The 54,246-nt window shown below is 65.9% G+C and carries 64 protein-coding genes and 1 tRNA gene (2 of these 65 cut by a window edge); 26 read left to right on the top strand and 39 right to left on the bottom strand.

Going from position 1 to position 54,246, the window contains the following annotated elements; all coding sequences use genetic code 11:
* Both argJ and KF724_07835 read left to right on the top strand, forming a co-directional pair.
* On the top strand, nucleotides 1–985 hold the 3' portion of the coding sequence (argJ, locus tag KF724_07840) for a bifunctional glutamate N-acetyltransferase/amino-acid acetyltransferase ArgJ (protein MBX3355594.1). The gene continues 278 nt to the left of window position 1, outside the view; only the last 985 of its 1,263 coding nucleotides appear in the window; the start codon falls outside the window, past its left edge; its stop codon occupies nucleotides 983–985.
* A gap of 127 nt (nucleotides 986–1,112) precedes the next feature.
* Complete coding sequence (locus tag KF724_07835) at nucleotides 1,113–1,649, top strand: hypothetical protein (protein MBX3355593.1); 537 nt, start codon at nucleotides 1,113–1,115, stop codon at nucleotides 1,647–1,649.
* A 63-nt stretch (nucleotides 1,650–1,712) separates the two neighbouring features.
* Here the strand turns inward: KF724_07835 and pheS are convergent, their stop codons facing one another.
* The 29 genes from pheS to rpsJ all read right to left on the bottom strand — a co-directional run bounded on the left by pheS (nucleotide 1,713) and on the right by rpsJ (nucleotide 18,343).
* Nucleotides 1,713–2,711, bottom strand: coding sequence for a phenylalanine--tRNA ligase subunit alpha (pheS, locus tag KF724_07830; protein ID MBX3355592.1), 999 nt, complete (start codon nucleotides 2,709–2,711; stop codon nucleotides 1,713–1,715).
* A 24-nt stretch (nucleotides 2,712–2,735) separates the two neighbouring features.
* Nucleotides 2,736–3,407 carry a 50S ribosomal protein L17 gene (rplQ, locus tag KF724_07825; protein MBX3355591.1) on the bottom strand — a complete coding sequence of 224 codons (672 nt, stop codon included), beginning with the start codon at nucleotides 3,405–3,407 and terminating at the stop codon, nucleotides 2,736–2,738.
* A 64-nt stretch (nucleotides 3,408–3,471) separates the two neighbouring features.
* Nucleotides 3,472–4,476, bottom strand: coding sequence for a DNA-directed RNA polymerase subunit alpha (locus KF724_07820; protein ID MBX3355590.1), 1,005 nt, complete (start codon nucleotides 4,474–4,476; stop codon nucleotides 3,472–3,474).
* Nucleotides 4,477–4,604: 128 nt separating this feature from the next.
* Nucleotides 4,605–4,979: a 30S ribosomal protein S11 gene (gene rpsK, locus KF724_07815; GenBank protein MBX3355589.1), complete on the bottom strand. Its 375-nt coding sequence runs from the start codon at nucleotides 4,977–4,979 to the stop codon at nucleotides 4,605–4,607.
* A gap of 48 nt (nucleotides 4,980–5,027) precedes the next feature.
* On the bottom strand, nucleotides 5,028–5,405 hold the full coding sequence (rpsM, locus tag KF724_07810) for a 30S ribosomal protein S13 (GenBank protein ID MBX3355588.1): 378 nt from the start codon (nucleotides 5,403–5,405) through the stop codon (nucleotides 5,028–5,030).
* A gap of 12 nt (nucleotides 5,406–5,417) precedes the next feature.
* Nucleotides 5,418–5,534 (bottom strand): 50S ribosomal protein L36, encoded by a 117-nt coding sequence (gene rpmJ, locus KF724_07805; protein ID MBX3355587.1) that lies wholly within the window; start codon nucleotides 5,532–5,534, stop codon nucleotides 5,418–5,420.
* Nucleotides 5,535–5,587: 53 nt separating this feature from the next.
* Nucleotides 5,588–5,803: a translation initiation factor IF-1 gene (gene infA / locus KF724_07800; protein ID MBX3355586.1), complete on the bottom strand. Its 216-nt coding sequence runs from the start codon at nucleotides 5,801–5,803 to the stop codon at nucleotides 5,588–5,590.
* 27 nt (nucleotides 5,804–5,830) lie between these two features.
* Complete coding sequence (gene map, locus KF724_07795) at nucleotides 5,831–6,781, bottom strand: type I methionyl aminopeptidase (GenBank protein ID MBX3355585.1); 951 nt, start codon at nucleotides 6,779–6,781, stop codon at nucleotides 5,831–5,833.
* A 15-nt stretch (nucleotides 6,782–6,796) separates the two neighbouring features.
* Nucleotides 6,797–8,206 carry a preprotein translocase subunit SecY gene (gene secY / locus KF724_07790; GenBank protein ID MBX3355584.1) on the bottom strand — a complete coding sequence of 470 codons (1,410 nt, stop codon included), beginning with the start codon at nucleotides 8,204–8,206 and terminating at the stop codon, nucleotides 6,797–6,799.
* Nucleotides 8,207–8,247: 41 nt separating this feature from the next.
* Entirely contained in the window at nucleotides 8,248–8,694 is a 447-nt protein-coding gene (rplO, locus tag KF724_07785) for a 50S ribosomal protein L15 (protein MBX3355583.1), read from the bottom strand.
* 47 nt (nucleotides 8,695–8,741) lie between these two features.
* Nucleotides 8,742–9,473, bottom strand: coding sequence for a 30S ribosomal protein S5 (rpsE, locus tag KF724_07780; GenBank protein MBX3355582.1), 732 nt, complete (start codon nucleotides 9,471–9,473; stop codon nucleotides 8,742–8,744).
* A gap of 22 nt (nucleotides 9,474–9,495) precedes the next feature.
* Nucleotides 9,496–9,855, bottom strand: coding sequence for a 50S ribosomal protein L18 (gene rplR, locus KF724_07775; protein ID MBX3355581.1), 360 nt, complete (start codon nucleotides 9,853–9,855; stop codon nucleotides 9,496–9,498).
* A 35-nt stretch (nucleotides 9,856–9,890) separates the two neighbouring features.
* Nucleotides 9,891–10,442 (bottom strand): 50S ribosomal protein L6, encoded by a 552-nt coding sequence (rplF, locus tag KF724_07770; GenBank protein MBX3355580.1) that lies wholly within the window; start codon nucleotides 10,440–10,442, stop codon nucleotides 9,891–9,893.
* 28 nt (nucleotides 10,443–10,470) lie between these two features.
* Nucleotides 10,471–10,869 carry a 30S ribosomal protein S8 gene (rpsH, locus tag KF724_07765; protein ID MBX3355579.1) on the bottom strand — a complete coding sequence of 133 codons (399 nt, stop codon included), beginning with the start codon at nucleotides 10,867–10,869 and terminating at the stop codon, nucleotides 10,471–10,473.
* Between the two features lie 72 nt (nucleotides 10,870–10,941).
* Nucleotides 10,942–11,127, bottom strand: coding sequence for a type Z 30S ribosomal protein S14 (locus KF724_07760; GenBank protein MBX3355578.1), 186 nt, complete (start codon nucleotides 11,125–11,127; stop codon nucleotides 10,942–10,944).
* 53 nt (nucleotides 11,128–11,180) lie between these two features.
* On the bottom strand, nucleotides 11,181–11,948 hold the full coding sequence (gene rplE, locus KF724_07755; GenBank protein MBX3355577.1) for a 50S ribosomal protein L5: 768 nt from the start codon (nucleotides 11,946–11,948) through the stop codon (nucleotides 11,181–11,183).
* A gap of 25 nt (nucleotides 11,949–11,973) precedes the next feature.
* Complete coding sequence (gene rplX, locus KF724_07750; protein ID MBX3355576.1) at nucleotides 11,974–12,324, bottom strand: 50S ribosomal protein L24; 351 nt, start codon at nucleotides 12,322–12,324, stop codon at nucleotides 11,974–11,976.
* Between the two features lie 3 nt (nucleotides 12,325–12,327).
* On the bottom strand, nucleotides 12,328–12,714 hold the full coding sequence (rplN, locus tag KF724_07745) for a 50S ribosomal protein L14 (protein MBX3355575.1): 387 nt from the start codon (nucleotides 12,712–12,714) through the stop codon (nucleotides 12,328–12,330).
* Nucleotides 12,711–12,980, bottom strand: a complete 270-nt coding sequence (gene rpsQ, locus KF724_07740) for a 30S ribosomal protein S17 (protein ID MBX3355574.1) — start codon at nucleotides 12,978–12,980, stop codon at nucleotides 12,711–12,713. The genes rplN and rpsQ overlap by 4 nt, the downstream gene beginning before the upstream one ends.
* Before the next feature lie 47 nt (nucleotides 12,981–13,027).
* Nucleotides 13,028–13,243, bottom strand: coding sequence for a 50S ribosomal protein L29 (gene rpmC / locus KF724_07735; GenBank protein MBX3355573.1), 216 nt, complete (start codon nucleotides 13,241–13,243; stop codon nucleotides 13,028–13,030).
* A 35-nt stretch (nucleotides 13,244–13,278) separates the two neighbouring features.
* Entirely contained in the window at nucleotides 13,279–13,698 is a 420-nt protein-coding gene (rplP, locus tag KF724_07730; protein ID MBX3355572.1) for a 50S ribosomal protein L16, read from the bottom strand.
* Between the two features lie 38 nt (nucleotides 13,699–13,736).
* Entirely contained in the window at nucleotides 13,737–14,438 is a 702-nt protein-coding gene (rpsC, locus tag KF724_07725) for a 30S ribosomal protein S3 (GenBank protein ID MBX3355571.1), read from the bottom strand.
* A 63-nt stretch (nucleotides 14,439–14,501) separates the two neighbouring features.
* Entirely contained in the window at nucleotides 14,502–14,864 is a 363-nt protein-coding gene (gene rplV / locus KF724_07720) for a 50S ribosomal protein L22 (protein ID MBX3355570.1), read from the bottom strand.
* A gap of 79 nt (nucleotides 14,865–14,943) precedes the next feature.
* Nucleotides 14,944–15,234 (bottom strand): 30S ribosomal protein S19, encoded by a 291-nt coding sequence (rpsS, locus tag KF724_07715; GenBank protein MBX3355569.1) that lies wholly within the window; start codon nucleotides 15,232–15,234, stop codon nucleotides 14,944–14,946.
* 38 nt (nucleotides 15,235–15,272) lie between these two features.
* On the bottom strand, nucleotides 15,273–16,127 hold the full coding sequence (rplB, locus tag KF724_07710; protein MBX3355568.1) for a 50S ribosomal protein L2: 855 nt from the start codon (nucleotides 16,125–16,127) through the stop codon (nucleotides 15,273–15,275).
* 33 nt (nucleotides 16,128–16,160) lie between these two features.
* Nucleotides 16,161–16,436 (bottom strand): 50S ribosomal protein L23, encoded by a 276-nt coding sequence (rplW, locus tag KF724_07705; protein MBX3355567.1) that lies wholly within the window; start codon nucleotides 16,434–16,436, stop codon nucleotides 16,161–16,163.
* Entirely contained in the window at nucleotides 16,436–17,098 is a 663-nt protein-coding gene (rplD, locus tag KF724_07700; protein MBX3355566.1) for a 50S ribosomal protein L4, read from the bottom strand. The genes rplW and rplD overlap by 1 nt, the downstream gene beginning before the upstream one ends.
* Nucleotides 17,099–17,270: 172 nt before the next feature.
* Nucleotides 17,271–17,957, bottom strand: coding sequence for a 50S ribosomal protein L3 (gene rplC / locus KF724_07695; GenBank protein MBX3355565.1), 687 nt, complete (start codon nucleotides 17,955–17,957; stop codon nucleotides 17,271–17,273).
* Between the two features lie 77 nt (nucleotides 17,958–18,034).
* A complete protein-coding gene (gene rpsJ / locus KF724_07690) occupies nucleotides 18,035–18,343 on the bottom strand; it encodes a 30S ribosomal protein S10 (GenBank protein ID MBX3355564.1) in 309 nt (102 codons plus the stop codon).
* A 243-nt stretch (nucleotides 18,344–18,586) separates the two neighbouring features.
* Between rpsJ and KF724_07685 the strand changes: the two genes are divergently transcribed.
* From KF724_07685 to KF724_07670, 4 genes are read left to right on the top strand one after another with little or no spacing between them, the layout of a single operon-like run.
* A complete protein-coding gene (locus tag KF724_07685) occupies nucleotides 18,587–20,251 on the top strand; it encodes a hypothetical protein (protein ID MBX3355563.1) in 1,665 nt (554 codons plus the stop codon).
* Nucleotides 20,248–21,051 carry a hypothetical protein gene (locus tag KF724_07680; GenBank protein ID MBX3355562.1) on the top strand — a complete coding sequence of 268 codons (804 nt, stop codon included), beginning with the start codon at nucleotides 20,248–20,250 and terminating at the stop codon, nucleotides 21,049–21,051. The genes KF724_07685 and KF724_07680 overlap by 4 nt, the downstream gene beginning before the upstream one ends.
* Before the next feature lie 46 nt (nucleotides 21,052–21,097).
* Entirely contained in the window at nucleotides 21,098–21,847 is a 750-nt protein-coding gene (locus KF724_07675; GenBank protein MBX3355561.1) for a glycosyltransferase family 2 protein, read from the top strand.
* Nucleotides 21,838–23,319: a hypothetical protein gene (locus tag KF724_07670; protein ID MBX3355560.1), complete on the top strand. Its 1,482-nt coding sequence runs from the start codon at nucleotides 21,838–21,840 to the stop codon at nucleotides 23,317–23,319. The genes KF724_07675 and KF724_07670 overlap by 10 nt, the downstream gene beginning before the upstream one ends.
* Here KF724_07670 and KF724_07665 read toward each other — a convergent pair.
* Together KF724_07665 and KF724_07660 are read right to left on the bottom strand one after the other, a co-directional pair.
* Nucleotides 23,250–24,314, bottom strand: coding sequence for an HD domain-containing protein (locus KF724_07665; GenBank protein MBX3355559.1), 1,065 nt, complete (start codon nucleotides 24,312–24,314; stop codon nucleotides 23,250–23,252). The genes KF724_07670 and KF724_07665 overlap by 70 nt on opposite strands.
* 75 nt (nucleotides 24,315–24,389) lie before the next feature.
* Entirely contained in the window at nucleotides 24,390–24,539 is a 150-nt protein-coding gene (locus KF724_07660) for a hypothetical protein (GenBank protein ID MBX3355558.1), read from the bottom strand.
* Nucleotide 24,540: 1 nt separating this feature from the next.
* Here KF724_07660 and KF724_07655 point away from each other — a divergent pair, with 1 nt between their 5' ends.
* Complete coding sequence (locus tag KF724_07655) at nucleotides 24,541–26,274, top strand: VCBS repeat-containing protein (protein MBX3355557.1); 1,734 nt, start codon at nucleotides 24,541–24,543, stop codon at nucleotides 26,272–26,274.
* On the opposite strand, the gene KF724_07650 is transcribed toward KF724_07655, so the two are convergent.
* The 3 genes from KF724_07650 to lysS are packed head-to-tail and all read right to left on the bottom strand — an operon-like array spanning nucleotide 26,268 to nucleotide 30,642.
* Entirely contained in the window at nucleotides 26,268–27,335 is a 1,068-nt protein-coding gene (locus KF724_07650; protein MBX3355556.1) for an NAD(P)H-hydrate dehydratase, read from the bottom strand. The genes KF724_07655 and KF724_07650 overlap by 7 nt on opposite strands.
* Complete coding sequence (locus KF724_07645; protein MBX3355555.1) at nucleotides 27,335–29,008, bottom strand: transglutaminase domain-containing protein; 1,674 nt, start codon at nucleotides 29,006–29,008, stop codon at nucleotides 27,335–27,337. The genes KF724_07650 and KF724_07645 overlap by 1 nt, the downstream gene beginning before the upstream one ends.
* Nucleotides 29,005–30,642 (bottom strand): lysine--tRNA ligase, encoded by a 1,638-nt coding sequence (gene lysS, locus KF724_07640; protein ID MBX3355554.1) that lies wholly within the window; start codon nucleotides 30,640–30,642, stop codon nucleotides 29,005–29,007. Before lysS ends, KF724_07645 begins: the two co-directional genes overlap by 4 nt.
* Before the next feature lie 100 nt (nucleotides 30,643–30,742).
* Here lysS and KF724_07635 point away from each other — a divergent pair, with 100 nt between their 5' ends.
* From KF724_07635 to KF724_07625, 3 genes are read left to right on the top strand one after another with little or no spacing between them, the layout of a single operon-like run.
* A complete protein-coding gene (locus KF724_07635) occupies nucleotides 30,743–31,894 on the top strand; it encodes a 6-phosphofructokinase (GenBank protein ID MBX3355553.1) in 1,152 nt (383 codons plus the stop codon).
* Nucleotides 31,895–31,897: 3 nt separating this feature from the next.
* Nucleotides 31,898–32,731, top strand: coding sequence for an HAD-IIIA family hydrolase (locus tag KF724_07630; protein MBX3355552.1), 834 nt, complete (start codon nucleotides 31,898–31,900; stop codon nucleotides 32,729–32,731).
* The gene (locus KF724_07625) at nucleotides 32,728–33,873 is read left to right on the top strand and encodes a glycosyltransferase family 9 protein (protein MBX3355551.1); all 1,146 of its coding nucleotides are present in this window, start codon (nucleotides 32,728–32,730) and stop codon (nucleotides 33,871–33,873) included. The genes KF724_07630 and KF724_07625 overlap by 4 nt, the downstream gene beginning before the upstream one ends.
* Nucleotides 33,874–34,084: 211 nt before the next feature.
* On the opposite strand, the gene KF724_07620 is transcribed toward KF724_07625, so the two are convergent.
* The gene (locus KF724_07620) at nucleotides 34,085–34,675 is read right to left on the bottom strand and encodes a hypothetical protein (GenBank protein ID MBX3355550.1); all 591 of its coding nucleotides are present in this window, start codon (nucleotides 34,673–34,675) and stop codon (nucleotides 34,085–34,087) included.
* Nucleotides 34,676–34,727: 52 nt separating this feature from the next.
* On the opposite strand from KF724_07620, the gene plsY reads away from it, so the two are divergent.
* From plsY to KF724_07605, 3 genes are read left to right on the top strand one after another with little or no spacing between them, the layout of a single operon-like run.
* Nucleotides 34,728–35,411 carry a glycerol-3-phosphate 1-O-acyltransferase PlsY gene (gene plsY, locus KF724_07615; protein MBX3355549.1) on the top strand — a complete coding sequence of 228 codons (684 nt, stop codon included), beginning with the start codon at nucleotides 34,728–34,730 and terminating at the stop codon, nucleotides 35,409–35,411.
* On the top strand, nucleotides 35,411–36,850 hold the full coding sequence (locus KF724_07610; protein MBX3355548.1) for an adenylosuccinate lyase: 1,440 nt from the start codon (nucleotides 35,411–35,413) through the stop codon (nucleotides 36,848–36,850). The genes plsY and KF724_07610 overlap by 1 nt, the downstream gene beginning before the upstream one ends.
* 10 nt (nucleotides 36,851–36,860) lie before the next feature.
* Entirely contained in the window at nucleotides 36,861–37,493 is a 633-nt protein-coding gene (locus tag KF724_07605) for an isochorismatase family protein (protein ID MBX3355547.1), read from the top strand.
* Here the strand turns inward: KF724_07605 and KF724_07600 are convergent.
* Nucleotides 37,447–37,635 (bottom strand): hypothetical protein, encoded by a 189-nt coding sequence (locus KF724_07600; GenBank protein ID MBX3355546.1) that lies wholly within the window; start codon nucleotides 37,633–37,635, stop codon nucleotides 37,447–37,449. The two genes, KF724_07605 and KF724_07600, sit on opposite strands and share 47 nt — an antisense overlap.
* Before the next feature lie 224 nt (nucleotides 37,636–37,859).
* On the opposite strand from KF724_07600, the gene KF724_07595 reads away from it, so the two are divergent.
* The 7 genes from KF724_07595 to atpD all read left to right on the top strand — a co-directional run bounded on the left by KF724_07595 (nucleotide 37,860) and on the right by atpD (nucleotide 44,494).
* Complete coding sequence (locus KF724_07595; protein MBX3355545.1) at nucleotides 37,860–38,333, top strand: hypothetical protein; 474 nt, start codon at nucleotides 37,860–37,862, stop codon at nucleotides 38,331–38,333.
* A 30-nt stretch (nucleotides 38,334–38,363) separates the two neighbouring features.
* Entirely contained in the window at nucleotides 38,364–39,602 is a 1,239-nt protein-coding gene (locus KF724_07590; protein MBX3355544.1) for a class I mannose-6-phosphate isomerase, read from the top strand.
* Nucleotides 39,595–41,022, top strand: coding sequence for a right-handed parallel beta-helix repeat-containing protein (locus KF724_07585; protein MBX3355543.1), 1,428 nt, complete (start codon nucleotides 39,595–39,597; stop codon nucleotides 41,020–41,022). Before KF724_07590 ends, KF724_07585 begins: the two co-directional genes overlap by 8 nt.
* Nucleotides 41,023–41,077: 55 nt before the next feature.
* Entirely contained in the window at nucleotides 41,078–41,644 is a 567-nt protein-coding gene (locus KF724_07580; protein MBX3355542.1) for an RNA polymerase sigma factor, read from the top strand.
* Nucleotides 41,645–41,655: 11 nt separating this feature from the next.
* Nucleotides 41,656–42,486, top strand: a complete 831-nt coding sequence (locus tag KF724_07575; protein MBX3355541.1) for a hypothetical protein — start codon at nucleotides 41,656–41,658, stop codon at nucleotides 42,484–42,486.
* A 77-nt stretch (nucleotides 42,487–42,563) separates the two neighbouring features.
* Nucleotides 42,564–42,803, top strand: coding sequence for a hypothetical protein (locus tag KF724_07570; GenBank protein MBX3355540.1), 240 nt, complete (start codon nucleotides 42,564–42,566; stop codon nucleotides 42,801–42,803).
* Between the two features lie 248 nt (nucleotides 42,804–43,051).
* Complete coding sequence (atpD, locus tag KF724_07565) at nucleotides 43,052–44,494, top strand: F0F1 ATP synthase subunit beta (protein ID MBX3355539.1); 1,443 nt, start codon at nucleotides 43,052–43,054, stop codon at nucleotides 44,492–44,494.
* Between the two features lie 108 nt (nucleotides 44,495–44,602).
* Here atpD and bamE read toward each other — a convergent pair whose 3' ends face one another.
* Nucleotides 44,603–44,908: an outer membrane protein assembly factor BamE gene (bamE, locus tag KF724_07560; GenBank protein ID MBX3355538.1), complete on the bottom strand. Its 306-nt coding sequence runs from the start codon at nucleotides 44,906–44,908 to the stop codon at nucleotides 44,603–44,605.
* A gap of 225 nt (nucleotides 44,909–45,133) precedes the next feature.
* Here bamE and KF724_07555 point away from each other — a divergent pair, with 225 nt between their 5' ends.
* From KF724_07555 to KF724_07545, 3 genes are all read left to right on the top strand, one after another.
* The gene (locus tag KF724_07555) at nucleotides 45,134–47,170 is read left to right on the top strand and encodes a hypothetical protein (GenBank protein MBX3355537.1); all 2,037 of its coding nucleotides are present in this window, start codon (nucleotides 45,134–45,136) and stop codon (nucleotides 47,168–47,170) included.
* Between the two features lie 280 nt (nucleotides 47,171–47,450).
* Nucleotides 47,451–47,524, top strand: a tRNA-Arg gene (locus tag KF724_07550).
* A gap of 368 nt (nucleotides 47,525–47,892) precedes the next feature.
* Nucleotides 47,893–48,417, top strand: a complete 525-nt coding sequence (locus KF724_07545; GenBank protein ID MBX3355536.1) for a hypothetical protein — start codon at nucleotides 47,893–47,895, stop codon at nucleotides 48,415–48,417.
* Between the two features lie 44 nt (nucleotides 48,418–48,461).
* Here KF724_07545 and KF724_07540 read toward each other — a convergent pair whose 3' ends face one another.
* Complete coding sequence (locus tag KF724_07540; GenBank protein ID MBX3355535.1) at nucleotides 48,462–49,793, bottom strand: right-handed parallel beta-helix repeat-containing protein; 1,332 nt, start codon at nucleotides 49,791–49,793, stop codon at nucleotides 48,462–48,464.
* A 453-nt stretch (nucleotides 49,794–50,246) separates the two neighbouring features.
* Between KF724_07540 and KF724_07535 the strand changes: the two genes are divergently transcribed.
* A complete protein-coding gene (locus tag KF724_07535; GenBank protein ID MBX3355534.1) occupies nucleotides 50,247–52,715 on the top strand; it encodes a hypothetical protein in 2,469 nt (822 codons plus the stop codon).
* On the opposite strand, the gene KF724_07530 is transcribed toward KF724_07535, so the two are convergent.
* Entirely contained in the window at nucleotides 52,694–53,542 is an 849-nt protein-coding gene (locus KF724_07530) for a hypothetical protein (GenBank protein ID MBX3355533.1), read from the bottom strand. The two genes, KF724_07535 and KF724_07530, sit on opposite strands and share 22 nt — an antisense overlap.
* 26 nt (nucleotides 53,543–53,568) lie before the next feature.
* Between KF724_07530 and KF724_07525 the strand changes: the two genes are divergently transcribed.
* A complete protein-coding gene (locus tag KF724_07525; protein ID MBX3355532.1) occupies nucleotides 53,569–53,976 on the top strand; it encodes a hypothetical protein in 408 nt (135 codons plus the stop codon).
* Nucleotides 53,977–54,029: 53 nt separating this feature from the next.
* Nucleotides 54,030–54,246, top strand: the beginning of a protein-coding gene (locus KF724_07520) for a type II secretion system protein (GenBank protein ID MBX3355531.1). Its footprint extends 548 nt past the window's final position; the window shows 217 of its 765 coding nt (coding positions 1–217); its start codon is at nucleotides 54,030–54,032; its stop codon lies beyond the right edge, outside the window.

Raw genomic sequence — 54,246 nt, 5'->3', positions numbered from 1 at the left:
CGAGACTCGAGGTCATGCCACTGCGCTCCTCCTCAACTCGGGAAATGCCAATGCCGCCACGGGACAGCGCGGGCTCGCCGATGCCCAGGAGTGTGTCGACGCAGTCGCCGCGGCTCTCGAGGTTGACCCAAGCGCGGTCCTCGTCAACTCGACCGGCGTGATTGGCGTACCGCTGCCCCTGAGTCGCATGGTGCCGGTGATCGGCGCCATGGCGCGCAAGACCGCGTCGGGCTCCGTCGAACCCATGGCGCGCGCCATCATGACCACCGACACCCGCCCGAAGTGGGCCGAGGCTGCGGCGGGCGCTGCCCGCGTGGTCGGCATCGCCAAGGGCGCGGGCATGATTCACCCCGACATGGCCACCATGATCGCGGTGCTCGTGACCGATGCCGCCATCGATCCTCTCGCCCTCGACCGCGCTTTGCGTGCCGCGGTCAATCACTCGTTTCACCGCATCTCGATCGACGGTGACACCTCGACGAACGATTCGGTCTTCGCACTCGCCTCGGGTGAGGCGGGCCCGGTCGACGACGCGCTGCTCACCGCGGCCTTCACCAAGGTCTCGCAGGCGCTCGCTCTCAGGATCGTGAGTGACGGCGAAGGATTCGAACGGGCGATCCGAGTGCGCGTGTGCGGGGCCGGCAGCTCCGAGGCGGCGCTTCAGGTCGCGAGGACGATTGCGCAGAGTCTGCTGGTGCGCACCGCGGTCACCGGCGGCGATCCGAATTGGGGACGGATTCTCGCGGCGGCGGGCCGTGCCGGAGTGCCCTTCTCGCCCGATGAAGTCCGTCTCGAAGTGGGCGGAGTCCCGCTCTACTGCGATGGAGCGCCTGCGCCGACGCCGCTTGCCGAGCGAGAGCGCGCCTTTCGTGAGACGATTGTCGAGATCCTGCTCGACCTCGGTCGAGGCGGCCCCACGGAGGAGTTCCTCTCGTGCGGCCTCACGGAGGCGTATGTCCGACTCAACTCCGACTACACCACCTGACGCCACTGGAGTGCCAAGCCCGGCCGCGCCCGCGCATTCGGGGTTTCGCGCCTGTCCCGCATGCCGCGCCCGCGCTGAACACAATGTCACCTCCTCCGGATTCTGCCGGAGCTGCGGCCACGACCTGGTGTCGACCGCGGCGCCTCCTGCGTGGAAGCAAGGTGTCGACCTCCGGGAGGTCGCCAAGCATCATCGTCGCGCGCAGGCGCTGGCGATGGGGCTCATCGCCCTGTTGCTCCTGTCGATTCTCATGCCGCGCGTGATGCTCAATGCATTCGGCCCCGCCGGGCCCATGGGTCAAGCCGCCAGCCTCATTGACGATGCGGGAGCCATCATCTGGCTCCTTGCAGGCCTGATCGCCTCGGTCCAAACGGTCTTTCTGACCGTGGCGATGCGATTCAATGTCGTCTGGGTGATCTTCTATGGCATCCTGGCGCTGGCGCCGTGCCTCAACATCCTGGTGCTCCTCAGCGTGTCGTCACAAGCCACGGCCATGCTCAAGGTCGCGGGCCTGCGCATGGGCCTTCTGGGAGTCTCCGACGAACAGGTCATGCGCAAGCTCGCCTCGAATCGCTGCCGTCAGTGCGGCTACATCCTGACCGAGGGAGTTGCGACGACCGTCTGCCCCGAATGTGGATCGCCGTCGCCACTCTCGCCCCGATGAGTGGACCGTTTCGCTGCAGCGCCGCGCTGCGGGAGCGCCCTGCCGACCATCACCACCTCGACTTCAGAATTGACGGAGGAAGCGGGCGTCGTTCTCAAAGAGCCAGCGGATGTCGGCGATGCCGTAGCGACGCATCGCGATTCGCTCGATGCCGAGCCCGAACGCGAAGCCCGTCCACTCCTCCGGATCGATGTCGACGGCGCGGAGCACATTGGGGTCCACCATGCCGCAGCCGCCCAACTCCACCCACTTCCACTCGCCCTTCACGCGCATCTTCATGTCCACCTCGGCGCTGGGCTCGGTGAACGGGAAGAAGCTCGGTCGCATGCGCACCTCGGCCTCGGGACCGAAGTACGCGTGGGCGAAGTGCACCAGCGTGCTCTTCAGATCGACCATGGTCACACCACGATCGACATAGAGCCCCTCGATCTGGTGGAACATCGAATAGTGCGTCGCATCATGCGTGTCCGGCCGATAGACGCGCCCGGTCGCGATGATTCGGATGGGCGGCTTCTGCCGCTCGAGCGCGCGGATCTGCACCGTGCTCGTCTGCGTTCGCAGGAGACGCTTTGCGCCGCGATCCTCGCCCATGTAGAAGTTGTCGGTGGGGTCGCGCGCGGGATGCCCCTCGGGAATGTTGAGCGCCGTGAAGTTGTGCCACTCATCCTCGACTTCGGGGCCCTCGGCAAGCGCGAAACCCATGCGGCCGAAGACTTCCACGATCTCATCGATCGTGCGAGTCAGCACATGCTGGCGACCATCAGGCGGAGGCAGGCCCGGCTCGGTGATGTCGATGCGCGGTCCGCGGTCACTCTGCGAACCCACGGCGGCCCGTCGACCATCGAAGGCCTCTTCGAGCCGCGCCTTCACCGCATTGAGGTGCTGGCCGGTGGCCGGCTTCTCCTCGCGCGGGACCTCCTTGAGGCGGCCCATCAAGGCCTTGATGCCGCCCTGCCCGCCCAGCACCCGCGCTCTCCAGACTTCGAGCGCCGCCGGATCGGTGGCGCGCGCCAACTCCTCCAGCGACTCCCGCTCGAAACGGCTCGCCTCCTCGATGAGCATGCTCGGATGCACCTTCGCCGACGGTCAGGTCGTGGCGCCTTCGCCAGTGCCAGGCTCCGCACCGCCGGTGCCCGGCGCCTCAGCGGCGCTCGTCGTGCTCGCGGCCGCAGCCTTCGCTGACCCCGCCGCCTTGCGAAGCTTGGCGGCATACGCGGTCCGGCGATCGGCGGTGGCTCGACGCGTGCTCCGTCGGCCGGAGACATTCGAGCCGCTCTCGCGACCGACGAGCTGGAGCAGCACCAGATCGGTGCCGTCACCCAGACGACGCTTGCCGAGCTTGATGATCCGCGTGTAGCCGCCCGGGCGATCGGCAAAGAGCGGCGCCACCTTGGTGACGAGGTGCTCGATGAGACGCGGCGCCTTGCGCAACTCGCCGTAGCGGTTGAACTCGATGTCGCTCTCCTTCGGCAGATCCCAGAAGTCGTTCTGCTTGCGCTCGCTCTTCACATTCGGATCGGCCACCCACGCGTGCACGGGGCGGTCGTTGATCCGGCTGCGGAGGGCGCGGCGCGTGGCCAGCCCCCGACGCTTCGCCAAGGTGATGAGCTTCTCGACGAAGGGCTGAACGGCCTTGGCCTTGGGCAGCGTCGTCTCGATCTGACCATGCTCGAAGAGCCCGGCCGCGAGGTTTCGCAGCATGGCACGACGATGATCTTCCTTCAGACAGAGCTGCTTGCCGTGTACGCGATGTCGCATCGTGACTTCCTTTCAACTTCGAATCGCGACGGCAACCTCTCGGCCGCCGCCGCGGTGTCTGCAATCAGGCCGTGAAAACCGAGTACCCCTCGGGCATCGGCATGCCGAGCGTGAGCCCCAACTCCTCGAGCTTCGCCTTCACTTCACGAAGGCTGGTCTTGCCGAAGGCTCGCACCTCGAGCAGGTCGTTCTCCGTGCGACGAACGAGTTCGCCGACGGTGCGGACCTGCTCGCTCTCCAGGCAGTTGCTCGCCCGGACGGAGAGGTTGAGATCGGTGATGGGCATGTTGAGCTTGCGGATCAGGTCCGCCTCGCTCGCACCCTGCGCCGCGATCTCGGCGGGAACGATCGCCGTGCCTGCGGACTCGTACTGCACGAAGGGGTTGAGGTGCTTGCGGAGAATCTTCGCCGCCTCGACCAGAGCCATCTCAGGAGTGATGGTGCCGTTGGTCCAGATGTCAAGAATCAGCTTGTCGTAGTTAGTCCGCTGGCCGACGCGCGTATCCTCGACGCGATAGCGCACGCGAAGCACCGGTGAAAAGATGGCGTCGATCGGAATCTCACCGATGACCTGCTCCTCGGTGGCCGCGATTGTCTCGACGGCGGGCACATAGCCGCGACCGCGCGCAACCGTGAACTCGATGGCGAGCTCGGTCTTGGTCGTCAGCGTCGCGAGGACCTTCTCGGGGTTGTGAATGGTGATCGAGGGATCCGCCTGAATGAGATCGGCGGTGACTTCACCGGGACCTTCGGCGATGAGCCGCATGGTGCGCGGCTCGTCGCTGTCCATGTTCACGATGAGATCCTTGACATTGAGAAGAATGTCCGTGACATCCTCCTGCACGCCGGGAATCTGGCTGAACTCGTGGCTCACACCCGGGATGCGGACCTTGGTGATGGCCGCGCCCTCGAGGCTGGACAGCAGAATGCGCCGCAGGCTGTTGCCGACGGTCGTGCCGAAGCCCCGCTCGAACGGCTCGGCGGTGAATCGACCGAAGGTGCGGCTCAGGCTGCGCTCATCCGCGATGACCTTCGCGGGAAGCTCAAGACCTCTCCATCGAACATGCATGAGACTGACTCCAGGTTCCGGCAGATCCGGGGAAACGGAGCCCTCGACCTCTCGGTCACCGAGCGTGCTGCCGGGCCACGCGGCGGGACCTTCTCTGTCGAAGGCGAACGATCAGACGAACATGACGGTCAGACGCGCCGCTTCTTGGGCGGACGGCAGCCGTTGTGGGGAATCGGGGTGTGGTCCTCGATGGCAAGGACCTTGAGGCCATTGTTCTGCAGGGCGCTGACGGCGCTCTCGCGCCCCGGTCCGGGGCCACGGACACGCACTTCGAGCTCCTTCATGCCCATGCGCTTCGCCTTGCCGGCGACCTTCTCGCTGGCGCGACTCGCCGCGAAGGGAGTGCTCTTGCGGGCGCCCTTGAAGCCGACGCTTCCGGCGGAATCCCAGCAGAGGACTTCGCCGTTCAGGTCGGTGATGGTCACCATCGTGTTGTTGAAGGTGGCCAGCACATGGGCGATGCCCTTGACGACATTCTTTCGAATCTTCTTCTTGGTCGACATGGTCGTGTTCCTCGGCGGGTCGTCGGAAGCGACACCCGCCCGCGGTCATCAGCCCTTCACACCCTTCTTGCCGGCGACGGTCTTCTTGCGTCCCTTGCGGGTGCGCGCGTTGGTGCGGGTGCGCTGACCGCGGACCGGAAGGCCCTTGCGGTGACGGTCGCCGCGATAGCTCTTGATGTCCTTCAGGCGCTGGATGTCCTGCTGCACCTGACGGCGCAGGGCACCCTCCACCACCAGCGACTCATCGAGCGTGGTGGAAATGGAGGAGAGCTCCTGGTCGTCGAGCGTGTTCGCGCGACGATCGGGATCAATACCGCACTTGACGCAGAGATCCATGGCGATCTTCGGACCGATGCCGTGGATGTACTGCAACGCGTAAAGGACCTTCTTCTTCTCTGGGATGTCGACGCCGGCGAGACGAGGCATGGTGGTTCTCCGTCAGCCCTGCCGCTGCTTGAGGCGGGGGTTCTTCTTGTTGATGACGAACCGCTTGCCTTTTCGGATCACGATCTGGCAATCGAGGGTGCGTCGCTTGATGCTGCTTCGGACTTTCATGGCATTTCCGTATCTGGGAGTGGCGAACAGGTGGGCACGGGGGGGCGAACAGTCTAGTACCGGTAGACGATTCGGCCCTTGGTCATGTCGTAGGGGCTCAATTCGATGGTCACGCGGTCCCCGGGCAGGATGCGGATGAAGAACTTCCTCATCTTGCCGCTCACATAGGCCAGGATCTCCTGGTTGTTCTGGAGCTTGACGCGGAACATCGCGTCGGGAAGGGCCTCGGTGACCTCGGCGTCGAGCGTGATCTTGTCTTCCTTGGGCATCGATGTTCGGGTTCAGCCGCGTGAACTTCAGCGGATGGACGCCGCCTCCTCTCGGACCGAAGGCGACAGTGGACCGGTGAGCACTTTCGCGCCGCTGCGGGTGATGGCGACAGTGTGCTCGACATGACAGGCGGGGCGACCGGAGGCGACTGCCACCGTCCAGCCATCTTCGAGCGTCTGAGTGCGCACGCCCTCGGTGTCGTGGTCGCACCCGCCAAGGACGAGCATCGGTTCGATGGCGAGCGTCATGCCAGGCATGAGCGTGAAGTCGTGGCGCTCGCGCCAACCCGGCATCAGCATGTTCGGCACGGCCGGAGCCTCGTGCAGGTTGCGACCAATGCCGTGACCCATGTAGGCCGTGACGATGCCATACCCCTTGTCGCGAGCCGTGCGCTCCATGCGCTCGGCGATTGAACTCCATGCGACACCGGGCGCCATCGCGCCGATCGCGTCGACGAGCATCGCCTCGGCGTCATCGATCATGGCGCGCCGCTCAGCGTCGATCGCCGCCATGCCACCGACGGGAATGGTGATCGCCGCATCGGCACACCAGCCTCGCAAACGCACCCCGCAGTCAATGCTCACGAGGTCGCCCGGAAGAAGCCGACGCGGGCCGGGAAGACCGTGGACGATCTCCTCGTTCACGCTGATGCAGGTGGTGGCCGGGAAGGGAATGCCATCGACATCAATGCGATGGTGCAGGAAGAGCGGCTCGGCTCGGAACGCGGCAATGACGCCCATCGCGGCCGCATCGAGTGAAGCCGTCGTGGCACCTGGAACGCACGCGGCTGCCGCGGCACGGAGCGCCGCGCGAACCACCTGCCCCGCCGAGTGCATGAGCTCGATCTCGCCCGGCGACTTGAGAATGACCGCCTGCCGGCGCGCCGCGACATCCGCACCGCCCTCGGTGCGCTCGGTCACCCGGTCGGCCGAAGCGGCCGAACCTGCCAGTGATCGAATGTGCAGCGTGGCGTCCATTGGAGTGTTTGACGATCAACCGCGGGCGGAGCGGACTCGCGGCCCGGCGCGATCCGGACCACTGGCGAGGAAGCCGGCGTAGTTCCGCATGAGAAGGTTCGCTTCCAGGCGCTGCATGAGGTCGAGCGTGACGCTGACCACGATGAGCAGACCCGTTCCACCGAGGAACTGCGAGACGAAGAAGGGAATCCCCAGCTCGCTCGTCACAAAGGCGGGGATGATGGCAATGACGGCCAGGAACCCGGCGCCGACATAGGTGATGCGCTCCATCACCGTCTCGAGGTACTCCGCGGTCCTCGGGCCGGGGCGCAGGCCCGGAATGAAGCTGCCTCGCTCCCGAAGCTGCCGCGACATCTCGTCGGGGCTGAACTGGACGGTGGTCCAGAAGTAACTGAAGAAGTAGATCATCGCGATCTCGATGATCAGGTACGGGAAGCGGCCGATCTGGAAGTTGACCGCGAGGAAGGTGGTGATCGCCGACCAGGTGGTCCCGGTCGCGGCGCGCCCCGCCATCCACTCGAAGATCGCCGACGGGAAGATCATCAGCGAGCTGGCGAAGATGATCGGCATGACACCGGCGTGATTGACCCGGAGCGGCAGGTAGTGGCGCTGTCCGCCGTAGACCTTCCGACCTCGCGTGAGCTTCGCCTGCTGAATGGGAATTCGCCGCTGGGCCACCGTGATGATGATGGCGCCCGCCGTCACGATCACGAAGCCGGCCGCCAGCATGAGCACTCCAACGAGCCCGATCTCCCCCGCCTCGGCGCTCGCGGTACTCCGATTGAAGTTCTCGATCACATAGCCGATCGCGTGCGGCATTCGGGCGAGAATGCCCGCGGTAAGAATCATGGAGACGCCGTTGCCGATGCCGCGACGATCGATCTGCTCGCCCAGCCACATCAGGAAGACGGTGCCGGCCGTGAGCGAGGTGAGGCCCGTGACGATGAAGACCAACCCGGGGACTCCACCCTCGGCGAACTCGGGGCGCACCAGGTTCTGCGTCTTCATGTAGGTGAGCCACATGTACGCCTGGAAGATGCAGAGACCGACGGTGGCGTAGCGCGTCCACTCGGTGATCTTCTGCTGACCCGAGGCGCCTTCCTTCTTGAGCGCCTGCAGCGCCGGGACCACCGAGCCCAGAAGCTGGAAGATGATCGACGCCGTGATGTACGGCATGATGCCCAAGCCGAAGATCGTGCTCTGGGCGAGATTGCCGCCCGAGAAGATGCTCGCGTAATTGACGATGCGACCGAGCGCCGTGCCATCTTCGACCGCCTTGCTGGCCGCCTGCTCAAGGACCCCCTGGTCGACACCGACGATCGGCACCCACATGCCAAGGCGATAGATCACCAGGATTCCGAGGGTGAAGAAGACCCGGTTTCGAAGCTCGGGGATTCGGAAGATGTTGATGAAGGCCTGAAGCATGGATCTCGGATGGTGCGAGCGAGCGTGGATGCGATGGCGCCTTAGATGGCGCCGGCCGTGCCCCCGACCTTCTCGATCTTCGCCTTCGCGGTCGCGGAGAACCGGGCGGCGTGAACGGTCAGCTTCTTGGTGAGCTCGCCCTCGCCGAGCACCTTGAGCGGAAGCTCCATGCTGGGCACGAGTCCCTTCGCCACCAGCGCCTGCTGATCAACCGAGGCTCCGGCGTCGAAGTGCTTCTCAATCTCGCGAAGATTGATGACCCAGTACTCCGAGCGGAAGCCGGAGTTGGAGAAGCCTCGCTTGGGGAAGCGGCGCATGATGGGTGTGGCGCCACCCTGGTAGCCGGGGCGGCTGCTCCAGCCCGCGCGGCTCTTCGCACCCTTGTGGCCGCGACCACTGGTGCCGCCCTTGCCGCTGCCTTCGCCGCGACCGACGCGCGTGCGTCGCTTGTGAGGTCCGGCGAGCTTGGTGATGTCATGGATCATCATGGTCGAAACACTCCGCGTAATTGGAGTTCAGTGGTTCGTTCGTTCACTCACGCGCTTGCGGCGCCACCATCGGCGGGCGTGGACTCGGCGGCAGGGGCGCCGCCATCCATCGGCCCACCGCCGCGGCTTCCGCCACGATGACCGCCACGACCGCCACCCCCGCGAGGTCCGCCGCGTCCACCGCGACGACGATCGTCGCCCACGGTGTTGACCGGCGCCGCCGCCTTCTCGCCGCTGCGCTGCGCGGGCATGGCCGCGGCACCGCGTCGAATCGCATCCTCGACCTCGGTTGTCCCGAGTTCGACGCCCCGCAGGGCCTCGATCTTCTCTCGCATCCGCAGACGGCTGAGCGCATCGAGAGTCGCCTTGACGAGGTTCTTCGAGTTGCTGCTGCCGTAGCACTTGGTGAGACAGTCATGAATGCCGAACATGTCGAGAATGCCGCGCACCGCCGCACAGGCGATGACGCCCGTGCCGGGGCTTGCGGGAATGAGCCGCACCTTCGAGGCGCCGAAGCGGCCCTCGACCGTGTGGGGGATGGTGCGCCCCTGCATCGGGTAGGGCTTCATCTTGCGCTTCGCTTCGCGCTGAGCCTTCTCGATGCTCTGCGGAACCTGGTTGCTCTTGGCGTAGCCGATCCCGACGCGCCCGTTCTTGTCGCCCACCACCACGAGTGCGGAGAAGCTGAAGCGACGGCCGCCGGCGACGGTGCTGCTGGTGCGATAAATGCCGACCGTCGTCGAGTCGACATCACCTGATGATTCGTAGCTCTGCTGCATGATGAGTTGCTTTCCGGGCGATTCAGAACTGCAATCCGCCCTCGCGGGCGCCATCGGCGAGCGCCTTCACGCGGCCGTGGTAGCGATAGCCATTTCGATCAAAAACAACGGCGGACACACCCGCCTGCTTGGCGCGCTCGGCCAGCGTCTTGCCAATGGCCTTGGCGGCGTCGATGTTGCCACCCGACTTGCCCGGCAGTTCCGCGTCACGCGAGCTGGCGCTCGCGAGCGTGCGTCCGGCCAGGTCGTCGATGACCTGCGCGTAAATGTGCTTGAGCGAACGGAAGACGCTGAGACGGGGGCGCCCCGGGGTACCGGAGATCCGGCGGCGGATTCCCTTCTTGCGTCGCATGCGTCGATGGATGCTGATGCTGCCTGCCATGGTGAGGTCCGTGTTCGTTGGTGGCGTGCGGTCGCTCAGGCGCCGAAGGCCTTGCCCTTCTTGCGCTGAATGACTTCGTCGACATACTTGATGCCCTTGCCGTTGTAGGGCTCGGGCTTCCGCTGCATGCGGATGTAGGCCGCCAGTTGGCCGACCTTCTGCTTGTCGGGGCCGCTGATTTCGACGATCTGGCCGTTCACCGCGACGGTCACGCCGTCGGGAATGGCGAGTTCGACAGGATCAGCGTAGCCGACGGTGAGAGTGATCTTCTTGCCCTGGACTTTGGCGCCCCAGCCGACGCCGATCACTTCGAGCTTCTCGGTGAAGCCCTTGGTCACGCCCTCGATGGCGGTGGCGACGAGAGCGCGGGTCAGCCCCCAGTAGGCGCGGGTGTTGCCGACCTCGAGCTGCGAGGGATCCACCGTGCAGGTCACCTCGGAGGTGCCGCTGGCGACCTTCACCTCGGGACGATGCACGAACGAGAGCTTGCCCTTGGGCCCCTGCACATCGACGGTGCGGCTCCCGGCGTTGACCGAGACCTTCACTCCGGCGGGGACGGGGACGGGTTGCTTTCCGATGCGACTCATGACTTCCTTCCCATTCGATGCGGTGGGATCAGCAGACGGTGGCGACGACCTCGCCGCCGATCTTGACTTCGCGACACTTGCGATCACTCATGACGCCGCGGCTGGTGGAGACGATGCAGATGCCGAGCCCCTGGAGCGGACGCGGAATGTCCTCCATGCCCTTGTAGATGCGGCAGCCTGTGCGGCTGACGCGACGGATCTCATTGATGATCTGCTCGCCTCGCGTGCCGTACTTGAGGTCGATGCGGAGGAGCCCCTGGCGGCCATCCTCGATCACATCAAAGCCGCGCACATATCCCTCGTCGACGAGCACCTGGGCGATGCCGCGGTTGAGCTTGTTGTTCAGGCAATGCACCGACTTGGAACGGTTCCGCAGGGCATTGCGGATTCGCGTGAGCATGTCGGCGGTGAGGTCATGCAGGGGCATGAGTGGATTCCTTGTTCAGATCGTGGCGCCGGTCAACGGCTGCCTTGAATCGAGTTGCGTGCGAATCGAGAGTCACCATGAGGCCTTCCGCATGCCGGGGATCATGCCCTGGAGCGCCAGCTCCCTGAGCATGATGCGACTGATGCGGAACTTTCGGTAGACGCCGCGCGAGCGGCCGGTGATTTCGCAGCGGTGCTGCTTGCGCGTCGAGAACTTGGGGGGACGCTTCATCTTGGCGAAGACACGCTTGCTGGCCATGGTCGAGTTCCGGGTTCGGGGTCGAAGGGTGAGTCAATATCAGTGGCGCCGGATCAGCGCCTGGAATCGGGTCGGACAAAGGGCATGCCGAGCTTGTCGAGCATGAACTTGCTCATGGCCGGCGTGCTGTTCTCGAAGACGAGGTTGATGTTCATGCCGTGCGAGTGGTTCACGCTGGCCATGTTGATCTCGGGCCACACCGCCTGCTCGGAGAGGCCGAAGGCCCACGAACCGCCCTTGTCGAAGGACTTGTCGCTCACGCCTCGGAAGTCCTTGATTCGGGGAATCGCGAGGTTGATCAGGCGGTCCAGGAAGTGCCACATGCGATCGCGCCGAAGCGTGACCATGAAGGCGCTGGGAGCGCCCTCGCGCACCTTGAAGTTGGCGACGCTCTTGCGAGCCTTCACCATGACGGGCTTCTGGCCCGTGATCTTCATGTAGGTGTCGATGATGGCATCGCGGAGTTCGGGCTTGAGCTTCTGATTTTCAAGCTGCTTGCCGACGCCGGTGTTCACCATGATCTTGGTGAGGCGCGGCACCTGGTGAATGTTCGAGAGACCGAACTCCTGCATGACGGCCTTCACCACCTCGTCGCGATACATCTGCTCGAGCCGCGGTGTCGGATAGGCACGCTTGCCGGGGACATGCGGCGCTCGCGGCGCCTCCGGCTCGCCCTCGGCGGCGTCGGACTTCTTCTTGCGGCCGGCATCCTTCTTCGCTTCCGCCCCGCCGCCACCCTTGGCCCCCTTGGGCGCAGGACGGCTCCCGCCCTTCTCAGGCGTCTCGGCGTCGGTTGGCTTCACATTCGCTTCGTCGGACATGGATCACCTCTGCGGAGGATGGCGCTCAGGCGCCCGCCTTCCGCGCGTTACGGGGTCGATGGAGAACATGCAGCTCCTTGCCGCCTCGCGCCGCGACGCGCACCTTGGTGCCGTCGGCCTTCACCGGGAAGCGCACGCGGGTCGGCTTGCCGTCGACGACCGGGCTGACATTGGAGATGTGCACGGGAAACTCGCGACGGATGGTGCTCCCCTGCGGCCGCTGCTGCGTCGGTCGCAGGTGCTTGGTGCGCACATTGACGCCCTGCACCACCACGCGATCGCCATCGTCCACGATGGCGAGGACTTCGCCCGTGGCGCCGCGGTCGTTGCCGGCGGTCACGATGACCAGATCACCCTTTCGAATATGCCGAGGCATGGTTCAGATCACCTCCGAGGCCAGGGACACGATCTTCATGTAGTTCTTCTCGCGCAGCTCGCGGGCGACGGCGCCAAAGATGCGCGTGCCGCGCGGGTTGCCGTCCTTGTCAATCAGGACGCACGCGTTCGAGTCGAAGCGGACATAGCTGCCATCCTCGCGACGCGTGGGGTACTTGCAGCGGACGATGACCGCCTGGACCTTGTCGCCGGTCTTGACATCGCCAGTGGGCAGGGCGCGCTTGACGGAGCAGACGACGCGATCGCCAACCCCCATCGTGACGCGGCGGAACTTGCCCCGGGCGGTGCTCACGCCGAGGACACCGATGACCATCGCTTCCTTGGCGCCGGAGTTGTCGGCGACGACGAGGCGTGTTTCCTTCTGGATCATCGCGTGTTCTCCTCGTTGTTGAAGACGACCTCAGCGGGCTCAAGGGCCTTCTCGACCACGCGAATGATCACCCAGCTCTTGGTCCGCGAGATGGGCCGGCACTCCGCGATCTCCACGCGATCGCCGAGCTTCGACTCGTTCTTCTCGTCGTGGACATGAAGCCGGGTCCGCTTGCGGACATACTTGCCGTACTTGGGGTGGCGCGACACGAACGGGAGGACCACCGTGCGGGTCTTGTCCCGCGCAGCGCTCTCCACGATGCCCACGCGACGCGGGCTCTTCTCGGGGACGGTGATGGATCGGCGGTTGCTGGTCACTTCGCGGCCTTGGAAAGGGTGCGGGCGCGGGCCTCGGTCTTGAGTCGCGCGATCTCCTTGCGGAGCTTCTTGAACTGGGAGGTGTCGGCGACCTTCTCGGTCACCGTCTGGCTGCGCAGGTCGAAGAGCTTGCGCTCCGTCGCCTTGGCTTCAGCGAGCAGCTTGTCGGTCGCGTACTTGCGGATCTCGGATGCCGTGGTGGTCTTGGCCATGGTGCGAACTCGTGTGGCGTATCTGGGTCGATCGATCAGACGGCGAGCCGCCGGCCGACGAAACGGCAACGGACGGGCATCTTGTGGGCGATTCGGGCGAGCGCCTGCTTGGCGAGCTCCTCGGAGACGCCGGCCACCTCGAAGAGAATGGTGCCCGGCTTCACGCGAGCCGCCCAGTACTCGACATCGGCCTTGCCCGTTCCCATGCGGGTTTCGAGCGGCTTCTTCGAGATGGGCTTGTCGGGGAAGACGCGAATGTAGAGCTTGCCCTGGCGACGGAGGAAGTGCTGCGCGGCGATGCGGCCCGCCTCGAGCTGCTTGCCCGACACCCAATGGGGTTCGAGGCTCTGAAGACCGTAGTCGCCGTAGGAGACATAGTTGCCGCGAGTGGCATTGCCGCGCAGCTTGCCGCGCTGCTGCTTGCGGAACTTGACACGCTTGGGAAGAAGGCTCATGGCGTCCTCGTGGGTTCAACGGTGAAAAACAGCAAGACTCAGCGTCGGCCTCGGGCTCGGGCGCGACCACCGGCGGCGTTCGAGGTGTTCTCGTCGTCCGCCTCCGTGTACATGCCCTTGAAGACCCAGACCTTGACGCCGATCGCGCCGTAGGTGGTGAAACTGTGGACCAGGGCGTACTCGACCTGCGCCTGGAGTGTGGAGCGGGGAATGCTCCCGAGACGAATGTCCAGCGTGCGGCTCATCTCCGCGCCGCCGAGGCGACCGGCGAGCAGGATGCGGATCCCCTTCGCGCCGTTCTGCATCGCGCTCTCGGCCCGCTGCTTGAGCACCTTGCGAAGGTTGGCCCGCTTCTTGAGCTGCTCGGCGATGTTCTCCGCGATCAAGCGAGCGTCGATCTCGGGGTTCTTGATCTCGATGATCTTGATGACGACCTTGCGGCCGGTGAGCGCCTGGAGATCGTTCGTGAGGCGCTCCACATCCTGGCCCTTGATGCCGACCACCTGCCCCGGACGCGCCGTCTTGATGATGAGCGTCAGCTCCTCACGGGTGCGCTCGATATGAAGGTCGCTCACCGCAGCGAACGGAGGCGTCCGGTTGAGGCGCTTGTCGACATACTTGCGGATGCGATAGTCCTCCACCAGCAGCTCGCCGAAGAGCGCCTTCGGGGCGAACCAGCGACTCTTGTGCGGCTCGGTAATGCCGACGCGGAAGCCGAATGGATGCGTCTTTTGTCCCATGATCAGCGGATCCTTGAAGTGTGCTCGTTGGCTCGGTGGGTGGGGTGTCGGGTGAACGGGCGATCAGCGCGCCTTGGCCGCTCCGCGTCGGCCTGCGGGGCGATCATCAACGGCGACGATGATGTGACTGGTGCGCTTGCGAATGGGATGCGCGCGACCGCGATCCTTCTGCTGGAAGCGCTTGATGGTGGGACCGCCGTCGGCGCGGGATTCGACCACCACGAGCGAACCCGGATCGAGGTCGTTCTCCTCGGCGTTGGCGATGGCGCTCTTGAGCACCTCGCGGACGAAGACGGCGCCGCGCTTCTTGCAGAAGTCGAGCGCAGTGAGCGCTTCGTCGGCGGGCTTGCCGCGGATCATGTCGGTCACCAGGCGCACCTTGCGGGGAGCAATGCGGGCGAAGCGATGGGAGGCTTGGTAGGCCATCGTGAATCTCGTCGTTCGGGGGTGCGGTCGCTGTGGAAGAGGTCGGTGGTGAGGCGATCGGGGGCAGGTTGCGAAAGGGTCAGCCCTTCGCTCCACCCTCGATCCCTTCCTTCTTGTTGGTGTGGCCACGGAAGACGCGCGTGGGTGCAAACTCGCCGAGCTTGTGGCCCACCATGTCCTCGGTCACGAAGACATCGATGAAGTTCTTGCCGTTGTGCACCTGGAAGGTGATGCCGACAAACTCCGGGACGATGGTGCAGGCTCGGCGCCAGGTCTTGATGGGGGTGCGCCGCGTCGCCGACTGCATCGCCTCCGCCTTGCGGAAGAGCTTCTCGTCGACGAACGGGCCTTTCTTGAGAGATCGGGACATGACCGTGGTTCCTTCGTGTCAATCGCGGTGAGCGTGCGTCAGAGCTTGAGCTGGCCGTAGCGGCGGCTCTTGCGGCGGCGGATGATGAGCTGATCGCTCGACTTGCCGTACTTGCGGGTTCGGCCACCCTTGGACTGGGTGCCGCTGGCATTCGACGGCTCCTGGCCACCCTTGGAGCGGCCTTCACCACCGCCGTGCGGGTGCTGGTGATGGCTCATCGCCACGCCGCGGGTGCGCGGTCGGCGTCCGAGCCAGCGGGCGCGGCCCGCCTTGCCGATGACGACATTGGCGTGATCGGGGTTGCCGACGACACCGATCGTCGCGCGGCACTCGAGCAGCACCTGTCGGATTTCGCCCGAGGGCATGACGAGCGTGGCGAGGCGACCTTCCTTGTTCGTGAGTCGAGCGCCCATGCCGGCGGAGCGGCACAGGGTGCCACCTCGACCGGGGACGAGCTCGACATTGTGCACATCGAGACCCGTCGGAATGTGCTTGAGCGGCATGCAGTTGCCGACCTTGGGCTCGATGCCGTCATTGGAGCTCAGGACCTGATCTCCGGCGGTGAGCTGCTTCGGCGCCAGGATGTAGCGCAGCGTGCCATCCTCGTAGCGGAGAAGGGCAATGTGGCTGCTGCGATTGGGGTCGTACTCGATGCCGACGACGGTCGCGACCATGCCATCCTTGGTGCGACGGAAGTCGATGAGCCGGTAGCGGCGCTTGTGGCCGCCCCCCTGCTGAATCACCGTGAGCTTGCCCTGCGAGTTGCGACCACCCGTCTTGTGCAGCGGGCGCAGCAGCGACTTCTCGGGACGCTTCTTCGTGACCTCCGCATGGAGGTTCACCGACGCGTTTCGTCGGGCGTTCGTGGTTGGCTTGTAGACGCGAATGGGCATCAGTTCACCTTTGAGCGAAAGTCGCGGGGTGGATCAGAAGAGCTCGATCTTGTCGTCGGGATGAATGCGGACGATGGCGCGCTTGGTGATGCGCCCCGGCACCTTGCCGTACTTATAGATGCGATCTCGCGAGCGGCGCGTCATGGTGTTCACACCAACGACGCGCACCTTGTAGAGCTCCTCGATCGCCTTCTTGATGTCGGTCTTGGTGGCTCGCCCATCCACGGAGAAGAGGTAGCGCCCCTGGTTGTTCGCCCAGGTGGCCTTCTCGGTGATGAGGGGCTTCTTGATGACGAGAGTGGCTTCCATCACGCCTGCTCCTTGCCGTGGTCAGTGGTCTCGAAGATGCGGCCGCTGAGGAAGCCCTCGAGCGAGGCCTTGTCAACCACCAGGTAGCGGTGGTTCAGCAGGTCAAAGGCATTGAGCTGCTCCACTCGGCAGACCGAGACGCCTTCGACATTGCGGGCGCTCAGGAGGGCGTTGCGGTTGCCGCCGTCGATCGCGACCAGCGTGGAGCGGTCGGCGCCGACAGCCTTGAGGAGCGTTGCAAAGTCGCGCGTCTTCGGCGCCGTGAAGGAGAGATCCTTCACGCACTTCACTTCCTGGTCGACGAGCTTCGCCAGAAGCGCATTGCGGTTGGCGAGACGGCGCATCTTCTTGGTGAGCGAGGTCCGGAGATCCTCGCGCGTGCGCGTCTTCGCGAAGGCGACACCGCCGCCCTTCATGATGATGGTGCGGACCGCGCCGCGCCGGGCGTTGCCGGTGCCCTTCTGCTTGTAGAGCTTGCGGGTCGAACCCTCGACCATGCCGCGACTCTTCGTCCGAGCCGAGCCCTGACGCTGATTGCCGTGGGTGATCACATACGCCTGCTTGAGGAGCGCTGGGCGCACCTCGCCGCCGAGGGATGCGGGGTCGATCGAGAGGACATCGACCTTCTTGCCGTTCTTATCGAGGACGGGCAGTTCAATCATGGGTGGGACCTTGCCGGCATGCGCCGGTCTTTCGCCTCCCCCTCCCTCGGCCTGTCAATGGGTGGCCGGGGGCAGGGTTTGACTCAGGTGTTCAGGGCTCGGTTGTCGCGTCCGCATGGTTTCCGTGCCTCAGCCCTGCGGGCGTTGGCGTGGACCTTTGCGAACCTCCAGGTCACTTGCCGGCCTGGATGCGTGCCTTCCGCTTGTAGAGCCGCTTGCTGGCTCGAATGAAGAGATAGCCTTGGCTCGCTCCGGGGACCGCCCCCTTCACGAGAAGAAGATTCTTGTCGGGGTCGATGGCGACGACATCAAGATTGCGAACGGTCACGCGCTCATCGCCCATGTGACCGGACATGCGCTTGCCCTTCTTGATCTTGGCACCGTGGCCACGATCGGTGCCGTGGCTGCCGATGCTGCCGGAGGTCCGGTGCTTGCGCTCGGTGCCGTGGCTGGCGCACATGCCCTTGAAGTGGTGACGCTTCATGCCGCCCTGGAACCCCTTGCCCTTGCTGGTTCCGGTGATGTCGACGAACTTCGTGCCGTCGAGGGTGGCAATCGTCAGGGTCTGTCCGAGCTCAACGCCTTCGATGTCCTTGTCGTTGTCGCAACGCACCTCGCGGTGCAGGCGCTTCGGGCCGACACCGGCCTTCCCATCGTGAGCGATGAGCGATTGCGGCGTGCGACGCGCCTTCGCGTCGTCGTAGGCGATCTGGACGGCGGAATAGCCGTCGGACTCGCTCGACTTGACCTGCGTGACCGTGCAGGGACCGGCTTCGATCACAGTGACGGGGATATTCCTTCCGTCTTCCGTGAAGTAGCGAGTCATGCCGATCTTTTTGCCCAGGATGGCGGGGACCATTGGCGGATCTCGGGGGTTGGCCGGAGGTCCGCTTCAGTCCGCGCGACGCGGCCGAAGAGGACACGGCCGGTGCGGGACTAGACCTTCATCTTGATGAAGACGCCGGCGGGAACAACCAGCCGGTTGAGAGCCTCCACCGTGCGGTGGTTGGGCTCGCTGATATCGATGATGCGCTTGTGCGTGCGGATCTCGAACTGCTCGCGGCTCTTCTTGTCGATGAAGGGCGAACGGTTGACGGTGTAGATCTCGCGCCGCGTCGGCAGCGGGATCGGACCTGCAACACGAGCACCCGTGCGCTTCGCGTGATCGACGATCTCGCGCGCCGAGGCATCGAGCGCCTGGTGGTCGTAGGCTTCCATGCGGATTCGAATGTTGCCGCCGGTCATGGGTGGTGCTCGTGAGGGCTCGGGTGAAACTCGGCGTGTAGTCGAGTTGATTCGGCGTGCGCGGTCGACGCGCCGAGGTGCGATCAGTGTGATCCAAGTGGATTCGGGCGCGGAGGGACCATCCCTCAGGCCCGGTTTGGGGGAAGGGAGATCGTACCGAAAGGCTCGGGGGTGTCAAGCACGCGGGGCGCCAAGGCCCCTCCAATGGCTCGACTCCGGGCGAGTGCTACCCTATCAGGCGTCATGAATGACCTCGGAGTTTCGGCCCGGGCCCGCCTCGGGACCTCGTCCCGGGACCGTCGATTCAACTTGGGCGCGCGGCTGGCGCTGCTGGGAGCCACCCTGCTGCTGCCAATCGCCATGGGATCGGCACCGATTGCCGATTCCCGCGATTCTCCCGCGGCCGGTTCGCCCCGGGGTGGCACGCCTGACGGGGCCCCCGCTTCAAAGTCGGCGCCTCCGGGGAGCGGGCAGTCCGCGCCGACGGGCCAGGCTCCACCACCCGGTCCAGCGCCCGATGGGGCACCTGCATCCAGCGGCGACGATGGGGACGAGCCCGAAGATGAAGTCCTCTCCCGACTCTCGCGCACCGTGGTTGAGCTCGAAGCCCTCGGCGTGAAGATGCGCGTGCCGAAGTTCGCGATCGTCGAGCCGATGCCCGGATCGAACTCCTATCGCATCGACGATGGCCAGGATCCGCCGCGCTATCTCGTGCGGGTTCAGACGATGGTCGCCTCGGCGGCGACAAGTTCGCCGGAGCAGCAGCTCCGCCAGCATCTTGAGTTCCTCGTCGAGAAGGGGCAGGAGTACACGATCATCCGCGATGTCGACCTGACCATCGACCGCGCCAACGCGAAGCTCACCTATCTCTCGATGCCTGCGGGCGAAGGCATCACCGCGGTGACCGGCTACCTGATGATTCAGACGGGGCCGAACACCTTCATCGTCTTCTCGATCATCACTTCGGGCTTCGACTTCGCCGAGGCCGATGGCCTTCTCGCCGCGGCGTTCTCGACGATTTCGCTCGCGCCCCTCGAAGTCGTCGCGCAGGTGCAGGCGGAGAAACTCGACCGAACCCAGCGATTCCTGAAGACGCTCACGCCCGAGCGCCTTCGTGCCGTGGCCGATGAGCGCCCGCGCTGGTTCCGCCTCTATCGCCCCGGCGCCGGCCGTGATGGCGGTGACCTCGAAGCGGGCTTCCTGCGCATTCGAGTGTTCGAAGAGGAGCGAGGAGAGGTCTCCTCTTCGAGCATTGCGGGCAGCCGCACGGAGCCTGAGATGGGACTGATGGTCGAGGTCATCGCGAAGATGCTGTTGAGCGGTGACGCCACCCATACGCTCGACATGCAGAGCCGCTTCTGGCAGTCGTGGGATCGCGAGGCGGAGAATTGGTCGATCGTGAGCACCGAGCGCCGAGGTGGTCAATCGAGCACCGGCGGCCAGACCGGATGGCGCGCGAGGCGCATGTCAACGGGCGAACAGGGGTCGATCCTGACGGTCGTCAACAGCCAGAGTTCGCAGGCGACGCGCGATGATCTCTTCCGCTCGCGTCAGTCGCAGGAGTGGGAGATCCCCGAGGTCGGCTACATCAATCAGGCGGAGGTCATCCTGCTGGGCATCCTGCTGCCGCGCGATGGCTCCTTCGATGGCGACTACTCCTTCTACTGGTACGACAGCCGCTCGAACCGACTGCCGCAGCGCATCGACCGCTGGACCGCCGACCCCGATGGCTCCGGTCGATACACGCTCATCTCCCGGCCAAGCGCAGATTCGCCGGAGATGAAGCAGCTTTTCGGCCGTGACGGGGAGCGACTGCGACGCATTGATGCCGATGGTCTGGTGACTGAAGCCATTGAACACGCCGATCTCATGCGGATCTGGCGCTCGAAGGGATTGCCGACAGGATGAGCCATCGAGTCACGATTGTCACCCGAGTTGTTCTCTTGCTCTGGGTCACCTGCCTCGGTGCAGGCCTCATGTCCTGCGCGGGTGGTGATCAACTCCGCAGCGAGCGAGCATCGCCGGTCGGCGGCGCAGCCGTCGAGATCGCCCCCGGATTCGAAGTGCTTTCATCCGGGCCGCCAACGGCAGAAGTCAGAGGTGGCGATCTCCTGCCACCGATCGATGACGAAGTGGAGTGGACCATTCTCTTGGCCAAGGGGCCTGGTGCCGGCGCACCGGGAGAGACGCTCACCGTGCGCAGCGAGCTCGTCAACGCCTCCGCGGGCGCAGTCAAGGTTCACGAAGGCGCCGACCAGACGCTCCACCTTCTCGGCGTTGGGAAGTCGATCACGACCATGCCTTCGACCGACGCCCATCGCGATGAGGCCGTCAGCCGCTTCTCACCGCCACTTCTCGTCGCGAGCGCCACCGTGGCGCCCAGCGGCGTCGTCGAAGGGAACGCGGATATGGTGGTCGAGGCGATGGGGAAGAGCGGTCGGGAGAGGGACCGGGGCACGGCGACGCGTCGCCTCCAGTTCACCGCCGACGAGACCATCAGGACCGGGCTGGGGGAACTCGCCTGCAAGCGCGTGGAGATTCACTTCCATGCCAAACTTCGTTTCGCCGAGGCGGAAGTTCGCACGACCCGGTGGATTCTTCCGGGGGTCGGTCCGGTCGCCGAGGAGGAGCATGAACGGATCGTGGTTTTGGGTCTCATTCCGCGCGAATCTTCGCGCGTCATGACGCGAACCACCCCCCTACCCTGATCCGTTCGCTCATGCAGCGCTCCCTTCGGCGCTCAGAAAGGCACCCATGACCGATCGCTCGCGCATTCTCCTGGCGATTCCCGTGTTCAACGAGGCGGCCAGCATCGATCGAGTGCTCACCGAAGTCCGCCGACTGGCGCGCGATGTTCTGGTGATCGACGACGGTTCCACCGATGACACTCCACTCCTGCTGGCTCGCCATCGCGTGGAGGTGATCCGCCACGCGGAGAACCGCGGCTATGGGCGCTCCATGCAGGACATCCTTCGCTGGGCCCGTGTTGACGGCTACGACTGGGTCATCACCATGGATTGCGATGAGCAGCATGAGCCGGCGGCAATCCCCCTCTTCGTGCAGGCGCTCGAGGAGGACTCGGCCGATGTCATCTCGGGCAGCCGTTACCTCGCCCCCCACGCCGATGACGACTCACCACCTCCCGATCGCCGCACCATCAACTCGCTCATCACGCGCGAGGTGAATGAGCGGCTCGGCACCTCACTCACCGATGCCTTCTGCGGATTCAAGGCGTATCGCGTCGACGCCTGTTCGGCGCTCGCACTCGATGTGGACGGCTACGACTTCCCCATGCAGTTCTGGGTGCAGGCGGTCGCCGCGGGGCTTCGCATTCGCGAGATCCCAGTGCGACTCATCTACAACGATCCCAATCGCACATTCGGTGGCCCGCTGGATGATCCGGAGCGTCGGCTGGCGGCCTATCGCTGCACGCTTCATCGCGAGCTTCGCCGCTGCGGCAGTCGTCTTCCGGCGCAGGCGAGCGAGGGCCTGATGTGCTGCTGAACGAGAATCGTTCGACGCACCCTGTTGTCGAGATCGTGTCGGCGGGACCACTCCAGCCGGTCCACGGTCGTCTTCTCGGCCTTGAACTGCACGAGTGGCGCGCGAAGACCCGCGCGGAACTCGGCCTCTCGACGGTGCCTGAGAGGGTCGTCACCGGCGCCGGACATCAGGCGTTCTTCTGGCACCCGGGGATCCTCGCGAAGTTCTCGCTGGCGCGCGGGCTGGCGGGCGCTGATGGAACGGTGGTTCATCTCGTGGTCGATCACGATCTCTATGAACCGGCGCTCGTTCGGGTTCCCGTCCGAGCGAGCGAGGATGGCCGCATCCTCGATGCCGTCACGCATCGCTTTGCGCCGCCCGCTCCCGGCCGACCGGCCATGGCGCAAGCGCTCTTTGAGCCCCGACCCTATGAGGGTCCCGAGCCCGCGCTCCTCTCCGTGCGTTGCGGTCTCATTGCTGCGCAGAATGCGCTCTCGGTCGCCGCGAGGCGCATGGCGCCACATGGCCACACCTCGAACGCAGCCATGCAGGTGGCCGCCGCTCTCTCGTCCCTGATGGCGCCGTGGGTGGGAGCGACTCATCTCGTGGCGGACAGCGACCTCCTCTCGACCTCGTTCGGCAAGGCGCTCGTGGATGAGATGCGAAGGAACCCCCGGCGCTGCGCCGAGAGTTTCAATGCGGCGCTCGCCCTTGATCCGCACGCAGCGCGCCCGCTGCGGATCGCTGACGATGTGGAGCTGCCGGTCTGGTCGATGTCAGCCGAAGGGGCGCGACTTCGGGTCATGGCGCGTGACCTCGCGGCGGCGCCGCGCGATCGACGCTGGTTGCCGCGAGCCTTTCTCCTGAGCGCGATGGTTCGACTCGGGCTCTGCGACCGCTTTGTGCATGGACTCGGGGCGCAGCGCTACGAGCGAGTGACGGAAGCGTGGTTCGGAGAGTGGCTCGGCGTGACTCTCCCGCCGGTCGACATTGCGAGCGCCACCCTTCGACTGCCCTTGGCGCCGGAGGGCGAGGCGACGGAGCATGCGCCTTCGCCCTCGGAACTGCGGGCACTGCGCCTGAACCCCGAAGCCATCGACCTCCGGGGCGCGAGCGACGCTTTTCCGGGCGTGCAGCCCGGCTCGCCCCTCCCCGTCCCGCGCGGTGAACCTGGCACGCTTCGCCCCGGACCTCGCAAGGCGGCGCTCCTCCGCGCAATCAGCGATCGACCTCGTCGTTCACCGGCGCGGCGCAGCGCGTATCAGGAACTCCTTCGGGAACTCGAGGCGATGCGGCATGAGCGAGCCGGCGCTCTCGCCGACCTCGAAGCACGGGCCGCCGCAGCCGAGGCGACGCGTCGAAGCATCGACCTCGCCCGCGACCGCACATGGCCCTTCGTCTACTTCGACCCCGCGGCGCTCGATCACGCGCTCTCAGGCGTGGCGTGGTCCTCGGCGGGCGCTTCCGGCGCCGCGAGAGGATCGGGTCGGTAGATCCGCGTGTCGATCGACCAGATGCGCTCCGTGAACTCATGGCCCGGCTGATGGCTGTCACCCTTGCTGCGGTTGGCCGCGGTCAGCGCGATGGCCGTCTTCGCGTCGAGGTTGTCGAGCGCCGAGACAAAGATCGCCTCCGGTGACGAAGGCACCTTGACCGCGCCGAACTCGGGGTTGCCGTGGTGACTGATGACAATGTGCTGAAGCACGCGCAGCGCTTCGGCGGGGAGACGATGACCGCTCTCCCGTGCCGCTGCGCCGGCGAAGGCCTGAAGCCAGATGGCACCGCGCACGGCGTGTCCGATGAGATTGCCGTCGGCCGTGTAGTTGAAGCCTCGCTCCCACTCGAGTTCGACCGTCTTGCCGAGATCGTGCAGGAAGAGACCCATGAGCACCAGATCACGATTGAGTTCGGGGTAGAGCGGCAGCATCGCCTCGGCCAGACGGAGCAGTTGCAGCGTGTGCTCGAGCAGGCCACCGATCCACGCGTGGTGCACGCTGACGGCGGCGGGCGCGTGCTTGAAGCCTCGCACGAGCGATTCGTTCGACAGGTACTGGTTCGCGAGCGCCACCATTGCCGGGTGCTGCATCGATTGGAGGAGTCGCGTCACCTCGGCGAACATCGCGTCGATGTTGTGCCGGGTGGAAGGGAGGAGCTTCGCGAGCGCCGCCGTGTCCACCTCCACCGCTCGCATCGACTCGGCGATCAACTGGACCTGGCCGCCATACTCCTGAGCCTGCCCGGAAACATGCACGAAGCCTGTCCGCGAGACCTCGTGGAAGTCCTCAGGATCGAAAGTCCACATGCGAACGGCCACCTCGCCGCTGGCATCGCGCAAGAGGGCCTTGAAGTAGGGCTTCTGATTGCGCGTGACCCCGACCTGAGGATTCACGAGGGCGTAGACGCCATCGAGGTAGACCTGCGGGCGGAGATCGCGGAGATCAATATGCGGACCCACCTCACCGACTGTGCCGGTGTGCTGTGACTTCATGACGCGAGTGTAGTCGTGGCGCTGGACTGCCGAGTGTGAGGTCCTATCCTTGGAGCACCGTCATTCCGGTCACGCTCAGAGATGCGCCTCATCCATCGGGTGCTGGCGATCGGCCCCTCGGAGAACCATGCGATCAATCTCCGCCTCGATGCCCTTGTCCCGAAGGCTTGTGTGCCGACCATTCATCGGCCCAGCGCTGCTCGCCGCGATGACTGGATTGATCATCGTGACCACCGGCGCGGTGGCCCAACCTCCCTCGCTTCTCTCATTCTCGAACCAGACCTTTCAGGCGGGCGTTGCGTCCAGCCATCTCACCTCGGGCTTCGTGCAGTTCCAGTACGCGGGCGGCGGAGCCATCGGTGACTTCAATCGCGATGGCCACATGGACTTCATCATGCTCTCGGGAGGCAACAACAACATTCCCGATCGTCTGTTCATCAACAACGGGGACGGGACCTTCACCAATCGCTCGGCGGAGTGGGGCATCACCGGACCGCATCGCGGAAAGTCGGTGGCCGTGGGTGACTACAACAACGATGGCTGGCCCGACATCTTCATCACGAGCGCCGGACCCATCGGGCAGGTCTTCGGTCCCGGGCACCATCGCCTCTACCGCAACAACGGGAATGGCACCTTCACCGAGGTGGCGGCGCAGGCCGGCGTCGCCTTCGCCGACCCGACCGGCGAGAGCGCGTGGACCTGCGCGTTCGGTGACTACGACCTCGATGGTCATCTTGACCTCTTCGTTGGCGGCTTCCGATTCCCCGCGAGCAACACTCCCAATCGACTCTTCCGCAACAACGGCGATGGCACCTTCACCGATGTCACCGAGGCGATCAGCCTCTTCAACGGCGTTGGTCCGGTGGCGGCGCTCTCCGCGCGATTCGCGGACATGGATGGCGATGGCTACCCCGAACTGCTCCTCGGCGGTGACTTCAAGGGGGTGAGCGGCTTCATCGGCAGCCGCTACTTCCGCAACAACGGCAACGGCACCTTCACCGATGTCACCGACGCGAGCGGCACGGGCGATGAAGAGAATGGCATGGGGCAGGCGCTTCTCGACATCGACAACGATGGTCGCCTCGATTGGCATGTGACCAGCATCTATGGGCCGAGCTTCGGTTGGACGGGCAACAAGCTCTATCGAAACCTCGGCAATCACACCTTCTCCGAGATCTCCGGCACCGCGGGCACCTTCGATGGCGGCTACGCGTGGGGCGCCGTCGGAGTCGACTTCGATCACGACGGGTGGGAGGACATCGCCGAGGTGGGTGGCGATGCGCAGCCGAACAGCCCCTTCTACAACATCCCTGCACGACTCTGGCTGAACAACGGCAACGGGACCTTCACCGAGAGCGCCGCGGCCACCAACTTCAACTTCGTCCAGAAGGGGCGAGCACTCCTTCGCTTCGACTACGACAACGACGGCGACCAGGATGTGCTCATCTTCCGCTTCAACGGAGTGCTCACGCTCCTTCGCAACGATCTCCAGCATGGGCCGACGACGGCGTGGCTGCGCGTCTTCCTCGATCCGAAGGGCGCCCCGGGGATCGCCCCCGATGGCATCGGCGCGATGGTGCGCGTGGTGACCAACGGCGTGACGCGCGTGCGCATGATCGACGCGGGTGCGAGCTTCCTCGGGACTTCCGAGTTCTCGGCGCACTTCGGTCTCGGCTCCGCCGCCGTGGCGGAGGAAGTCACCGTCAGGTGGCCGACCGGCGCCGAGACGACACTGACGAATGTGGCCCTCAACCGCACCATCACCATTGCTCCCTCAGGATTGCTCTGCGCCGCCGACTTGAATCACAATGGCATGATCGATGGAGCGGACCTCGCAATCGTGCTCGGCGCCTGGGGTTCGACCGGCATGCCCGGTATTCCCGGCGATGTCAATCGCGACGGTCAGGTCAACGGCGCCGACATCGCGCAGGTCCTCGGGGGTTGGGGCCCGTGTCAGTGAGCGGGGCCGGTCAAGCCGCTCGGTGAGCGGCGCTCCTCGGCGAGCACATCGGGGACAAGGTCGGCCAGCTCGTGCGCAAGGAGTCCGGCGCTGCCATGCCGCGCTGCCCAATGATCCGCCGCCCGACCATGCGCCCAAACGGCGAGCCGTGCGCACTCGAAAAGGTCGAGCGTGTTCGAGGCCGACCCGGGGCGTGCGATGCCGGTCGCCGCGCTCGCCGTCGATCGCGGCACTGGAGCCTTGACGCCCGCGCGGTGGAACTGCGCGACGAACGATGCCGCAATTCCGGTCAGCACATCGCCGCTTCCGCCAGTTGCGAGCGCCGGGTTCACCGTGCTGGCGGTCCAAGTTCGAAGACCGTCGCTCACCACGGTCGGAGCGCCCTTCAGGATGACCACGGCACCGAGCCTCTGCGCGAGCCGTGCCGCGGCGTCGGGTCGTCTCGCGGGCTCGATGGCGTCGTCGGGTGAGAGGCCGAGATCGAGGCGCTGCGCCAGTCGCGCGAACTCCTTCGGGTGCGGCGTCAGGATCGCGCTCGCTCGGAAGTCGAGATCGAAGCGTTCAACCTCGCTCAGGCAGTTGAGCGCATCGGCATCGATGACCATCGGTGGAAGGTCCGCGGAGATGAGGCGCATCACCACCTGCTGCTGCGGAGTCGCCGAGCCGAACCCGGGACCGATGGCAATGGCCTGCGCGGAGGTGAGGTGCGGATCGATCACTTCGGCGGCGCGCGCAGGTTCGATGGCGCCATCTCCCCCGCAGGGGAGCGCCACACCGGTCGCCTCGGGAACCACCGCGAGCGCTTCGCGCAGGATCGCCTCGGGCATCGCCAGCGCCACCAAGCCGCACCCTGCACGAAAGGCCGCCCGCGCCGTCAAGGCGGGCCCGCCCAGCATGACGCGCGGTGCCGCGGCCTGTCCGCCGATGACCACAACAGTGCCGAAGGTTCCCTTGTGTCCATGCGGGTCGCGCGCGGGCAGTTCCGGCGGGCGAAGAGCCGGTGCGATGTCGGCTGCCAACGACTCCTTGGCCGGCCGTTGGGAGCGTGGCGCCTCGTTCATCATGGCGATCGACGGCCGTCGCGCCGCTCCGTCTCGATGACCTCGATCTGGAGGTTTCCGAGCAGGCCAAGCAAGTTCACCCATTCGGAGTCGACCGCGCCATGCTCGAGTGCGCTGACTCCGCTGGCAATGTGGCCGCCGTGGAAGGCGAGCCCCGCGGGAAGAGTCGCATCGAAATCAACCCATCCGCGCTCAAGCAGCGCCTGCGTCCACATGTGCCAGCCGAAGACATCGCGCTCTCCCGCGAACTCCTGGCAGTAGACCAGCCCCATGACGACGCGGGCAGGAATGCCCTCGGCGCGCAGCAGCGCCGCGAGCAGCACCGCATGTTCGGTGCAATCACCCGATCGACTCCGGACCGTCTCCGAGGCCGTCGCGAAGGCGGAGTCGAGCCCCTTGCGCCGGATATGCCGATAGACAGCGCTTCGCAGCGCCTCGACGCGGCGCTCGTCATCGGCTTGGCGAAGCGACCGAAGGGTGCGCGTGGCGAGCGATTGGATCGCCTCATCGTCCGAGTCGATCATCACCGATGCGCGCCGGTAACGCTCCGAGAGTCGATCCTCTTCCGACGGGGGCGACGCGAGGCGCTCATCGACCGTCACCTCCACCTGGTCCGGCGCGAGGCGACTCACGCGCTGCGCTCCACTCTCGGGAAGCTCAATCGCAGCACCGTCGATCGTTCGAATGCGGAAGCGCGCCATCGCCACACCGGAGGCGTCTCGAATCGGACGATCGGGGCGCACCAGCGTCGACACCATGACCTCCGCCGCGGCGCCCTTCAGGGCTGCGTCCGCCTCGGCCTTCTCGACGAGCGTCGCCTCGACGCGACCGAGCGGCATCACGAGCACGCTGCGCATGAGCACACCGTCACTCGACCACTCCTCGACAGAGGGCACCTGATTGAGTGAGTCAGTCACCTCCCACACCGTCACGGGGATCTCGCGATCGCCGAGACGGGCGCGGCGCTCCCCGCTGAGGCGGGCGCGGCGCTCGACGACCTGAATCCCGGCGCTGAGATCGACCGTGGTGACGGTGAACTCGCGGCTGTTGGCGCTCCGCCTCGAGGCGGCCACGCGATCGGCCACGAGCGGCGTGAGCCAGCCGTCGGGGGCCAGCGTCAGCGTCGACTCTCGGCTTCGACCATCCTGCGTCGAGCGGACCGTGACCCTGTTTCGATCCTCCGTGTCGAAGCGGAAGTGCTGCTCGACCGGCTGATCACCCATGGCCTGTCGCGACATCGCCTGTCGCGGCTGACCACTCGCGGTCTCTTCGAACCACGAGGAGAGCGTCATCGACACCACCGACCCCGCCCGACGGAAGCGCATGCGGAGTTCCGACGCGCTGCGCCGAAGGGCACCATCGGCCGAGGTCTGCGTGGTGATGCGCATGGAACCGCAGGGTTCGTCGTTGAGCGTGAAGCGATACCAGCGATCGCTGGTGATCGTCCACTCGACGGTCGCCTGATCCTCCGCGGTGGCATGCGTTCGCCCGGAGTCCATCGCGCGCGCCGCCGCCGAGAGCATGAACGCCGTGCACACCATGCCCACCATGCCAACCAAGAACACGAGGCGCACCTTCGCCGCGATCACGCCGCCAGCGGGCGCCACCCTCTGGCCCGCGCCCCCCCCCCATGCCAGCCGCGCCGCTCGACGCCGCAGCCGGTGTCCGATCATTGCGGCCTCATCAGCGGGAAGAGAATCACATCGCGGATCGAGGGCTGGTTCGCAAGCAGCATGACCACTCGATCAATGCCGAGACCGAGCCCGCCCGCCGGCGGCATGCCGACGCGCAGTGCCTCGAGAAAGTCCTCATCGAGCGAGCGGAAGGTCTGCGCTTCCTCATCAATGCCCGCCAGTTGCTCGGTGAACTTCGCGAGCTGGATGTCGGGATCGTTGAGCTCGGTGTAGGCCGGGCCGATCTCCATGCCTGCGATGAAGAGATCCCAACGCTCGGCAAGGTGCGGCACCGCGCGGTTCGGTCGAGTCAGCGGAGAGATCGCCGAGGGGTAGTCGGTAATGAAGGTCGGCCTCGCTCGATCAACGAGGTGCTCGGCGTGGTCTTCAAAGAGCTGATCGACGAGGAACCAGTGATCCTTCCTCGCCGCGTCGCTCACATGGCGCCGCTGCGCTTCGGCCCGAACCGCACGCTCATCCTCCATGGGGAAACCGAACTGTCGTTCAAAGAGCTCCCCGTACTTCACTCGGGTGAAGGGCCGCGCGTAGTTGATCTGAAGATCGCCGAAGGGCAGCACGGGACCATCGCCCTCGGCCACCGCCTTGGCGCCATCCGGCGCCTCTCGCCCGAGTGACGCCACTTCGACCGCGAGTTCATGAATCAGGCTCTCCGTGAGCTCGAGCATGGTCCAGCAGTCGCCGAAGGCCTGATACGCCTCCATCATCGTGAACTCGGGGTTGTGGCTTCGATCGACGCCTTCGTTGCGGAAGTTGCGGTTGATCTCGAAGACCTTCGGCATCCCCCCGACCAGCAGCCGCTTCAGATAGAGCTCCGGCGCCACGCGCAGGAAGAGCGGAATCCCCAGCGCATTGTGATGCGTCACAAACGGCCGAGCCGCGGCACCACCGGCGATCGGCTGCATCATCGGCGTCTCGACTTCGAGGTAGCCGCGTTCACTCATGAAGCGTCGCACGCTGGTGACGAGACGCGAGCGCAGCGCGAAGGTGCGCATCGTCTCCGGGTTCGCGTACATGTCCATGGCGCGACGCCGATAGCGGATCTCGGGATCGCTGAGTCCATGGAACTTCTCAGGAGGTGGAACGAGCGACTTCGCGTGCATCGAGAGCGACTTCGCCCAGACGCAGATTTCGCCCTTGTTGGTCCGGCCGATCGGCCCCTCCGCCACCACCAGATCACCGTAATCGAGGTGCTTCGCCAGTTCCCACGCCGCGGCATCCACCTCGTTGCGCGAGATCGACACTTGGAGATCGCCGCTGTGATCGCGCAGGAAGATGAAGATGAGCTTTCCGAGGTCGCGATGCTGCATGATGCGGCCGGCGACCTTCACCACCTGGCGCGGATCGCTGATCGCCGCCGCAACGCTGCCAGGCGCGCCAGCGGCGTTCTTCGCGGCGGCGACCGCCTCGGTGTGGGCGTGGTGATCGGCCTCGGAGAAGCGCGATCGCGCGGTGGCGAGGTCCACCAGACCGTCGACGCGCTGTCCGTAAGGCTCGATGCCGAGGTCACGCCGCAACGCCTCAAGCTTGGCTCGCCGGGCCGCGACGAGGACGGACACTTCCGACGCCGTCTCGCCCGCCTGACCGTCGTCTGACTTCCTGGGTGCTTCGCTCAATCCGTGGCCCTTCCATGTCACCCCGACATGGTGCACGCCGGGCACTCTGATCGGAGGAGCGCGTCATCGTATCGGCGCGAGATACACTTCGCCCACTTCAATGACACCTCCATCGGGCATTCGTCGAATCGGCGTTCTCACCGGCGGTGGCGACTGCCCCGGGCTGAATGCAGTCCTTCGAGCGGTCACCAAGACGGCGATCTTCCAGCACGGCATCGAGGTCCATGGGATCGAGGATGGGCTGCTCGGACTCGTCGAAGATCGTGTGCGACGCCTGACCGCGAGCGATGTCTCGGGCATCCTGACGCGCGGCGGCACCATCCTCGGCTCGAACAATCGCTGCAATCCCAAGCGTCACCCGGTCGGCAAGGATGCGCAGGGCGAAGTCCTCTTCGGTGATGTCACCGATCGCTGCGTGGCGACGGTGAGAGCCCATGGACTTGATGCTGTCATCGTCATCGGCGGCGATGGCACGATGAGCGCCGCGAAGCACCTCGTCGAGAGCGGCATCAATGTGATCGGCGTGCCCAAGACGATCGACAACGATCTCGTCGGCACCGAGATCACCTTCGGCTTCCTGACGGCCGTCGATACGGCGACACAGGCGCTCGATCGCCTTCACACGACCGCCGACAGCCATCACCGCGTGATGGTCTGCGAAGTGATGGGTCGCAACGCAGGCTGGATCGCGCTCACCTCGGGGGTCGCCAGCGGCAGCGATGTCATCCTGATGCCCGAGATCCCCTTCTCCTTCGACGCGATCGTGTCAGAGATCGACCGGCGCATGACGAATGGCCCCGGCTTCGCGATCGTCGTGGTGGCCGAAGGCGCCCGCGCTGCCGGCGGCGAGCAGATCGTCGCCATGATCGACACGCTCAGCCCGGACCCGGTGCGCCTCGGAGGCATCGGTGCGTTCGTGGCGCGCGAGATTCAGGCGCGCATCGGCGTTGAGACTCGCACCACGGTGCTCGGTCATGTGCAGCGCGGCGGCACGCCGATTCCGGCGGATCGCGTGCTCGGAACGCACTTCGGGTTCATGGCGATCGAAGCCCTCATGAGCGGCAAGCATGGTCGCATGATCGCGCGGCAGGGCAATGTCTTCTGCGATGTCGATCTGCTCGTCTCCGCGAACAAGCAGCGCTTGGTGCCGCTTGATCATCCGCTGGTCGCTGCGGCGCGGGCCCTCGGAACCAACTTCGGCGATGCGACCCGCCGGACCGATTCGTCGACTCAACCTGCGGTGGTGGTCTGAGGCGTGCGCCGCGCGGTCTTCCTCGATCGGGACGGCACGCTCGTCGACAACGACGCCGACCTTGGTGACGCCGCGGGCGTGCGTCTCCTCGCGGAAGTCGCGCGCGGCTGTGCGCTCCTCTGCACAGCAGGATGGGCCCTCGTGGTGGTGACCAATCAGGGTGGTGTCGCGCGCGGTGCCTATGACGAAGCGGCCGTCGATCGCGTGCACGCGGAACTCGAGCGCCAACTCTGCGAAGCGACGGGCCTTCCGCGCGTGCTCGACGCGTTCTACCACTGCCCTTTCCACCCCGAAGGAGTCGTTCCCCGCTATCGGCGCGAGCATCCTTGGCGGAAGCCCGCCCCCGGCATGCTGCTCGCTGCGGCGCGCGACCTCGACCTTGACCTCGCGCAGTGCTGGATGGTGGGCGATGCGGAGCGCGATGTGCTCGCCGGGCGCAGCGCCGGGGCCAGGACCATTCGAGTGGCTGATGATCCATCATCGATTCGCGCGACAACAGCGGCGGATTTCGTCGATCGAACGCTCATTGATGCCGCGAAGCGCATCGATGCGGCATCACGCGCCGATCTGCGCCCTCGCAGCACGGTGCGCCTGCGGGCCAAGAGCGATCACGCGCTGATTGACCCGACCCTCCGTGAGAGTGTGCTCAGCGCCGCACGAGCGCTCGCCGAGCGCACGGGTGTCGAGGTGGCGCACCTCGCCGCAACACCCGCGGGCCTCGAAGCAACACTGGTGGGCGAAGAGGTGATCGCGGTCGGCTTCGCCGCGGAGTTGCGGCGCACCACCGAGGCGTGGTTCCGCGCTCGAACCGGCGAAACGCTGTGGGGTGAGCGATGACAAAGAACTCCGTCGCGACCGGTGACACCCGAAGCGGTGACGCGAGCGCGGGGCTGCCCCAGCTCGACCCGCCACCATCACTGGTGGGTTCGATCGAGCCGCTCCCTGAAGTCGCGCGAGTGGTGGTGCTCATGCCGAGCTGGGTGGGCGACATCACGATGGCGACGCCGCTCCTGCGCGCGATCCGCGAGGCTCGACCGCGCGCGACCGTCGCGGCACTCCTGCGCCCCGGTCTGAGTGACATCCTCTCGGGAACTCCATGGCTCAACGAGATCATCGAAGCGCCGATGCGCGGCTGGGCAGGCCCATGGAGCGGGCTTGCCCGGGCGCGGGGGTTCGGTGCAGACACGGCGCTGCTCCTTCCGAACAGCATGCGCTCCGGCCTTGCGGCGCTGCGACTGGCCCCGCGTCGCGTGGGCTATTCAACCCAGCTCCGCCGCTGGACATTGACCGACCCGCTTCCTGCGCCTGCGCGGCGGCGCCCGACGCCGGCGGTCGACTTCTATGCCGCGCTGGGCGAAGCGCTTCTCGGGACTTCGATCTCCGATCGCCGCACTCAACTCTTCACGAGCCCCGAAGAGGAGCAGGCGGCGGATGGGCTCCTCGGGGATCTCCGGTCGTTCATTCTGCTCAATCCAGGCGCCAATCGAGAAGACAAGCGCTGGCCCGCGGAGCGATTCGCCTCGCTCGGTATCAAGCTCCTGCGTGAGTTCGGGACCGCGCGCGGGAAGGGCATCGCTGTGACGGGTGCTCCTGCGGAGCGGGCGCTCGTTGCCAGAGTGGCAGCGCTGATTCAAGCGGAGGCAGGCAACGACGCCGTGATCGATCTCTGCTCGCGCGGCATGGCTCTTGGCCCATTGAAGGCGGTGGTCCGACGCGCGTCGCTCCTTGTCACCAATGACACCGGGCCGCGCCATCTCGCGGCCGCCCTTGGAACGCCGTCGGTGGTCTTCTTCGGTCCGACCGATCATCGCTGGACGACGCTGCCCGAGGAGCAATCGGAGCGAGACCGCCTTCTCGTCGCCGAGCCATTCCTTCCCGAACCACTGCAGGCCGATGACTTCGTCGCCGTCTGTCGCATCGATCGCATCTCGATCGAGGATGCGCTGCACGCGGCTCGCCGGATCCTCGAGCGAGCGTGATCGTTCGTGCGTCGGTGGCCCCTGCGGGGCCGGGCCCCGGCTGCGAACGGTGGTTTGACACCGCCCGGCCGTTCGACAAGCGTTCGAGTGCCCTCGGCGGAGCAATCGAGACCCGGTCCGTCATCATGCCCGCCCGCGACGGGCCGCTTCAAGCACCCTGCTCCCCCCGGCCGAATTCGGGCGGCCCGAGTGCGCCGAAAAATCCGTGCAATCAGATCGACGCGCTTCCCTCAAGCCGGGCCCGAAGCCAGGCGCGCCCTTCGTCGATGGCACCCCGAACCTGCGCGAGCGACTGACCCGTGATCTCCGCAATGTCGCGAAGGGAGCGCCCGCAGTAGTAGTTGAGCCTGATCGCCTCAGCCGACTCCGGTGCCTTCTCGGCGAGTTCGTTGAGGGCTTTCCTCAGCGCGGCAAGCTCCGACATGGTCGGCAAAGCGCTCCCGTCCTTCTCGGCGGCGGGGTCGACCGCATCGACATCGAGCGGCCTGCGCCCGCCACCCCGCTTCACCGCGGCGGTCGCGCGAGCTTCCTCGACGAGCACATCATGCATGGCCCTCGCAAGAAGCGAAAAGAGATGGCGTCGATTCTCCGCTTCGAGGGCATCCCGCTCGAGCAGGCGCTCGACGGCGGAGTTCACCAGCATCGTCGTCTGCATCACGGCACTGCGACGGAACCCGCTGCGAAGGAGCGCCGCGGCATGGCGCCGCAGGTCCGCCTGGAGAAGTTCGAAGACCTGTTCACGGGAGGCGGCATCGCCCTCGCGAGAGAGCCGGATCAACTTCGTGACCTGCGAATCCTGCAAGGAGCGCCTCCTGCCTGAGAGAAGAGTATCGGCAAGGCGGTACGCTGCCGCCGTGGAATCCTGGTCTTGGATCAGCTTCGCCGTGGCCGCCTATCTCGTGGGAGCGATTCCATTCGGCGTGCTCCTCGGTCAACTCCACGGCATCGATATCCGCGAGCATGGCAGCCGCAACATCGGGGCGACGAATGTCGGCCGCGTGCTCGGTCGCCGATGGGGCATTCTCTGCTTCGTGCTTGATGCGCTGAAGGGCGCTCTTCCCGTGCTCGCCGCCGGTGCGACGGCGGGCATTCTCGGCGCTTCCGCCGAGACCGTGGGTGCCGCGACGCTCGGATGGTGGCTGCTGGTGGTGGCGGCGGCGCTGCTTGGGCACATGTGGAGTCCCTTCCTGAAGTTCACCGGGGGCAAGGGAGTCGCCACGGGTTTCGGCGCGCTCGCTGCATTCTGGCCCCTGCTCGCGTGGCCCGCCTTCGTCGCCTTCGGTGTGTGGCTCGTGGTGCTCCGCCTCGGTCGCATGATCTCCCTCGCGAGCATCGCGGCGGCGGCGTCTCTTCCCATCGCCACGATCGCCCTTTCGGTCCGGTCGTTCGCCGCGTGGCCCATTCTGCTCGCGACCACTCTGCTCGCCGCGCTCGTCATCGTGCGGCACCGGGCAAACATCGGACGGATCCTCCGAGGCGTCGAGCCGAGAGTCGGCCGCCGCGCAACTTCAGGCGCTCCCGCGCAGAATGCCACCTGATGGCCGCGCCAGACCGCACCTATCAGAGCCCTCTCGAGACCCGCAATGCCAGCCGCGCCATGCGCGAGATCTGGAGCGCGCATCGCCGCGCCGTCACATGGCGCACGATCTGGATTGCCCTCGCCGAGAGTGAACAGGAGTTGGGACTTCCGATCAGCCGCGAGGCCATCGAGTCGATGCACGCGGCGAAGGAGTCGATCGACTTCGACGCCGTCGCGGCCCATGAAGCGCGGCTGCGCCACGATGTCATGGCCCATGTGCATGCCTTCGGCGATGCGGCTCCCCCGGCGCGCGGTGTCATTCATCTCGGCGCGACGAGTCAGGATGTCGTCTGCAATGCGGACATTCTCATTCTGCGCAAAGCGCTCGATCTGACTGCGCTCAAGCTCGCCCGTCTCATCGATCGCGCCGCGACGCAGGCGGCTCGGTGGCGCGCCCTGCCCGCGCTCGGCCTTACCCACCTTCAGCCCGCCCAGCCCGTCACCGTCGGCAAGCGACTGGCGCTCTGGGCGCAGGATGCCGCCGTCGCGCTGGCCGAAGTTGAAGCCCGCCGCGACGGCCTGCTGCTGCGAGGGCTCCGCGGCGCGACCGGCACGCAGGCCTCCTATCTCGGCCTCTTCGATGGCGATGCGTCCAAGGTCGAGGCGCTCGAAGCCGCGTTCATCAAGCGACTCGGCTGGCCCGAAGGGCGATCGTGGCGACTCTGCGGCCAGACCTATCCCCGCGTCGAGGATGTCCGCATCCTCTCCTCGCTCGCCACCGCTGCGGCGGCGATTCACAAGTGCGCCTCCGACCTGCGCCTGCTCGCCGCCTTCAAGGAGGTCGAGGAGCCCTTCGAGCGCGAGCAGATCGGCTCGAGCGCCATGCCCTACAAGCGCAACCCGATGCGCTGCGAGCGAGCCACGGGCCTGGCCCGCTTCGTGATGAGCCTGCACCACTCGGCGCTTGACACCGCCGCGACGCAATGGATGGAGCGCTCGCTCGATGACTCGAGCAATCGCCGGCTGACGCTGCCTGAATCGTTCCTCGCCCTCGATGGCGCACTCGACCTCATGATCAATGTGCTCGGCGGGCTCATCGTGAATGAGCGCATCGTCGCCTCGCGCCTTGCCGCCGAACTGCCCTTCCTCGCCACCGAGGAGATCATGCTCGCGGCCGCCAGAGAAGGTGTCGATCGGCAGGACGCCCATGAAGCGATCCGCCGCCACAGCATGGCAGCGGCCGCACGGGTGAAGGGCGAAGGACTCGACAACGATCTGCTCAGTCGGCTCGCCGCCGATCCCCTCTTCTCAAAAGTGAACCTCGATCGGGCCCTCGATCCTGGACGATTCACGGGCCGCTGCGCCGAACAGGTCGATCGCTTCATCGTTGAGGCTGTCGAGCCGATCCGCGCCCGCTATGGCGGCCGCTGGCCGCAAGAACCCGACCTTCGCGTGTAGAAGCACCACCATGCCGATTCCCAGACTCTCGACGAGCAACTGCGTGCTGCTCGTGATCGACATCCAGGAAGCATTTGTCGGGCATGTCCACGACTACGAGCGCATCTCAATCAATGCGGCGATTGCCGCCGAGGCCTCTGGCCTGCTCGGCGTACCCGTCATCGTCACCGAGCACTATCCCGGAGGTCTCGGGCGAACGCTCGAACTCGTGCGGCAGGGCCTGCCCTCGGGAACGCCGGTGTTTGAGAAGACCCGTTTCAGCGCCGCTGTGCCCGAGACGCTCCAGGCCATCCAGCGCCTCGGCCGCCCGAATGTGCTCCTCTGCGGCATCGAAGCCCATGTCTGTGTGCTCCAGACGGCGCTGGACCTGCTCGCCGCCGGATTCCAGACTTTCCACCTCACCGACGCCATCGGCGCAGGACAACCCTTTCAGGTTGCCCCCGCCTTCCGTCGCATGGAGCGAGCTGGATCGATTCCTTCCGGCGTGCTCTCGACGATCTATGAGTGGCTCGGAGACGCCCGCAATCCCGCCTTCAAGGCAGCCTTGACGCTTGCCAAGCGGATTCGCCCCGAAGCCGCCAACCACGATCCGGCGATCAGCCGCCTCCCGCTTCCGGTCCCTTCCCCAGGTCGAGGATCTTGACGCGAATGTCCTGAGCGACCGACTTGATCTCCTGCATGGCCTTTCGAACGCGGGTTCCGGCAGCCTTGTTGCCGCCCACCGCCTTCTGAAGATCCTCCGCCACTTCATCAACCAGCCGTCGCAGCCTTTCGTAGGCCTCCATGGGCAATCTCCTTGGGAAAAGCGCCGCGGGGCGCCAAGGTGTCGACGATCGGTCTCGGCCCGGAACGATCGGGTCCATCACCACGCCAACTGGCCGCCGACCTTTGGGCCATCGGCAGACCGATCTGCAAGTCGATAGATTATGCGACCCGCCGCCTGGTGAAGTGGCCTCAGGGCACAAAGAGCGGCACTTTCAGCCCAAAACAGCCTCAATTTTTACCCGCCGTGGCCTCTGACATCCTGATTGACCTGAGCCAGATCGACCTGTCCGCACGCCAGATTGACTCCGACAGGGTTGGCGAGATCCTCTTGCAGAAGGGGAACATGCGACACCTCGACTGGGTTGTCTGGGTCGATGAGACCGTGACAAAGGCCGTGGGCGTCAAGCAGGTCCGAGACGATGAGTTCTGGGTGGAGGGGCACATTCCCGGCCGGCCCCTCATGCCCGGTGTGATCATGATTGAGGCGGCCGCACAGCTCGCCAGCGTCGTTCGCCAGCTCAAGATGGGCGAGGAGGGCTTCCTCGCCTTCACCCGTTGCGACAACTGCGTCTTTCGCGGCCAGGTCGTTCCGGGAGACACGCTCGTCCTCCTTGCGGTGGAGAGGGAAGGCAATCGTCGCCGATTCGTGAGCCAGATGCAGGGGCTCGTCAACGGCAAGCTCGTCTTTGAGGCGACGATCACCGGCATGCGCATCTGAGCCGCGGCGGCAGCCTCTAGGATCGAGGCCATGGCTCTCGCCGACCCCGGCCCGCTTCTCTTCGAACCAATCCTCAAGCATCGCGCCTGGGGGGGGCATGCGCTCGCCGCGATGGGCAAGCGCCCCACGGGTGGCGTCCACCCGCCCTTTGGCGAGTCGTGGGAACTGGCCGACCTTCCGCTCACCATTGAGGGCGGTCGCAGCATCGTTCGCCAGGGCCCCTGGGCCGGGCAGTCGCTGCGCGAGGTGATCAACACGGAGCGAGACACGATTCTCGGATTGGCTCGGCCCGCCCAGGACGGCGGCTTCCCCCTGCTCGTCAAGTTCCTCGATGCCGCTGAGAACCTCTCGATTCAGGTGCATCCTGATGCCGCCTATGCACGCAGGCATCCGGGTGCGCTCGTGAAGAGCGAGGCGTGGATCGTGCTCCAAGCGGCGCCGGGTGCTGTTGTGTACCGAGGCATCGACCCCGCGCTGTCGCGAGACGATGTGGCGCAGCTCCTTGACGAAGATCGGGTGCTCGAAGCGCTGCTGAAGGTACCGGTTCGCGCCGGTGATTGCGTGCGCCTTCCCAGCGGACTCTGCCATGCGCTTGGCGCAGGCATCGTGGCCGCCGAGGTGCAGACGCCCTCGGACACCACCTTCCGACTCTGGGATTGGGGACGACACGATCCGAAGCGCCCGCTGCATCGGACGGAGGCGCTCGAGTGTCTGCTCATCGGCGCTGCGCAGGAACTCGACTCGACTGGGCACGCATTGCCGCGAGAGTCAAGCGACTCGACTGCGGCCGGGAGTCCTCGTGAATCGGGTTCGTTCAGCGGGAATCCTCTGCGAGCGGGCGCGTTCACCACGGAAGACCTCTGCCGAACTCCCGACTTCGAGATCGAGCGCATCTCCGTGAGCGCCGATCGTCGAGAAGGCGAGCGAGCGCAGCAGTCGTCGGATGGGCGGCGCGGCACGAGCGACACCACCGGGCAGGCTGACCGCCGCGAACATGAGCGGGAAGGTCATCGCGACCTCCCGAGCAAGGAGATCACGCTACCGATCGTGAACGATGGGCTGCCGGTCATCTGGATCATGCTGGCCGGACGCGCTCGTTTCGACCGTGACCGGGAGCACCCCTCAGCGCCGACTGAGGTCGTCCCCTTCGACACGCTGCTTCTCCCCGCGGGATGCGAGGGGTGGAGTGCCTCGCTCGAGCCGGGGACATGCTTCCTTCGCGTGACGCTTCCCCACCCCATGAGTCGTATGCTCGCGGCGCATGGGTGAGTTCCCACTGATCGTTGCACTGCTCGCAGGGGCGCTGCCACCGGGAGTTCTCCAAGGGGAGTTGGCATCACCACCCGCTCCTGCCGTTGGCGCTTGGGCACAGGTGTCGCCGAATGGCGCACGCACCGCGCCGCCTGCGAACGATCCGACGAGCCCGCCACTGGACCAGCTTCCCGGGGCGTCACCGTCTTCATCTGCACAAGATGCAGCGCCGGTCCCACCGACTGACGGACCGCGCGTCCATCGCGTTGAGCCCGGACTCGCCTGGCACCTCATTGCCATGGATGCGAAGCCCGGTGATCAGATCCTGCTAGAAAAGGGCTTCCACATCAATGCGCAGGTGCATGACCTGCATGGCACGCGAGAGAATCCGATCGTGATCCGCGGCGCCGATCCCGCATTCCCCTCCGCCGTCGTCTGCGAGGAACGGGGCGTTGAACTCGTGCGATGCTCCTGGGTGCGGCTTGAGAATCTCTTCTTCCTGAACCCAACCGAGGCAGCGATCGTCGTCGATGGCACCCGTCCCTCGGCCGCCTCGGACGAAACAGCCGGCGATGATTCCCTCGGCCCGGTGAGTGAGGTCTCGATCGCGATCGCCGGGTGTCGCATCAGCGCGAGCCGGGAGATGCCCGGCATGGATGCGATCCGGGTGATTAATGCAAAGACCGTCGGCATCGTCGACTGCCACTTCGAGGCGTGGTCCGACACCGCGATTGAACTTCGGAACGCCCATGGCGTGGTCATCACGCGGAATCGCTTTTCACCGCGCCCCGATTCCGCGCGTCAGCATGCTGTGCGTGCACTTGATGGAAGCCGCACCGTGGCCGTGATGCAGAACACCTTCGAGGGTGGAATCGGAACCGGCGTGCAGATCGGCAACTGCGACGCCGACTCCGAAGCGATCTCCGGCCGCGGCGCCACCGAGGTGCATGTGCTGCGATCAACCTTCCTCGAAGTGCAGTGTCCGGTGTCGATCTCCGGAGGCTCCACAGGATCGCTGCGCGAGTCAACCGTCATCGATGCAACGGCGCTCTATCGCGTCGATGCTCGATGCGGAGTTCCATCGCTGACTCTTGGCGGCAACATCTTCACCTGGGAGCCGTCCGTGCTTCGCGTGGTGGCCGATCGTCTTGGTGACGCAGAAGCCTCGATGGTCACGCTTGACGCCAACCTCTGGTGGTCAAGGGAACTCCCCATGGCCTTCGAAGTGGTGGGTCACCCCTTCGGCACGGAGAAGTCTCCCCAGATCACCACGATCGATCCGAGGCTTTCGGACCGGGGTTTCGAGCCCATGGAGGAACGAGCGAAGACCTTCGGCTGGCTGGCACCGCCTCCGGCGCCGCTGGTACCGGTTGAACAAGCCGCACCGGCAGGCAACCCACCCCAGACTTCGCCGAGGTCTCCAGAAGTGAGGGAATGAGCGGATCTCGAGTCGGGTCTTCCACCCGAGCCGATGTTTCTCCACGGAGTTCCCTGTGAGCGAACCGCTGTCCGAAGACGCCCTTCGAGCCTGGATGGACCGCATGGGTGGTCCCCTGCTCGGGATCGCCATGGGCATCCTCAAGGATCGGGCGCGCGCCGAGGACATCGTGCAGGAGACCTTCCTGCGACTCTGGCGGCGGCCGCCGGACCAGGGCGAGCCGGTCTACCCCTCGTGGCTTCGCACGGTGGTAACCAACCTCTCGATCAACGCGCTCAAGCAGCGACGGCGCCAGGCCGCGTCGGTCGAGACGATCGAAGCCGAAGCGCCGGGCGCTGCGACGCAGGCGCAGGCGGGGCTTGCCGCGCGAGAGGATCTCGATCGCGTGGAGCGGGCGCTCGCGCGGCTCGACCCGGCGAAGCGGGCCATCATCATGCTGCGAGCGCAGGATGACCTCGCCTATGAAGACATTGCTCGCGTGCTTGGGATCCCGGTTGGGACGGTGATGAGCCGCCTCAACCGCGCGAGACTGGCGCTTCAGCGCGAACTCGAGGCCATGGACCAGGAGTCGCGCGGGAGCTCATTCGATATTCGACGCTATCGCGCCGCAGGCGGCGCGTGAGGAGTGACGCCATGGATGACCGACGGGACTTCGACTGCATCGACTTCAAGCTTCTGCTCACGGCACTGGTCGACGGCACCGCACCAACCGAGGCACGCCAGACGGCGGAGCGTCACGCGCTCTCCTGCTCGGCGTGCCTGAAACTGCTTGAGGATGCGGAGGCGACCGACTTCATGCTGCGTCTGGCGGCTCGCGCCGAGCCGGCGTCACTCTCCGGAGACTTTGCCGACCGCGTGATCGCTGCAACCCATGGCGCCGAGATGGACGACCTTCCGCGCCAGCGTTCGTCCCGCCGCGCCTCGTGGCGAGAAGGTGTGGCGTGGCTCGCCGCGGCGGCGAGCCTGATGCTCGCGCTGGTCATCTGGAGCGTCGAGCAGCGCCCCGAGTCCCGCGGGAGCACGCGCGGTTTCGCCATGGCAACGATCGCCTCGCCGGTCTTCAGTGGTGTGCGCGAGCTCACCGATGAGGATCGTCGTGTGCGGGCGGGCCAGGAGGATGGCCTCGTGCGCACTGAGACCATCGCCTCTCTTCTCCGCGAACTCGCAGAGACGCTCGACCGAATCGATGCCCTCGATCCGGGAGACACGAACGCGGCGCTCGCCCTCTCCGCGCGGGTTGAAGTGCTCGAACTTGGGCGCCGCGCTTCGCTCCTCCGCAACTCGATGCCGGTCGAGCGCCGCGCCGATCTCGAGGCCGCCGAGGCGATTCTCGCAGGGCTCTCCGCAAGCGCCCCCGATCCGGTCCGACTCGAGCGACTCCAGGAGACACTCCGATCACTTGCCCTCGCGCAGCGATTGCGCGACATGGCCAGGGCGCTCCCGCGAACCATCGCGGCGGCGTGATCCGAGCGCTGTTTCAGGAATCGTCGCACGACGCGGCAAAGTCGCTCCGCCCCCTTGGCCGATAGAGTGTCCACCTCATGGAGATCGCCGCTTCGTCCGCCGCTGGCTCGCTTCAGGTTCACCGGATCTATGGCGCCATCCGACCGGTGTCGCCCATCGCCCCGCTGGCCGCGGGCTCGGTCCGAACTCCGGCGGATCCATCCTTCGCGCCCGGACTTCCAGCCAACGACTCCCTGCAGTTCTATGGCCGCGCGGCTGATCGGATCGAGGCGGCTACTGCGGTGAGACTCGGCCAGATCCTCGATCGCCGCGCTTGAGCAACTGGTCGTCAAGACCACGGTCGTTCGCACTCCCCCGACCTGGCCCCGCTTCAACAGCACTTCAGCCCCTGTGTTGGCGCGGCGGCACTCCCCCATGCTCGAGAGCGGGCCATCAGCCTCCGCATGAACGCCCGCGGAGAATTCGCTATTCTGCTCGGTCCCTTCGGACCTCACCCGCCTTGCGGCGGTTCGAGCGTTCCGGCGGTCGTCGTTCCGCAATCCCGCACGCCAGAGAGAGCACCCGCATGCCCGCCACCGGCACCGTGATCCAGGTCATCGGCAGCACCTTCGACGCCCAGTTCCCCGAGGACCAGATCCCCGAGATCTACAACGCCGTCCATGTGCACTATGACTTCCGCGGCGAGAAGTCGACGCTGGTCGGCGAAGTGGCCAAGCACCTTGGTGGTGGCCAGGTGCGCTGCGTGGCGCTCGCCTCGACCGACGGCGTGCGCCGCGGCGACCCCTGCCAGGACACCGGTGCCGCCGTCGCCGTGCCGGTGGGCGAAGGTGTGCTCGGTCGAGTTTTCAACCTGCTCGGTGAGCCAGTCGATGGCCGCGGCCCCGTGAAGAGCACGGAGCGCGAGCCGATTCATCGCAAGCCGCCCGAGTTCGTCGACCTCAACCCGAAGACCGAGGTTCTTCCGACCGGCATCAAGGTCATCGACCTGCTCTGCCCGTTCGTCCGCGGTGGCAAGATCGGACTCTTCGGCGGTGCAGGCGTCGGCAAGACCGTCGTCATCCAGGAGATGATCGCGCGCGTCGCTCGAAACTTCGGTGGCTATTCAGTCTTCGCCGGCGTCGGCGAGCGCACCCGCGAGGGCAACGACCTCTGGCTCGAGATGCAGGAGGCTGAGTACACCGATTCCGAGGGCAAGACGGCGCATGTCATTGACAAGGTGGCCATGGTCTTCGGCCAGATGAACGAGCCGCCAGGCGCGCGACTTCGGGTGGCGCTCTCCGCGCTCACCATGGCCGAGTTCTTCCGCGACAAGAGCGGCAAGGAGACGCTCATGTTCGTGGACAATGTCTTCCGCTTCACGCAGGCGGGCTCGGAGGTCTCCGCGCTCCTCGGCCGAATGCCGAGCGCCGTGGGTTACCAGCCGACGCTCTCCACCGAGATGGGCCAGATGCAGGAGCGCATCACCTCCACCCGACAGGGCGCTATCACCAGCGTGCAGGCCATCTATGTGCCTGCCGACGACCTGACCGATCCGGCACCAGCGACCACCTTCAGCCACCTTGACGCCTTCGTCGTGCTTGAGCGCAAGATCGCCGAAAAGGGCATCTACCCCGCCGTCGATCCTCTCGCGTCGACGAGCCGCATTCTCGATCCGCAGATCGTCGGCGAGCACCACTACCGAGTCTCGCGCCGCGTGCAGAACATTCTTCAGCGCTACAAGGATCTTCAGGACATCATCGCCATCCTTGGTGTCGATGAGCTCTCTGAAGATGACAAGCTCACCGTGTCGCGCGCCCGCAAGATCGAGCGCTTTCTCTCGCAGCCCTTCTATGTCGCCGAAGTCTTCACCGGCTTCCCCGGCGTCACCACGAAGCTCGAGGAGACGATCGACAGCTTCGAGCGCATCTGCAACGGCGAGGCGGACGATCTCCCCGAGAGCGCGTTCATGTATGTCGGCACCATCGACGATGCCCGCGCGAAGGCCGAGAAGATGGCCGCGGCGGTCTGAGCGACGGCCGGTCGACCTTGAAGAAGCTCGTCATCGCACGAGTGCGGTGCGCCTTCAGCCCGTGTCACGGGCGGGGCTTGCCTGCGCAGTACCGCAACCCGCGAGCGCTCACCACGGCCGGATGGGCGGGCGGAAGTCGACCACATTGCCCTCTTCGTCGAAGTAGACGGCCCACACTCGATCAGGTGCTTCACCGGGGAAGACCACGCCGGTCGCGAGGGTGCTCAGGTTGTCGCCATATTGCCAGCGATCGAAGGCGACCACGACATCGTTGCCAACACGACGGGCGTCGACGCGAGAACTGGGTTCACCGAGGATCTGCGCGACTTCGGCCTTCGACATGCCCTGCTGAAGGCGGCTCCAGTTGGTCTCATGCTGCGACTCGCACCCGGCGAGCGCGAAGAGAGCGGCCAAGGGGGCGAGGGTCACGAACGGGCGGGTCGGGAGCGATCGCACCCAGACACGGTACCGCGCCAAGGTTCTCGCGGGAGTACCGCCGCGCGACCCCATCGCGGAGCGGCAGAGACATCACGGTGCCCCTCGCCTCGGCGCGCGTCACGCGTGCGGCTGCACACACGCGGCGTGGGTACGGGGGAGACGGCGGCATGTCCGGCGCCGTTGACCGCGTAGGATCGCTCCATGACTCTGACGGCCCCGACATCACCTCCGCCCGCCGCGACCACCGATCTTCCCGTGCGCTCCGTTATCGATGCCCTGCTCGCGCGCTTCGGTGCCGAGCATCAGGCCCGCATCGAGCGCGGGGTGCGCCAGGTCGCGCGTCGCTGGCAGCAGAGCGATGGCAGCGGCGCCGACTTCGAGGCCTTCTGCCTGCGCCACTTCGTCGCCGACGAGGGCGATCTTCGTCGCCTCTTCAACCGTTTCGAAGTGGCCGTCGAACAGATCGGCGGTCACCTCCACGAGATGCGCCGCACGCTGCGACGATGGAGCGATCTCCGCGGCGATGACCTTCCCGGTGTCGATGATCTGCTCGCGAAGTTCGATCCGGCCCCGGACCTGAGCGATCAGCTCTATCGACAGCGACTGGCCTTCGTGGTGCTGCTCAACTTCGCACGGCCCGAACTGCCGGAGATGCTCGAACGCGGCGGAGAGTGGAAGACCGAGCAGTGGGCTGAAGCGCGGATCGCCCAGGCCTTCGGCGCTCGCGTGCCCTCGGAGTTGAACGACCTCGCGCGACGCATCAGCCACGAGGCCAATGTCTTCGTTCAGGAGTTCCATGTCCCGGTGGGCGGCATGGTCGATGGCTCGGGGCGCCAGTGGTTCGAGCCGGGCCGACGGCTCATCGCCCATTGGCTCATTCGAGAGCAGATCAAGGCGGCGTACGGACGGGAGCATGGCGCCGAACTCCAGCGGGCGCTGGCCTGGGTGATGGCGCGTCACATCGATGGATCGATTCCCCGATCGGTGATGGATGGCACGGCCACGGGCAAGTGGGACCCCCAGGCGAACACGATCAACGGCCAACCGGTGAACAGCTCTTCGTCGAGGACGGCTCAGGGCAGTCCGTCACCCGGCGATGTCGACGCGGTTGTCGGCCCCGAGCGCTATCGGCGCTGGCTCGACCAGCGATCGCTCGCAGAGCGGTTCGACAGGCTCTATCCGGAGCACCCGACCGCCATGGCGCGGAAGTTCGACTTGCATCGGGAGGTTCCCGAGACCGAGGTCGAGCGCCTGCTGATCGAACTGCTTGAAGCGCCGATGCGGCGCGACCTTGCGGCGCTGCTCGCGCGGCGCATCGGGCGACCGCTTGAAGCCTTCGACATTTACTTCGAGGACCTCGCCGAGGAGTGCGATGGCCCCTCGATGGATGCCGCGGTGCGAACTCACTTCGCCGATGAGGGCGACTTCCAGTCGAAGCTGCCCCAGATCCTGCGTGGACTTGGCTTCGCATCGGAAGACGCGGACTTTCTCGGCTCACGCATCCGGGTGGAGATTGCCAAGGGTGCGGGCCATGCCATTCGCCCGCTGCTCACGGAGTATGACGCATGGCTGCGCACCAACCGGCTCGACAAGGAGCTCGGATGGGATGGCTTCGACACCGCGATGCACGAGCTCGGTCACAACCTTGAGCAGCTCATCTCGACCTTCTTCGTGCCGAGGTCGAGTTTGCGCGGCGTGCCGAACACGGCATGCACCGAGGCCTTCGCGTTTCTCTACCAGTCACTTGGTCGCCGTGTGCTCGGCCTCGAGGACCCGGCGCTCGCGCAGCGGCAGGCCGATCTCGACGCAGTGCAGACGATGCTCGCCGCGTGCCAGATCGCCGGTCCCAGCCTGCTCGAACTTCACGCGTGGCGTTGGCTCTACGCCCATCCCGGCGCCTCACCTGAAGCGCTTCGAGATGAAGTGATCTCGATTGCCGATCGGCTCTGGAGTCGCTTCTACGAGCGCGACTTCGGCCCCGATCCCTACCACCTGCTCGCGGCGTATCAGCACATGATCGCCCATCCGCTCTACCTCGCGGATTACACGCTGGGCCACATCATGAGCCACCAGATTCGCAGCCACATGCATGGGAAGGACCTTGCGGCGGAGACGAAGCGCATCTGTTCGATCGGCCGAGTGACGCCCGACCTCTGGATGCGCCGCGCGGTCGGCTCGCCGGTCAGCGCTGCGGCGCTCATCCGCGACTCTGCGGAGGCGCTCGCGCGCCTGACATGAGCACCGGGGCGATTGCACAGTCGATCTTCGTGCCGCGGGCTCCACGCGAGCCGAGCGGTCATCGATGCGACACGGTTCGCGCAGCGCCGGACATCTCCACCACGCTGAAACACTCGCGAGCCCCGGGCGAGTGACCAAAGCCCCGGGCGCCACCCCGAAGACCCTGGCACGCCTCGGCCGCTCGAGTGCTGCGCGGACAGCGATGGGCGCCTGACGCCGCTCATTGGCAACGGTGCCGTTGCGCGCGCCGCCGTGCGGGCGGTACACTGATCTCGACCAGGCACGCGTAGCTCAGCTGGATAGAGCATCGGTCTTCGAAGCCGAGGGTCGCAGGTTCGAATCCTGCCGCGTGCGTTGCGGATTCATCGGGTTGATAGGGCGCGTGAAGCAAGTGGACGATGGCCTCCGGTGGTACGACCACGCGCGGACCTGCTTCAGGCCCCTCCAGAGCAATCGTGGTCATCAGGGGCGATTCGGCGTCGCCCGGAGCGCGTCAGGGCGAATCGGAACAACTCCAGCCGAGGAGAGCAGTTCCAGAATTCTCCTTCCAGAGGGACCGACTTTGCGGTAATCTCTCGAACCGGCCGTCGTGGATCAGGCAGAGACCTGAACCAGGGTGGCTCATCCAGCCCCCCGATCGATCATCGGGGGCTGAATCCGCAGTGATCGGGCGTGGGATGGTCCCAAACCCGGCATGCAAGCTTCATGCAAAGGAGAGAAAGATGCGTCGACTTCTGACTGCGGCCGCCGTGGCCGCCCTCGCCGTGGCGGGTGCCGCCAAGGCGGAGTTCTTCCCCGGTCAGGCCATTGCCGTCAATGGCTTCGCAGAGAATGATCAGTTCGAGACCACCTGGGGCACCTGGGCCGGCCAGGGCGACCACACCATCGGTGGGGTCAGCAACTACTTCGACTCCGTCTTCGGACCGAACTTCCCCGTGCAGGTGTCCTCGAGCCTGATCGACCCGCTCACGCTGAGCATCATCATCAACTTCAGCGGCTTCTTCCCCGAGGACTTCCCGACGCACATCGTCGACATCCTCGGCCTGAAGAGCGATGGCACGATCGCCGGTGTCGAGACGAGCAATGGCAGCGTCTTCACCGATGGCAATGTCGTCTCGTGGCTCGGCAATGGTGATGAGCTTCAGAGCGACCCGATCGTGAAGATCACGATCTTCCAGATCCCCACCCCCGGCGCGCTTGCGTTGGTTGGCGTGGCAGGCCTGGCCGCTCGTCGCCGTCGCGCCTGACCCCGCGATCTGTTCACGCACGGCGGAGCTCCGCCGATCATGATTCAGTCACGAAACCCGCCGGTTCGCGCCGGCGGGTTTTGCATTGGCCTGACGCCGCGCCTGAACTCGTGCGTCCATGGAGACGCCCCCGCCGAGCCGACGCCGAAGCCGGCATCGCCGAGGTCCTCACACTCGTCGGGAATGCCGTTCCGGTTCTCATCGCGTGACAGGCCCATCGAGATCGCGCAAGCATCGGGAATGCCGTCGCCGTCGCAGTCGGGTTTGCATGCGTCGGGCACCCCGCTCTGGTCGCAGTCGGTCACTAGCCCTTCGGCGATCTCAAGATCGTCGGGAATCTGGTTCCCATTGCAGTCGCGCATGCAGTCGGTGGCGAACTCATTGTGACTCTCGACGATTCCACTCCCCTGCAGGTTCCACTCGCGCGTTCCACAGAAGCGGCTCGAGCGCACGGAGACCGTCGCGTCATGAGCGAGGAACGCCCATGCGGAGCGCGAGGCATTGCCCTCGAAGAGGCAGTGCTCGGCCTTGACGGAACCTCGCCGAACATAGATGGCGCCGCCCTGCTCACCACTCCGATTGCCGGTGAACTCGGTGTCGAGGATGACGACTTCAGCGGCATCGGCGAAGATCGCCCCACCCCATGCACCGCTGCTGACGCGATTTCCTGAGAAGCGACTGACGAGCACAGCGGGAGCGCCACCATCGAAGAAGAGGGCGCCACCGCCAGTGACTGCGACATTCCCTTCGAAGCCGCAGGAGACGAAAATGGGCGCTCCGCCACGACTCTGCACGGCGCCGCCGAACGGCCCGGCCGAGTTCCCGAGGAATCGACACTCATCGATGACGGCACGACTCTCCTCCAGGCGAAGCCCCGATGCCGAGTTGCCACTGATGACACAGCGGGCAATGAGTGGATCCGCCCGCTCGACAAAGACGCCGGTTCCATTCGGACCGCGGCCTGATCGAATCGTGAAGCCCGTCAGTTGTGCTCCGCGCGAGCTGGGCTGACCTCGAATGATGACCGCCGGGCCGCCGCGAGCGGGCCCTTCGATGATCGTGCGCTCCGCGCCGTCGCGCGAGCGAAGCGAGATCGCCTTGCCGCGAAAGTCAATGGGGCCCTGGTAGATGCCGGGCTCGACTTCGATGACCTCTCCCTCAATCGCCGCGTCGATGCGCCGCTGGATCTCAACCCCCGGGCGCCTGAACAGTGATCCTGCCGAGGAGCGGAGAGCTCCTTCAGCAAGTTCCGTCGAGTCACGCGGGCCACGGGCCTGGGCGGCTGCATCACGGAGCGCCGTGCCGCGAAAGAAGAGGCCTGCGCCGACGACGACCGCAAGGGCCATCACGAGCGCTCCCGCACCGAAGGCAACCATCGGGCCCGACCCACGACCGGAAGAGGCGCCACCCGAAGAAAAGGGCCGCCGGACGGCCGAGTCACCAAGGCCTGTGGCCGGCTCGCTCTGTCGATTGCCACGCGCACCAAGACGGCCCTTCTCAGGCAGGAAACCGTCGAGGTGTGGCGATGGCCCGGAAGGCGTCAGGCCATGCTGGCCGGACGAGGACTCTCTCTCCTCCGCCCCGAGGGGCGGGGTTCCGCAAGACCAATCATCATGTTCAGCCATGGCGAGTCAACCTCCATGGCCGCACTTCCTGCCCTGCACCTGTCGCTCGATTCGCAAGTTCAGATCACACCGAGATTTGCGATCACAAGGATTTGTTCCAACGGCGTGCAGTGACAGTGGACGGCCAACTCGAGAGGTCGGCCACGAGCGACCTCGCCTCCAGTCCAAAGCGTCGATCAAGGTCCCGGGGGTTACCCTTGTGCGGTGCGTCAGACCTTCCGGACGCTTCTGGCCGCATGTCTGCTCCAGATGGTCCCCCTTCTGGTCGGGTGTCAGGGCCGCGAGCCTCGCTTCGACATCGTTCCAGAGCCCGTTTCCCTCGCACTCCTCTGGCGGACCACGGACGGCACCATCGCGGAAGCCGCCGTGAACTGGCCTTGTTTCGACGAGCTCCACAGGGAGTACTTGCGCCAGTATCAGGCCCTCGTCGCCAGGGACGCGCCGCCGATCATCGAGCTCATGCAGCGGGGCGACCCGCAGTCTTGGCGCACCGACCCTGCTCGAATCGATCGCATGGTCGCGCACCAGTCAACGCTGCTCAACGCGATGGCCGCACTCGACGAGGGTCTCCTTCACGCCATCGAGGAGTGCGGCTTCGATCCGATGCTGGCCCGGAGGCTGCGCGTCGCGCGGCGCATCGAACGCGACGACCGTGTCATCGCTGGAAGTGGCGCCCGCGTCATGAACCTCGTCGACCTCATTCCCCCGAAGGTGCAGCGACGAGACGAAGTGGCCGAAGTGCTCCTGTCCTACTCAGAGGCGCTGGCCGACGCCATGCTCCCACTTCGGGAGGCGGAGCGAACCCGGCTTGCTCGCCACGCGCGAATCGTGGCCGCACTGACGGCGGCCAACGATCAGATCGATGAGGGCTCTCGGCTCTCGCGGAATGCAATGGACCGGCGCGCCACGAGCGAGTCCGGGGTTCCTGTCGATCGCGCCCTGAGTCGGATTCTCGATCTCAATCTCATCACGCTTCTGCAACTCGGGGCGGCTCTCTCCGCCGACGAGCGCCAGGATCTGGAGTGGCGCTTTCAGACGATGATTGACGGCGCCCTGGGCGGTCTCGGGGTCCCCCCCGGCAAGATGTGGGTTCTCGAGGTGGCGTTAGCAAGTCCCAGGGTTCCGATCGAGGCGCGCCGCTCCCTCCGCAACGACCTCGAGCGCTTCAAAGCAAGGGTCGCGCCATTGAGAGCGGAACGCCTCGCGGCGCTGCGAACGGGCGCCATAGTGCCGACTTCCGGCACCTTGCCGCCTGCTTTGGCACGCGAGATGGACCGGCTCATCGGCGTCTCTCAGGGGGCTCTCCCACCAGATGCCGTGGAGTCCTTGAACGCACTCCTCCATCCAACATCGATCGAGGCGATGGAGACGGCGCTTCGAACACTGGCCCCAGCCGACGCCGATCGACTTTGGCGACTGGTCCCGACGAGTCACCTTCCCGACGAGCTTGAGGTTGAGTTCCGCAGTCACGCGTTCAGCAAGCTGAGTCAGGTCGTCGTTGGGGCACCCTTCGACGACCGATGGCTCGAAGAGGTCCTCGCTCGCGCTCGCGTTCCCGAGGAGATCCGCGAGGTGGCCCGACATCTGTGGCGGGATCACGCCATTCCAGAGCTCGAGGCCTCGAAGCCGATTCGTGAGCGCGTGGCTTCCGATGAGCGTGCCCTGATCGAGGGCTTCTCGGCGGATCATGATGTCCCGCGTCTGTTCGACCGGTTCATTGCGTCCGTCGAAGAACTGCGCCGCTCACTCGAGTTGGTCGAAGAGCGCTACATCGACTCCCTCGAACCGCTCCTTCCGGGAGACGATGCCCGGGATGGACTGACCCTTCGGCTCCAACGACGGATCGCTCGGGATCACTTCGACTGGTCTGTCGTGCCATTCAGCGAGATGCTCGGTTTCGGGCCTGAGTGCAGCGTCAGCATGGTTGAACTCATCGCCGTCGCACCGCTGGAGCCCGGCGAAGCCGCCATCGCCCAGGATGTCCTCGAGAGGCGCCTGCCTGAGCTGGCCGGGGACGCCGCCGCATTCAGACTTGAAAGCGTCTCGGCCCTTCGACGGTTCATCGTCGAAGCCGCCCGCGCGGGAGCGTTCCATGGCGAACCAGAGAAGCTCACCCCCGTCACCATGGCGATCTCGGCGCAGTGGCGTGGGCCGGTCAATCGACACCTGGCGCTGCAGCGATCGGTTCTCGACGAAGTCGCGGAACTTCTTCCGGAGCGTGCGCGAATGCTGCGCCGAATGTGGCGTCGAGCCGCGTATCCGGAGCTCTTTGTCAACGAAGGACGGTTCGATCGCCTGCTGGACATGGCGCATGGCCAGAGCCGCGCCGGCCCCGAAGCCACCACCGCTGCGCCCGCCCACGAACGGCAACCTTCGGCATCGGTTGAGGAGCGCATCGGAGCCTGGGAGGAGGTGAGCGACCGTCTCGAAGCCGCCATGGTGGATCTTCGGCGCGAAGCGAAGTGCCAGCACGCGATCGTCAATCGAGGCATGCTGAAGGACTATCTTCGTACCCAGCCCGCGCTGGCGGCATCGGTTGCGCTTCGCCGGGAAGCCCAGCTTCGACTCTTGCGCGATCTCCTCATGCTGGTCGATGACCCCGCCTTCACGCGCGGTGTCGATGCATGGATGCGGCCCCGCATCTCCGCCTTCTACTGGCTGTCGGAAGGATGACCGCCTCGAGGTGAGCGGCGCGCCCCCGCGGCTTCTGATCCGCCCGCCTCGGAATCCTCCTTCTTGCCGATGATGAGCCAGTTGAAGCCGCGGAGGAAGAAGTTCCCCTCCTCCGCCGCCTTCCGGAAGTTGCCGCGATCGAGCTTCGCATTGCGCCGCGCCACGCAGATGATGTCCACCGGCCGAAAGTGTGAACGCATGCGCAGGAAGAGCTCGACGCCGATCGGCATGAAGCGGCCGCCGGGAGCGCCGCGCTGCTTCTTGAAGGAGTCGCTCACATAGATCGCCATGTAGCGTCGGTCCTTCAACACGCGATGGAGCTCACGGATGACCTTCTCCATCGCCGTGTAGTACGCCGTGCCGCCATCGTCACCACCGGCATCGAGGTGCCCGATGCAAGCGGGGTCATCGGAGTAGCGCAGGTGTGTCGAGTACGGCGGATCGATGAAGGCGAAGTCCGCGACGCCATCTTCAAGCGGCAGGCGCCGGGCATCGGCGCGGAAGATGTCGCTGCGAGATGGCGCAAGGTCGTACCCGAGCGCGCGGCGACCCAGATCGCGCGCGACATCGAGCGTGGTGCCGGAGCCGCACATCGGGTCGATCACAAGATCCTTCCCTCGCGTGTAGCGAGAGAGCAGTTGCCAGATGACCCAGCTCGGTGTCGCGCCCTGGTAATCCTTGTCCCCCTGCATGGTCCGGCGCACGCCATCCGCTCCGACCGTGTCGTAGTGCTGGCTCGGATAGTGCCAGAGCGTGGTCGTCTCGAGCCGCAGCGGGGGTCGTTCCGCCTTGGTCGACGCTCTTCGGATGGGCCTCTTGTCACTCACTGGCCGCAAGGCTAGCCTTGCCCGAGATGGTGCGCAGGCTTCCATTCGCCGTCCTCCTGGTGCTCATGGTCGTGGGCCTCCCCGGCGCGCGGCTGGTCCATGAGTGGACGGCCCATGGCTGCGCGGCGAGCCCGTCGAGCTGCTGCCCCACAAGGGCCTATGGCGCCGCGGCTGCGCCGGGGGACGCACGAGCGCACCGCCACTTCACCCATCCCTCGGAGGAGCATGGCTCTCCCACTCCAGGGGTGCCCTCCGATCACGACTGTCTCACCTGCGCCGAGCTCGCGGTGCTGTCGGGTGGCGCGCCCTCTGACGCGCCGACTTTCATTGCGATCAACACCGAGTCGATCCGCGACGGCGTGGTGACCGAGCGGACTCACGCGAACGCCGCTCCGCGCGCGGTGCGAGCGAGACCGCCGCCGATGCTGGCCTGAGCCACGCGTCGAATCTCCTTGTCGCACTTCCCGTTTCTCACTGGAGGCACACCATGTGCCCATGTTCGTCAATGCGCCGCCAAGGGCGGCGCGCTTTCACCATCGTTGAATTGATGGTGGTCATCGGCATTGTTGCGATCCTGATGAGCCTTCTGCTGATCGGGCTGAGCACCGTCAGCCGACAGGCCACCGTCACAAGCTGCCTCTCGCAGCTCAGAGAACTCTTCAACGCCCACACCTCGTACGCGAATCTCTATCAGGAGTGCTTCG

The organism is Phycisphaeraceae bacterium (assembly GCA_019636735.1).
GTDB lineage: Bacteria > Planctomycetota > Phycisphaerae > Phycisphaerales > SM1A02 > VGXK01.
The sequence above is the reverse complement of the archived record's forward strand: the minus strand, read 5'-3'. Positions and strand labels throughout refer to the sequence as shown.

Bases quoted from the DNA above. Each gene is read 5' to 3' on its own strand.
- pheS (MBX3355592.1), bottom strand. From the start codon at position 2,711: ATGCTCATCGAGGAGGCGAGCCGTTTCGAGCGGGAGTCGCTGGAGGAG.
- rplQ (MBX3355591.1), bottom strand. From the start codon at position 3,407: ATGCGACATCGCGTACACGGCAAGCAGCTCTGTCTGAAGGAAGATCAT.
- KF724_07820 (MBX3355590.1), bottom strand. From the start codon at position 4,476: ATGCATGTTCGATGGAGAGGTCTTGAGCTTCCCGCGAAGGTCATCGCG.
- rpsK (MBX3355589.1), bottom strand. From the start codon at position 4,979: ATGTCGACCAAGAAGAAGATTCGAAAGAATGTCGTCAAGGGCATCGCC.
- rpsM (MBX3355588.1), bottom strand. From the start codon at position 5,405: ATGCCTCGTCTCGCCGGCGTCGACATCCCAGAGAAGAAGAAGGTCCTT.
- rpmJ (MBX3355587.1), bottom strand. From the start codon at position 5,534: ATGAAAGTCCGAAGCAGCATCAAGCGACGCACCCTCGATTGCCAGATC.
- infA (MBX3355586.1), bottom strand. From the start codon at position 5,803: ATGCCCAAGGAAGACAAGATCACGCTCGACGCCGAGGTCACCGAGGCC.
- map (MBX3355585.1), bottom strand. From the start codon at position 6,781: ATGGACGCCACGCTGCACATTCGATCACTGGCAGGTTCGGCCGCTTCG.
- secY (MBX3355584.1), bottom strand. From the start codon at position 8,206: ATGCTTCAGGCCTTCATCAACATCTTCCGAATCCCCGAGCTTCGAAAC.
- rplO (MBX3355583.1), bottom strand. From the start codon at position 8,694: ATGATGATCCATGACATCACCAAGCTCGCCGGACCTCACAAGCGACGC.
- rpsE (MBX3355582.1), bottom strand. From the start codon at position 9,473: ATGCAGCAGAGCTACGAATCATCAGGTGATGTCGACTCGACGACGGTC.
- rplR (MBX3355581.1), bottom strand. From the start codon at position 9,855: ATGGCAGGCAGCATCAGCATCCATCGACGCATGCGACGCAAGAAGGGA.
- rplF (MBX3355580.1), bottom strand. From the start codon at position 10,442: ATGAGTCGCATCGGAAAGCAACCCGTCCCCGTCCCCGCCGGAGTGAAG.
- rpsH (MBX3355579.1), bottom strand. From the start codon at position 10,869: ATGCCCCTGCATGACCTCACCGCCGACATGCTCACGCGAATCCGCAAT.
- KF724_07760 (MBX3355578.1), bottom strand. From the start codon at position 11,127: ATGGCCAGCAAGCGTGTCTTCGCCAAGATGAAGCGTCCCCCCAAGTTC.
- rplE (MBX3355577.1), bottom strand. From the start codon at position 11,948: ATGTCCGACGAAGCGAATGTGAAGCCAACCGACGCCGAGACGCCTGAG.
- rplX (MBX3355576.1), bottom strand. From the start codon at position 12,324: ATGCCTCGGCATATTCGAAAGGGTGATCTGGTCATCGTGACCGCCGGC.
- rplN (MBX3355575.1), bottom strand. From the start codon at position 12,714: ATGATCCAGAAGGAAACACGCCTCGTCGTCGCCGACAACTCCGGCGCC.
- rpmC (MBX3355573.1), bottom strand. From the start codon at position 13,243: ATGGCCAAGACCACCACGGCATCCGAGATCCGCAAGTACGCGACCGAC.
- rplP (MBX3355572.1), bottom strand. From the start codon at position 13,698: ATGAGCCTTCTTCCCAAGCGTGTCAAGTTCCGCAAGCAGCAGCGCGGC.
- rpsC (MBX3355571.1), bottom strand. From the start codon at position 14,438: ATGGGACAAAAGACGCATCCATTCGGCTTCCGCGTCGGCATTACCGAG.
- rplV (MBX3355570.1), bottom strand. From the start codon at position 14,864: ATGGCCTACCAAGCCTCCCATCGCTTCGCCCGCATTGCTCCCCGCAAG.
- rpsS (MBX3355569.1), bottom strand. From the start codon at position 15,234: ATGTCCCGATCTCTCAAGAAAGGCCCGTTCGTCGACGAGAAGCTCTTC.
- rplB (MBX3355568.1), bottom strand. From the start codon at position 16,127: ATGCCCATTCGCGTCTACAAGCCAACCACGAACGCCCGACGAAACGCG.
- rplW (MBX3355567.1), bottom strand. From the start codon at position 16,436: ATGGAAGCCACTCTCGTCATCAAGAAGCCCCTCATCACCGAGAAGGCC.
- rplD (MBX3355566.1), bottom strand. From the start codon at position 17,098: ATGATTGAACTGCCCGTCCTCGATAAGAACGGCAAGAAGGTCGATGTC.
- rplC (MBX3355565.1), bottom strand. From the start codon at position 17,957: ATGGTCCCCGCCATCCTGGGCAAAAAGATCGGCATGACTCGCTACTTC.
- rpsJ (MBX3355564.1), bottom strand. From the start codon at position 18,343: ATGACCGGCGGCAACATTCGAATCCGCATGGAAGCCTACGACCACCAG.
- KF724_07685 (MBX3355563.1), top strand. From the start codon at position 18,587: ATGAATGACCTCGGAGTTTCGGCCCGGGCCCGCCTCGGGACCTCGTCC.
- KF724_07680 (MBX3355562.1), top strand. From the start codon at position 20,248: ATGAGCCATCGAGTCACGATTGTCACCCGAGTTGTTCTCTTGCTCTGG.
- KF724_07675 (MBX3355561.1), top strand. From the start codon at position 21,098: ATGACCGATCGCTCGCGCATTCTCCTGGCGATTCCCGTGTTCAACGAG.
- KF724_07665 (MBX3355559.1), bottom strand. From the start codon at position 24,314: ATGAAGTCACAGCACACCGGCACAGTCGGTGAGGTGGGTCCGCATATT.
- KF724_07660 (MBX3355558.1), bottom strand. From the start codon at position 24,539: ATGATCAATCCAGTCATCGCGGCGAGCAGCGCTGGGCCGATGAATGGT.
- KF724_07650 (MBX3355556.1), bottom strand. From the start codon at position 27,335: ATGAACGAGGCGCCACGCTCCCAACGGCCGGCCAAGGAGTCGTTGGCA.
- KF724_07645 (MBX3355555.1), bottom strand. From the start codon at position 29,008: ATGATCGGACACCGGCTGCGGCGTCGAGCGGCGCGGCTGGCATGGGGG.
- KF724_07635 (MBX3355553.1), top strand. From the start codon at position 30,743: ATGACACCTCCATCGGGCATTCGTCGAATCGGCGTTCTCACCGGCGGT.
- KF724_07625 (MBX3355551.1), top strand. From the start codon at position 32,728: ATGACAAAGAACTCCGTCGCGACCGGTGACACCCGAAGCGGTGACGCG.
- KF724_07610 (MBX3355548.1), top strand. From the start codon at position 35,411: ATGGCCGCGCCAGACCGCACCTATCAGAGCCCTCTCGAGACCCGCAAT.
- KF724_07605 (MBX3355547.1), top strand. From the start codon at position 36,861: ATGCCGATTCCCAGACTCTCGACGAGCAACTGCGTGCTGCTCGTGATC.
- KF724_07600 (MBX3355546.1), bottom strand. From the start codon at position 37,635: ATGGAGGCCTACGAAAGGCTGCGACGGCTGGTTGATGAAGTGGCGGAG.
- KF724_07590 (MBX3355544.1), top strand. From the start codon at position 38,364: ATGGCTCTCGCCGACCCCGGCCCGCTTCTCTTCGAACCAATCCTCAAG.
- KF724_07585 (MBX3355543.1), top strand. From the start codon at position 39,595: ATGGGTGAGTTCCCACTGATCGTTGCACTGCTCGCAGGGGCGCTGCCA.
- KF724_07575 (MBX3355541.1), top strand. From the start codon at position 41,656: ATGGATGACCGACGGGACTTCGACTGCATCGACTTCAAGCTTCTGCTC.
- KF724_07570 (MBX3355540.1), top strand. From the start codon at position 42,564: ATGGAGATCGCCGCTTCGTCCGCCGCTGGCTCGCTTCAGGTTCACCGG.
- atpD (MBX3355539.1), top strand. From the start codon at position 43,052: ATGCCCGCCACCGGCACCGTGATCCAGGTCATCGGCAGCACCTTCGAC.
- KF724_07555 (MBX3355537.1), top strand. From the start codon at position 45,134: ATGACTCTGACGGCCCCGACATCACCTCCGCCCGCCGCGACCACCGAT.
- KF724_07545 (MBX3355536.1), top strand. From the start codon at position 47,893: ATGCGTCGACTTCTGACTGCGGCCGCCGTGGCCGCCCTCGCCGTGGCG.
- KF724_07540 (MBX3355535.1), bottom strand. From the start codon at position 49,793: ATGGTTGCCTTCGGTGCGGGAGCGCTCGTGATGGCCCTTGCGGTCGTC.
- KF724_07525 (MBX3355532.1), top strand. From the start codon at position 53,569: ATGGTGCGCAGGCTTCCATTCGCCGTCCTCCTGGTGCTCATGGTCGTG.